The sequence below is a fragment of the Pelagibius sp. genome (assembly GCF_965249265.1).
In the GTDB taxonomy this organism is placed as follows: domain Bacteria; phylum Pseudomonadota; class Alphaproteobacteria; order Kiloniellales; family Kiloniellaceae; genus Pelagibius.
The window spans coordinates 3276781-3332652 of record NZ_OZ252224.1; the positions used below are offsets into that span (position 1 = coordinate 3276781).

The 55872-nt window shown below is 63.2% G+C and carries 56 protein-coding genes and 1 tRNA gene (2 of these 57 cut by a window edge); 33 read left to right on the forward strand and 24 right to left on the reverse strand.

What is annotated here, in order from left to right; genetic code table 11:
• Together ACP146_RS15610 and ACP146_RS15615 are read left to right on the forward strand one after the other, a co-directional pair.
• Positions 1-2013: the 3' portion of a 4Fe-4S binding protein gene (locus ACP146_RS15610; protein WP_422367674.1), read on the forward strand. The gene continues 96 nt to the left of window position 1, outside the view; only the last 2013 of its 2109 coding nucleotides appear in the window; its start codon lies off the left edge, out of view; the stop codon is at positions 2011-2013.
• Between the two features lie 54 nt (positions 2014-2067).
• Positions 2068-2943: a C40 family peptidase gene (locus tag ACP146_RS15615; protein WP_422367675.1), complete on the forward strand. Its 876-nt coding sequence runs from the start codon at positions 2068-2070 to the stop codon at positions 2941-2943.
• 34 nt (positions 2944-2977) lie between these two features.
• On the opposite strand, the gene ACP146_RS15620 is transcribed toward ACP146_RS15615, so the two are convergent.
• The gene (locus ACP146_RS15620; protein ID WP_422367676.1) at positions 2978-3211 is read right to left on the reverse strand and encodes a hypothetical protein; all 234 of its coding nucleotides are present in this window, start codon (positions 3209-3211) and stop codon (positions 2978-2980) included.
• A gap of 292 nt (positions 3212-3503) precedes the next feature.
• Between ACP146_RS15620 and moaA the strand changes: the two genes are divergently transcribed.
• Positions 3504-4496 carry a GTP 3',8-cyclase MoaA gene (gene moaA, locus ACP146_RS15625; protein ID WP_422369661.1) on the forward strand — a complete coding sequence of 331 codons (993 nt, stop codon included), beginning with the start codon at positions 3504-3506 and terminating at the stop codon, positions 4494-4496.
• 19 nt (positions 4497-4515) lie between these two features.
• On the opposite strand, the gene ACP146_RS15630 is transcribed toward moaA, so the two are convergent.
• On the reverse strand, positions 4516-5031 hold the full coding sequence (locus ACP146_RS15630) for a molybdopterin-guanine dinucleotide biosynthesis protein A (protein WP_422367677.1): 516 nt from the start codon (positions 5029-5031) through the stop codon (positions 4516-4518).
• 256 nt (positions 5032-5287) lie between these two features.
• On the opposite strand from ACP146_RS15630, the gene ACP146_RS15635 reads away from it, so the two are divergent.
• Entirely contained in the window at positions 5288-6055 is a 768-nt protein-coding gene (locus ACP146_RS15635; protein WP_422367678.1) for an NAD kinase, read from the forward strand.
• Between the two features lie 100 nt (positions 6056-6155).
• Here ACP146_RS15635 and ACP146_RS15640 read toward each other — a convergent pair whose 3' ends face one another.
• On the reverse strand, positions 6156-7220 hold the full coding sequence (locus ACP146_RS15640; protein WP_422367679.1) for a glycosyltransferase: 1065 nt from the start codon (positions 7218-7220) through the stop codon (positions 6156-6158).
• Positions 7221-7382: 162 nt separating this feature from the next.
• Positions 7383-8258, reverse strand: coding sequence for a LysR family transcriptional regulator (locus ACP146_RS15645; RefSeq protein ID WP_422367680.1), 876 nt, complete (start codon positions 8256-8258; stop codon positions 7383-7385).
• Positions 8259-8346: 88 nt separating this feature from the next.
• Here ACP146_RS15645 and ACP146_RS15650 point away from each other — a divergent pair, with 88 nt between their 5' ends.
• Positions 8347-8658 (forward strand): YciI family protein, encoded by a 312-nt coding sequence (locus ACP146_RS15650; RefSeq protein WP_422367681.1) that lies wholly within the window; start codon positions 8347-8349, stop codon positions 8656-8658.
• On the opposite strand, the gene ACP146_RS15655 is transcribed toward ACP146_RS15650, so the two are convergent.
• From ACP146_RS15655 to ACP146_RS15670, 4 genes are all read right to left on the reverse strand, one after another.
• Positions 8655-9008 carry an MmcQ/YjbR family DNA-binding protein gene (locus ACP146_RS15655; RefSeq protein WP_422367682.1) on the reverse strand — a complete coding sequence of 118 codons (354 nt, stop codon included), beginning with the start codon at positions 9006-9008 and terminating at the stop codon, positions 8655-8657. The genes ACP146_RS15650 and ACP146_RS15655 overlap by 4 nt on opposite strands.
• 16 nt (positions 9009-9024) lie before the next feature.
• Complete coding sequence (locus ACP146_RS15660; protein ID WP_422367683.1) at positions 9025-9492, reverse strand: flavodoxin family protein; 468 nt, start codon at positions 9490-9492, stop codon at positions 9025-9027.
• 72 nt (positions 9493-9564) lie between these two features.
• On the reverse strand, positions 9565-9996 hold the full coding sequence (locus tag ACP146_RS15665; RefSeq protein ID WP_422367684.1) for a hypothetical protein: 432 nt from the start codon (positions 9994-9996) through the stop codon (positions 9565-9567).
• Between the two features lie 150 nt (positions 9997-10146).
• Positions 10147-10398: a DUF1127 domain-containing protein gene (locus ACP146_RS15670; RefSeq protein WP_422367685.1), complete on the reverse strand. Its 252-nt coding sequence runs from the start codon at positions 10396-10398 to the stop codon at positions 10147-10149.
• A gap of 158 nt (positions 10399-10556) precedes the next feature.
• Between ACP146_RS15670 and ACP146_RS15675 the strand changes: the two genes are divergently transcribed.
• The 7 genes from ACP146_RS15675 (at position 10557) to ACP146_RS15705 (ending at position 18267) form a co-directional block, all read left to right on the forward strand.
• The gene (locus ACP146_RS15675) at positions 10557-11489 is read left to right on the forward strand and encodes a transcriptional regulator GcvA (protein ID WP_422367686.1); all 933 of its coding nucleotides are present in this window, start codon (positions 10557-10559) and stop codon (positions 11487-11489) included.
• Between the two features lie 43 nt (positions 11490-11532).
• On the forward strand, positions 11533-12738 hold the full coding sequence (gene argE / locus ACP146_RS15680) for an acetylornithine deacetylase (protein ID WP_422367687.1): 1206 nt from the start codon (positions 11533-11535) through the stop codon (positions 12736-12738).
• Positions 12731-13366 carry an HAD family hydrolase gene (locus ACP146_RS15685; RefSeq protein ID WP_422367688.1) on the forward strand — a complete coding sequence of 212 codons (636 nt, stop codon included), beginning with the start codon at positions 12731-12733 and terminating at the stop codon, positions 13364-13366. The genes argE and ACP146_RS15685 overlap by 8 nt, the downstream gene beginning before the upstream one ends.
• 8 nt (positions 13367-13374) lie before the next feature.
• Entirely contained in the window at positions 13375-14331 is a 957-nt protein-coding gene (locus ACP146_RS15690) for a succinylglutamate desuccinylase (RefSeq protein ID WP_422367689.1), read from the forward strand.
• Positions 14331-15431 carry an AbrB family transcriptional regulator gene (locus ACP146_RS15695; RefSeq protein WP_422367690.1) on the forward strand — a complete coding sequence of 367 codons (1101 nt, stop codon included), beginning with the start codon at positions 14331-14333 and terminating at the stop codon, positions 15429-15431. Before ACP146_RS15690 ends, ACP146_RS15695 begins: the two co-directional genes overlap by 1 nt.
• Positions 15432-15496: 65 nt before the next feature.
• Positions 15497-15847: a hypothetical protein gene (locus ACP146_RS15700; RefSeq protein WP_422367691.1), complete on the forward strand. Its 351-nt coding sequence runs from the start codon at positions 15497-15499 to the stop codon at positions 15845-15847.
• Positions 15848-16146: 299 nt separating this feature from the next.
• Positions 16147-18267, forward strand: a complete 2121-nt coding sequence (locus tag ACP146_RS15705; RefSeq protein ID WP_422367692.1) for a HAMP domain-containing methyl-accepting chemotaxis protein — start codon at positions 16147-16149, stop codon at positions 18265-18267.
• A 79-nt stretch (positions 18268-18346) separates the two neighbouring features.
• Here the strand turns inward: ACP146_RS15705 and ACP146_RS15710 are convergent, their stop codons facing one another.
• Complete coding sequence (locus ACP146_RS15710) at positions 18347-19159, reverse strand: SDR family NAD(P)-dependent oxidoreductase (protein ID WP_422367693.1); 813 nt, start codon at positions 19157-19159, stop codon at positions 18347-18349.
• A gap of 223 nt (positions 19160-19382) precedes the next feature.
• Positions 19383-19817, reverse strand: coding sequence for a globin domain-containing protein (locus tag ACP146_RS15715; RefSeq protein WP_422367694.1), 435 nt, complete (start codon positions 19815-19817; stop codon positions 19383-19385).
• A gap of 177 nt (positions 19818-19994) precedes the next feature.
• On the opposite strand from ACP146_RS15715, the gene ACP146_RS15720 reads away from it, so the two are divergent.
• Entirely contained in the window at positions 19995-20849 is an 855-nt protein-coding gene (locus ACP146_RS15720) for a LysR family transcriptional regulator (protein WP_422367695.1), read from the forward strand.
• Positions 20850-21069: 220 nt separating this feature from the next.
• On the opposite strand, the gene ACP146_RS15725 is transcribed toward ACP146_RS15720, so the two are convergent.
• On the reverse strand, positions 21070-21483 hold the full coding sequence (locus ACP146_RS15725; protein ID WP_422367696.1) for a hypothetical protein: 414 nt from the start codon (positions 21481-21483) through the stop codon (positions 21070-21072).
• A gap of 232 nt (positions 21484-21715) precedes the next feature.
• Here ACP146_RS15725 and ACP146_RS15730 point away from each other — a divergent pair.
• Positions 21716-21803: transfer RNA gene (locus ACP146_RS15730), tRNA-Leu, on the forward strand.
• Positions 21804-21840: 37 nt separating this feature from the next.
• Here the strand turns inward: ACP146_RS15730 and ACP146_RS15735 are convergent.
• Positions 21841-22200: a hypothetical protein gene (locus ACP146_RS15735; RefSeq protein WP_422367697.1), complete on the reverse strand. Its 360-nt coding sequence runs from the start codon at positions 22198-22200 to the stop codon at positions 21841-21843.
• Positions 22201-22255: 55 nt separating this feature from the next.
• Entirely contained in the window at positions 22256-23803 is a 1548-nt protein-coding gene (locus tag ACP146_RS15740) for a hypothetical protein (protein ID WP_422367698.1), read from the reverse strand.
• 1042 nt (positions 23804-24845) lie between these two features.
• Here ACP146_RS15740 and ACP146_RS15745 point away from each other — a divergent pair.
• Positions 24846-25661, forward strand: coding sequence for an LCCL domain-containing protein (locus ACP146_RS15745; RefSeq protein ID WP_422367699.1), 816 nt, complete (start codon positions 24846-24848; stop codon positions 25659-25661).
• Positions 25662-26057: 396 nt separating this feature from the next.
• Here ACP146_RS15745 and ACP146_RS15750 read toward each other — a convergent pair whose 3' ends face one another.
• The 7 genes from ACP146_RS15750 to ACP146_RS15780 form a co-directional block, all read right to left on the reverse strand.
• Positions 26058-28271 (reverse strand): hypothetical protein, encoded by a 2214-nt coding sequence (locus ACP146_RS15750; protein WP_422367700.1) that lies wholly within the window; start codon positions 28269-28271, stop codon positions 26058-26060.
• A gap of 374 nt (positions 28272-28645) precedes the next feature.
• A complete protein-coding gene (locus tag ACP146_RS15755) occupies positions 28646-31711 on the reverse strand; it encodes a hypothetical protein (protein WP_422367701.1) in 3066 nt (1021 codons plus the stop codon).
• A gap of 1103 nt (positions 31712-32814) precedes the next feature.
• Positions 32815-34983 carry a hypothetical protein gene (locus ACP146_RS15760; RefSeq protein WP_422367702.1) on the reverse strand — a complete coding sequence of 723 codons (2169 nt, stop codon included), beginning with the start codon at positions 34981-34983 and terminating at the stop codon, positions 32815-32817.
• A 327-nt stretch (positions 34984-35310) separates the two neighbouring features.
• Positions 35311-36207 (reverse strand): pirin family protein, encoded by an 897-nt coding sequence (locus ACP146_RS15765; protein ID WP_422367703.1) that lies wholly within the window; start codon positions 36205-36207, stop codon positions 35311-35313.
• Positions 36208-36258: 51 nt separating this feature from the next.
• Complete coding sequence (locus ACP146_RS15770) at positions 36259-36594, reverse strand: hypothetical protein (protein ID WP_422367704.1); 336 nt, start codon at positions 36592-36594, stop codon at positions 36259-36261.
• 70 nt (positions 36595-36664) lie between these two features.
• Complete coding sequence (locus ACP146_RS15775) at positions 36665-37480, reverse strand: competence/damage-inducible protein A (RefSeq protein ID WP_422367705.1); 816 nt, start codon at positions 37478-37480, stop codon at positions 36665-36667.
• 5 nt (positions 37481-37485) lie between these two features.
• Positions 37486-38034 carry a hypothetical protein gene (locus ACP146_RS15780; protein WP_422367706.1) on the reverse strand — a complete coding sequence of 183 codons (549 nt, stop codon included), beginning with the start codon at positions 38032-38034 and terminating at the stop codon, positions 37486-37488.
• Positions 38035-38240: 206 nt separating this feature from the next.
• Here ACP146_RS15780 and sfsA point away from each other — a divergent pair, with 206 nt between their 5' ends.
• From sfsA to purB, 4 genes are all read left to right on the forward strand, one after another.
• Positions 38241-38942 carry a DNA/RNA nuclease SfsA gene (gene sfsA / locus ACP146_RS15785; RefSeq protein WP_422367707.1) on the forward strand — a complete coding sequence of 234 codons (702 nt, stop codon included), beginning with the start codon at positions 38241-38243 and terminating at the stop codon, positions 38940-38942.
• A gap of 112 nt (positions 38943-39054) precedes the next feature.
• The gene (gene map, locus ACP146_RS15790) at positions 39055-39882 is read left to right on the forward strand and encodes a type I methionyl aminopeptidase (RefSeq protein WP_422367708.1); all 828 of its coding nucleotides are present in this window, start codon (positions 39055-39057) and stop codon (positions 39880-39882) included.
• 30 nt (positions 39883-39912) lie between these two features.
• Entirely contained in the window at positions 39913-40611 is a 699-nt protein-coding gene (radC, locus tag ACP146_RS15795; protein ID WP_422367709.1) for a RadC family protein, read from the forward strand.
• Between the two features lie 140 nt (positions 40612-40751).
• Positions 40752-42044, forward strand: a complete 1293-nt coding sequence (purB, locus tag ACP146_RS15800; protein WP_422367710.1) for an adenylosuccinate lyase — start codon at positions 40752-40754, stop codon at positions 42042-42044.
• A 25-nt stretch (positions 42045-42069) separates the two neighbouring features.
• Here purB and ACP146_RS15805 read toward each other — a convergent pair whose 3' ends face one another.
• On the reverse strand, positions 42070-42393 hold the full coding sequence (locus ACP146_RS15805; RefSeq protein WP_422367711.1) for a DUF1476 domain-containing protein: 324 nt from the start codon (positions 42391-42393) through the stop codon (positions 42070-42072).
• Positions 42394-42685: 292 nt separating this feature from the next.
• Between ACP146_RS15805 and ACP146_RS15810 the strand changes: the two genes are divergently transcribed.
• The 10 genes from ACP146_RS15810 (at position 42686) to grxD (ending at position 50292) form a co-directional block, all read left to right on the forward strand.
• A complete protein-coding gene (locus ACP146_RS15810; protein ID WP_422367712.1) occupies positions 42686-43474 on the forward strand; it encodes an NRDE family protein in 789 nt (262 codons plus the stop codon).
• Between the two features lie 216 nt (positions 43475-43690).
• Complete coding sequence (gene purC / locus ACP146_RS15815) at positions 43691-44452, forward strand: phosphoribosylaminoimidazolesuccinocarboxamide synthase (protein WP_422367713.1); 762 nt, start codon at positions 43691-43693, stop codon at positions 44450-44452.
• Positions 44453-44524: 72 nt separating this feature from the next.
• Entirely contained in the window at positions 44525-45019 is a 495-nt protein-coding gene (locus tag ACP146_RS15820) for a MarR family winged helix-turn-helix transcriptional regulator (RefSeq protein ID WP_422367714.1), read from the forward strand.
• 137 nt (positions 45020-45156) lie between these two features.
• Positions 45157-45639, forward strand: a complete 483-nt coding sequence (locus ACP146_RS15825; RefSeq protein WP_422367715.1) for a methyltransferase family protein — start codon at positions 45157-45159, stop codon at positions 45637-45639.
• 60 nt (positions 45640-45699) lie between these two features.
• Positions 45700-46260: a YSC84-related protein gene (locus ACP146_RS15830; RefSeq protein WP_422367716.1), complete on the forward strand. Its 561-nt coding sequence runs from the start codon at positions 45700-45702 to the stop codon at positions 46258-46260.
• Positions 46261-46366: 106 nt separating this feature from the next.
• Positions 46367-46609 (forward strand): phosphoribosylformylglycinamidine synthase subunit PurS, encoded by a 243-nt coding sequence (gene purS / locus ACP146_RS15835; protein ID WP_422367717.1) that lies wholly within the window; start codon positions 46367-46369, stop codon positions 46607-46609.
• Positions 46610-46657: 48 nt separating this feature from the next.
• Positions 46658-47347 carry a phosphoribosylformylglycinamidine synthase subunit PurQ gene (gene purQ, locus ACP146_RS15840; protein WP_422367718.1) on the forward strand — a complete coding sequence of 230 codons (690 nt, stop codon included), beginning with the start codon at positions 46658-46660 and terminating at the stop codon, positions 47345-47347.
• On the forward strand, positions 47344-49557 hold the full coding sequence (gene purL / locus ACP146_RS15845) for a phosphoribosylformylglycinamidine synthase subunit PurL (protein ID WP_422367719.1): 2214 nt from the start codon (positions 47344-47346) through the stop codon (positions 49555-49557). Before purQ ends, purL begins: the two co-directional genes overlap by 4 nt.
• 84 nt (positions 49558-49641) lie before the next feature.
• Positions 49642-49881: a BolA family protein gene (locus ACP146_RS15850; protein ID WP_422367720.1), complete on the forward strand. Its 240-nt coding sequence runs from the start codon at positions 49642-49644 to the stop codon at positions 49879-49881.
• Positions 49882-49953: 72 nt separating this feature from the next.
• Positions 49954-50292, forward strand: coding sequence for a Grx4 family monothiol glutaredoxin (gene grxD / locus ACP146_RS15855; protein WP_422367721.1), 339 nt, complete (start codon positions 49954-49956; stop codon positions 50290-50292).
• Between the two features lie 74 nt (positions 50293-50366).
• Here grxD and ACP146_RS15860 read toward each other — a convergent pair whose 3' ends face one another.
• Positions 50367-51062 carry a transglutaminase-like cysteine peptidase gene (locus ACP146_RS15860; RefSeq protein WP_422367722.1) on the reverse strand — a complete coding sequence of 232 codons (696 nt, stop codon included), beginning with the start codon at positions 51060-51062 and terminating at the stop codon, positions 50367-50369.
• Positions 51063-51414: 352 nt separating this feature from the next.
• On the opposite strand from ACP146_RS15860, the gene ACP146_RS15865 reads away from it, so the two are divergent.
• From ACP146_RS15865 to ACP146_RS15875, 3 genes are all read left to right on the forward strand, one after another.
• On the forward strand, positions 51415-52641 hold the full coding sequence (locus ACP146_RS15865; RefSeq protein WP_422367723.1) for an MFS transporter: 1227 nt from the start codon (positions 51415-51417) through the stop codon (positions 52639-52641).
• Between the two features lie 12 nt (positions 52642-52653).
• On the forward strand, positions 52654-53037 hold the full coding sequence (locus ACP146_RS15870; protein ID WP_422367724.1) for a hypothetical protein: 384 nt from the start codon (positions 52654-52656) through the stop codon (positions 53035-53037).
• A gap of 64 nt (positions 53038-53101) precedes the next feature.
• Positions 53102-53728 carry a CARDB domain-containing protein gene (locus ACP146_RS15875; protein WP_422367725.1) on the forward strand — a complete coding sequence of 209 codons (627 nt, stop codon included), beginning with the start codon at positions 53102-53104 and terminating at the stop codon, positions 53726-53728.
• A gap of 69 nt (positions 53729-53797) precedes the next feature.
• Here the strand turns inward: ACP146_RS15875 and ACP146_RS15880 are convergent, their stop codons facing one another.
• Positions 53798-54172: a cyclophilin-like fold protein gene (locus tag ACP146_RS15880; RefSeq protein ID WP_422367726.1), complete on the reverse strand. Its 375-nt coding sequence runs from the start codon at positions 54170-54172 to the stop codon at positions 53798-53800.
• A 100-nt stretch (positions 54173-54272) separates the two neighbouring features.
• Entirely contained in the window at positions 54273-54887 is a 615-nt protein-coding gene (gene rpsD, locus ACP146_RS15885) for a 30S ribosomal protein S4 (RefSeq protein ID WP_422367727.1), read from the reverse strand.
• 311 nt (positions 54888-55198) lie between these two features.
• On the opposite strand from rpsD, the gene ACP146_RS15890 reads away from it, so the two are divergent.
• Positions 55199-55872, forward strand: partial view of a DMT family transporter gene (locus ACP146_RS15890; RefSeq protein ID WP_422367728.1) — the 5' portion only. It continues 169 nt past the right edge of the window; the window shows 674 of its 843 coding nt (coding positions 1-674); it begins with the start codon at positions 55199-55201; the stop codon falls past the right edge of the window.

Sequence of the window (55872 nt, forward strand, 5' to 3'; positions counted from 1 at the left end):
TGTCAGGCAGCGGGGGCCAGCGGGGAAGCCGACCTCAACAGCCAGCTCTGCCGGGCACAGCTCGGCAACTTCCAGCAGGCGATCCTCGGTGACCAGCCGGTGCTGGTCGCCTGCACCCAGGAAGCGCCGCTGTTCGGCGAGGTGGCGGCGGAGGACAATCCCCAGGCGAACATCGATTTCGTCAACATCCGTGAGGACGCCGGCTGGTCCGCCGAGGCCGGCGGCGCAACGCCGAAGATCGCCGCGCTGCTGGCGGCCGCCGCGGTGGAGGCCGAACCGACCCCGCTGGTCGCCCTGGCATCGCAAGGGGTCTGCCTGGTCTACGGCAAGGACGAACGGGCGATCGAAGCCGCCAAGCAATTGGCCGGCCGCCTGGAGGTGACGGTGCTGCTGAGCCGGCCCGGCGAGATCCTGCCGCCGCGCAACATGGACGTGCCGGTCTTCAAGGGCAGCATCGTCCAGGCCAAAGGGCACATGGGCGGTTTCGGCATCACGGTGAATGACTACGCCCCCGCCTCCCCCTCCGGCCGGGCGCAGTTGGTCTTCGAGGCGCCGCGCGACAACGCCTTTTCCGAATGCGATCTGATCCTCGATCTGACCGGCGGTACGCCGCTGTTCCCGGCCCATGAGAAACGCGACGGCTACCTGAGGCCCGACCCCGGCGATCCCGTCGCCGTGCAGCGCGCGCTCTTCGAACTGGGCGACATGGTGGGCGAGTATGACAAGCCGCGTTACGTGAAGTACAATGGCGACATCTGTGCCCATTCGCGCAGCCGCAAGACCGGCTGCACCCGCTGTCTGGACGTCTGCCCGACCTCGGCCATCACCTCCGCCGGCGATACGGTGGAGATCGATCCGCTGGTCTGTGCCGGCTGCGGGTCTTGCGCTTCGGTCTGCCCGACCGGCGCGGCCACCTATCAGTTGCCCGCCGGCGACAGCCTGTTCATGCGGTTGCGCGAACTGCTCGACGCCTACGGCAAGGCCGGCGGCGCGGCCCCCCTGCTGCTGCTGCATGACGACAAACACGGCGCCGAGGTGATCGCCCTCTCGGCCCGCCTCGGCCGCGGCCTGCCGGCGCGTGTCCTGCCCCTGCCCTTGAACGAGGTCACCCAGGTCGGAATCGATTTCCTCGCCGCCGCCTTCGCTTACGGCGCCGAACAGGTGGTCATCCTGGCCGACCCGAAAAAGCGCGACGAGTTGAGCGGCCTGGCCGGTCAGATCGGTCTGGCGGAAGCGGTCCTGAGCGGCCTCGGCTACGGCGCCGGCCGCATTCATCTCGTCGACGACGCCGACCCGGAAGCGCTGGAACGGCAGCTCTATGATCTTGCCGTGCCGGAGCAGCATATGACCGGCGGCAACTTCCTGCCCCTCGGCGGCAAGCGCAGCCGGGCCTTCCTGGCTTTGCGTCATCTGCACGACAAGGCGCCGCAGCCGGTCGATCAGCTCCCCTTACCACCCGGCGCGCCCTTCGGCGCCGTAAAAGTCGATACCGAGGGCTGCACCCTCTGTCTCGCCTGTGTCGGCGCCTGCCCGACCGGCGCCCTGCTGGACGACGAGAGCCGTCCCTGGCTCGGCTTCAAGGAGGACGCCTGCGTGCAGTGCGGGCTCTGCCGCAACACCTGCCCGGAGTCCGTGATCACGCTGGAGCCGCGGCTGAACTTCACCAGCGAGGCCATGGGCGCCGTCGCCCTCAACGAGGCAGAGCCCTTCGAGTGCATTCGCTGCGGCAAACCCTTCGGCGTGCGCCAGTCGATCGAGCGGATCGCCGATCAGTTGGCCGGCAAGCATCACATGTTCCAGGACAGCGACCAGATCGACCGCATCAAGATGTGCGACGACTGCCGGGTGACCGTGCAGTTCGAAAGCCCTGACAATCCCTTCCAGGGCGCTGCCCGCCCGACACCGCGCACCACCGACGACTACCTGCGCGAGCGCGAGATCGAGGACGCCCGACAGAAGGTCCTGGCGGAGCGGGCCAACGGGAAGCCGGAAGACGGCAGCGGTAACGCTTGAGGCCTGGGCGGCGGTTAATCGCCTTTTCACCAAGAGCGGAGTAGGCTTGTCGCCATGACTTCTGACGGCGAAAAGCCCGACCCCTTTCTCCATGCCTACCGCGACGATCTGGCGGCGGCTTCACTGAAGGGCCGGGTATCGGCAGAACGGTTCACCGAGGGCCGGCAAGCCGGTATCTGCAAAGGCCTTGTCGACCTGCGCCGCGAACCCAACGCGACTTCGCGCCTCGACACCCAGTTGCTGTTCGGCGAAACCGTTACGGTCTACGACGAACGCGATGGCTGGGCCTGGGTCCAGAACGAAACCGACAGCTACGTCGGCTATGTCGAGAGCGCTGCCCTAGGCGAAGCGCCGAAGCCGCCGACCCATCATGTGTCGGCCCTGCGCAGCTACCTGTTTCCGGAACCGGACCTGAAGGCACCGCCGCTGGGCTGCCTCAGCATCGCCTCGCCCGTCCGCGTCGTCGGCGAAGACGGAGACTACGCGGCCTTGGAGGGCAGCGGCTTCCTCTATCGCAAACACCTCGCGGCCCTGCCGTCGGAAAACGAAAGCGACTATGTCGCCAGCGCGCTGCGTTTCCTCGGCACGCCCTACTATTGGGGCGGGCGCAGCAGCATCGGTCTGGACTGCGCCGCGCTTATTCAGATCTGCCTCGCCCGCGCGGGGATGCCGGTATTGCGCGATTCCTACATGCAGGGCAGCTCGGTCGGGCAGGCCGTCGACTGGCGGCCGGGCGAAACGCTTTTGCGACGCGGCGACCTCGTCTACTTCCCCGGCCACTGCGTCATCATGCTGGACGACCGGGAAGTGGTGCACGCCAATGCCTTCACCATGTCGGTGGCCATTGAAGCGCTGGAAGCGGTGGAGCAACGGGTCATCGCCGAAAGCGGCGGCACCGGCATCACCGGCGTCCGGCGGCTCCGCCCTTAGACCCGGCTTAGATCCGGCCTGCAATCCGCCTGGACTATTGCGGCGGGGGCCCGCTGCCGCCGCCCACCTGGGCCTGACAGAGCGCCTCGGCCCGGCTCTTGAACAGATCCGCCTGCTGGGCGGTGATGGTGCCCTCGGCGGCCATGCGGTCGATATCCACGGCCCGTTCCGCCAGACAGCGCGCCACGGGGTCGTCTGCCGCAAGGCCGGCTTCTTCCGGCGGTGGAAAGATGTCGTCGCGGTGCATCCAGCCCAGGGCGGCAGCCATAAGGAAGGCCACCCCAAGGGCCCAGAGTCGGGCAGCCGGGCGGTCTAGAAATGAGACCTTTTGAGACGAATCCGTCATGCCCGAGAGGCTAAAGCCCCAGGATTGCCGCCGCAAGCCGGGCCATCGGCGGCCTGGGCGGAAATGTTCTTGGAAAATGGCTTGCCCCTACGAAAGTTGGGGGCGAAATATCGGCCGGCTGCTATTATTTTGATAAGCATCAATGAGGTGCGCCGGTTCCGCAGTCAACTTGGGCCGGACAAGACCAAGGTTTGGGAGAGGCTTGATGGCAGAGATGATCGATCCCTTCGGGAGGGCGATCACCTACCTTCGTGTATCGGTGACGGATCGTTGTGACTTCCGCTGCGTTTACTGCATGGCGGAGAACATGACCTTCCTGCCGAAATCGGACATTTTGAGCCTGGAAGAGCTCGACCGGGTCTGCAGCGCTTTCGTGCGCCAGGGCGTGAAGAAGCTGCGCATGACCGGCGGCGAGCCGCTGGTGCGCCGCGACATCATGAAGCTGTTCCGCAGCCTGTCGCGCCACCTTGAAAGTGGTGCCCTGAATGAACTGACGCTCACCACCAACGGCAGCCAGCTCGGCCGCTTCGCCCATGAACTGGCGGATATCGGCGTGCGGCGGGTGAACGTTTCCCTCGACACGCTGAACCCGGACAAGTTCGCCGCCATCACCCGCTGGGGCAAACTCGATCAGGTGATGGCCGGGCTCGATGCGGCCAAGGCGGCCGGGCTGCAGGTGAAGATCAACGCCGTGGCGCTGAAGGGCGTCAACGACGACGAGGTCGACCGGCTGGTCTCCTGGTGCGGCGACGAGGGTTTCGATCTGACCTTCATCGAAGTCATGCCGATGGGCGACATCGGCGGCGAGGACCGGGTTGAACAGTATTGGCCGCTTTCCATGCTGCGCGCGCAGTTGGCCGAATCCTGGACTCTGGACGAGATCGACTATCAGACCGGCGGACCGGCCCGCTACGTGCGGGTGAAGGAAACCGGCGGACGCATCGGCTTCATCACGCCGATGACCCATAACTTCTGTGAAAGCTGCAACCGCGTGCGGCTGACCTGCACCGGCACCCTCTATATGTGCCTGGGCCAGGAAGACGCCGCCGACCTGCGGGCGCCTCTGCGCGCCAGCGAGAGCGACGGCCTGCTCGACGATGCGATCATGGAAGCCATCGGCCGCAAGCCGAAGGGCCACGACTTCATCATCGACCGCCGCCGCAAGCAGCCGGCGGTGTCGCGCCACATGAGCGTCACCGGCGGCTGAACCTGCCGGCCAGTCCCGACTACTTGATCAGAACCTGATGGGCGAAGTCGCGCCCGTTGGAAATGGTGATCTGCTCGAAGCCGAGCATCTTCGCCAGATCGAAGAAGGTGAAGTAGTCCTCCACACCCAGTTCCGAGAAAACCGGCAGAAGGCGGGCCACCGCGGTCATCTGGGCGAAGATCGCCCGCGCCCGGTAGACGGTGTCGATCCGGCCGTCGTCCAGCGCCACGATGATGAGTTTTTCGGCCTCCGACCCCTTGGCGAAGATCGCCGCCGTCGGCGGATAGGGCGCCTTGTTCTGTTCGCTGGTGATGCCGGTAACAAAGGCGATGCGCGCTTTGCGGGAGGCCTCCGGCAGGGTGAAGGAGCGCGCCTGATAGGTCTCTGTCGTCTCGGGTACGGGATAATAATACTCCGAGTGACGGTCATCCGCCCGGGCCGCGCCCCCGGCTGCCGTCATGGCGACCAGCGCCATTCCAAAGACCCCCATCAAGGCCACTAAAAACTGTCGTCCGGTCCGCAAACCAGCCTGCATCTACCCTCTCCCTGTTCTTTGACCCACCAGTATTGGCGCGCAGCCTGCGGGAGCCCCCGCGGTTTGGCAAGTAACGGTTTTGGCAGTGGGCTTCCGTTTTCGCCCATTCATTCGGGGAAGAACGCAGTCTGGCGCTGTCCCGGCTGATCGCTATACTCGGCCACATTGAGGCTGGGCAATCCGGCCGGCCGGCCCGGGTAACGTGCTCAGGCGCGGTTTCTGGGAGACTGGCTTTCCATAAGAGGACTCATTGGCCGTGACCGACCCTAAGATTGCGCTCGTCGCCAGTGATACGCCCGAGGCGGCGGCAGCCTTGGCGCGGCTGGAAAAGCGTTATGGCGGTACCAAGGCGGAGGACGCCGACATCATCGTCGCCCTGGGCGGCGATGGCTTCATGCTCGAATCCCTGCACCGCGTGATGGGAAGCGGCAAGCCGATCTATGGCATGAACTGCGGCACTGTCGGCTTTCTGATGAACCAGTACCATGAGGACGACCTGGCGGAACGCGTCGCCCAGGCCGAACAGGCGACCCTGCATCCCCTGCGCATGACCGCCGACTGCGTCAACGGCGAAACCAGCGAAGCCATCGCCATCAACGAGGTCTCCCTGCTGCGCGAAAGCCGGCAGGCCGCCAAGGTCGGCATCGCCGTCGACGGCGTCCAGCGCATGGACGAGCTGATCTGCGACGGCATCCTGGTTTCCACCGCCGCCGGCAGCACGGCCTACAACCTCTCCGCCCATGGCCCGATCATTCCCATCGGCGGACAGCTTCTGGCTCTCACACCCATCAGCGCCTTTCGTCCGAGGCGCTGGCGCGGCGCCTTGCTGCCGGCCACCGCCGAGGTCACCTTCGAGGTGCTCGAGGCAAAGAAGCGCCCCGTCTCGGCAACGGCGGACTTCACGGAAGTGCGTGACGTCGCCCGGGTAAGAGTGCGCGAAGACCAGACCCTCGATCTGAACCTGCTCTTCGACCCCGAACACGATCTGGAAGAGCGCATCATCAAAGAGCAGTTCCAGCCCTAACGCTTCTTGGCGTCGGTATCCGTAAGTCACAACTGCCGTAAGGAAACGAAGGGTGGCCGCCTGAACTGTTATCTGCAGAAGGTCTCTGGCATTCCGCCGGTCAACCGACAGAGCGCCGAATGACCTTTGAGAGGGCGGCCAATATGCGTGGCCTGGAGGCGGCGATGAGCTTCCAGGACAAAACCGCCCTCGCCATGCGCTGCGGCAGCAGACCCACGGAGAGGAACCAGGCAGCCAAAAAAGCGCGTCGCCGCAGGGATGCATTCATCTCCAGTGTTGCCGCCGCACCGGCGGCGCCCAGCGCCAGTCTGGAGTCTTCCGCGACCGGGTGCCGGGTCTCGTCCGCGCAGAGAGAGGCCAGGCGCTGTTCCAGATGGGTCGGATCGCGCAGGCAGACATCATCGGGCAAGATCATGCCGGCCTCCGCTGTTTGCCGGGCAAGTGCCGCCATGCGATGGAAATCGTGCTGTATGCGCCAACGCGCGCCCTCGGCAAGTCTGCCGTTGAAGGCCGAGTGATTGGCGCCGTGCCGGCGATAGGCGCCGAGACAGTTGTCGATCGCGGTTACTCTTCCGTGAACCGGAGCGACCGTCACAAGATAGCCGTCTGCCCCTTGGCGAAACGCGGCCTCCGGTATCGGCAATATGGACTCCAGCGTCCGGCGATCGAAGGCAAGGCCGCTGGTAACCGTCGTCTGGTAGCGGCCGCGCCGCAGCAGGGCGGGCATGACGTTACCCTCGTCAAACGGCAGCTCGGGTGGTGGATAGGTGTCGGTGATCCGTCGCTCCTCGTCGACGACATGCAGCCGGAACTGCGCCTGCGTCGTCGCGCTGTCACAGGCATCGATCACCGTCGATACGGCGTCGGGGTAGAGGTAATCATCCGCATCCAGGAAAAAGACGACAGCACCGGACGACGCCGCAAAACCGGTGTTGAAGGCAGCCGCATGCCCGGCATTGCGCGTTTTCAGGCAGGAAACAACCCTGGAACCGTAGGACCGGATGACGTCGGGCGACTCATCGCTTGAGGCGTCGTCAACGACAATCACCTCGACATTGCTGTGATTCTGATTGAGGGCGCTGCTGATGCAACGATCGAGAAACTGCGCGTAGTTATAGTTCGCGATGATGATCGACGCCGGGATGCGCGCTTTCGGGGCTTGCATCACGTCTCACCTCGCAATCTGATACCTCGCAAATCCGGCTTTGCTACTTGCAACGGACAAGCCGTCGGCTCTTCCTGCCGACCCGCCCGGAAAAAGGATCTCAGTAGCCTGACCAGCGGCAGGCCGGATTATTCCATAGAGATGAACAACGTCGACCCGACTCTAGGCCTTGGCAAAGACCCCCTCGATCCAAGTACCGACGGCTTTGATGCGGGGCAAACCAACCAACTCGGCCTGCGTCAGCAGCCAGACTTCGCGCCGGGCCTCCTTCAGCCCATTGGGGAGCGGGAGGCGTCTCACCTTCGCGTCCCGGTCGGCAATCAGGCAGGGCAGGAACGAACGCCCAAGCCCTGCTGCCACGGCTTGATGGGCCGCTTCGACATCGTTGACCTTGACCGCGGCAGCCCGGCCGCCCCCGGTCTTGATGGCCTGTTCGGCCCAGCGCGCCTGCGGCAGATGGCCCATGGTTTCATCGTAGGTGATCCAGGCCTGGGCCGCGGCTTGCTTTTTCGCTGTCGCAGCGGCGGTGTAAGGGGCGAAGGCCAGGATGCCAATGCGCCGGGCCTTGACCCGTGATCCACCGGCCTTGGGCCGTGCGAAACGCAAGGCCATGTCCGTCTCGCGCCGTGTGAGACTGAGGTCGCGGGCGTCCGATATCAACTCAAGCCTCAAGTCCCCATGGTCTTGGAGCAGTCCAGGCAGCGCCGGCAGCAGAACATGGTTCTGCACCGCCGGAACGGTGGTCAAGCGCACCACCCCCGTAACCTCCGAAGGTCCGCTTCCAACGCCGCCGAGCGACGCAAGATCGCGCTCCATGCCTTCGGCCAGCCGGGCCAGGGACCTGCCGAGATCCGTCAACTCCAGGCGACCGTCCGCCAGCCGCTGATAGAGGCGAGCGCCGAGGTCGGCCTCCAGGGCGACAAGCCGGCGCGACACCGTCGTGTCGTCGACGCCAAGCAACCTTGCCGCCGATGAGAGCCGATCCTTGCGTCCGATCGCCAGGACGTAGCGCAGGTCATTCCAATTTGGATTCTGCATTTCTGCAGTTTTACATGCAAATTCTCGCCTATCTACGGCAAATATGCAGCCATAACATTGTGTGCAGATCATCAGGCAGGAGGGAGCGATGCTTTTCGCTGTGTTTTTCGAGGACAACACCGAACTGGGCAAGGACCTGAGGCAACAGCATTTGCCCGCGCACCTGGCCTTTCTGGAGAAACACAAGACGCAGGTCGTGGCCGCCGGGCCGCTGCTTGCCGATGGCGGTGAAGCAGAGGGCGGCGAGAGCGAGGGCGGGCTGTGGCTTGTCGAAGCCGCCGACCGGAACGCCGTCACCACTTTGGTGAAAGAAGATCCCTTCTGGCCGACGGGCCTGCGAAAATCCTATCGCATCGCGATTTGGAAACAGGTGTTCGCCGACGGCCGGCGCCTGGTTTAGAGGCCCAGTTCCTTACGGACCTTTTTGGTCAGCTTGGCGGCGACGATACGGTGGGCTTCTTCGACATAGGCCTTGATGTCCTTGTCGGTCATCGCCCGCTTCTTCTGCAACTGTACCCACTTCGCACGGGCCAGGTAGGGCGCGGGGGCGATACCGTCCTGCTCGCTCAGCAGGGTGTAGGAAAGATCGCTGCACTTGAAGCTGATCTTCTGCTGCTCACCCGGACCCCAGTGGGAGCAAATGGCGAAGATCTTGCCGCCGACTTTCCACACCGAGGCATTGCCCCACTGAATCACGTTGGTGGTGCCTGTCAGCGAGCGGCAAAACCGATCGAAACCCTCGCGCGTCACTGGCAACTCCTTCTTCTCAGAAAATCCCCGCATCCAACCCGGCCGCCATGGCAGCGCCGATGTCACGGCAATCATCGACAAAACCGTCCTGCCAGTCGCCTTTGAAGATCACCGGCGGCTGCACCGCCCGCCAGCGCAGGCCGGTGGTGATGCTTTCCACGGCACGCCTCGTTCCCGTCCCGTCATGACCCGCCCGGATGTAAAGGCAGTAAGGCAGGCCCTGGGTCTCTTCGAGACAGGGATAGTAACTGCGGTCGAAAAAGTCTTTCAACGCGCCGCTCATGTAGCCCAGGTTTTCCGTGGTGCCGAGGATTACGGCCTGGGCCGCCAGAACGTCCTCAGGTCCGGCCTCCAGGGGCGCCCGGGCCACCACCTCCAGGTCTTCGGTTTCGCAATCCTCCGCCGCATCGACCACCGCCTGGCGGAGGCGCAGCGTATTCGCCGAGGGCGCGTGGGCCACGATGAGCAAACGCTTGCGGCTCATGATGTGCGGACGCCTCCCTTACCGCGCCCCGGCCTCCGGATAACCCAGCAGACGATCAACCCTGCAGCCGGATCACTTCGTCAGGCGCGCTTGAAGAGCGAGCAGATAGCGATAGTCAGCCGCCGTAAACTCGTCTTCCGCAATGTCTTCCTTGTAGCCTTCCAGCTCTTCGCGCAAAGCCGCGGAGCTGTCCGGCCGGGCCAGAAGTTTCTCGATCAGAGCCAGCGCTTCCGCGTTTTGGGCCGTCTGCTGTTCCGGCGACAGCGGCTCGTCCTCGACGGCCTCTTCCTCACCCTCATCTTCGAACTCGTCTTCCGCCTCGTCGTCGAGCGCCGGTTCATAGTCTTCGGGCTCCTCGGGCAGGATCAATTCGTCCCAGGACGTACCCGCGGCCTCCAGGTTGCCGTGCAGCTGGCGGGCCGCCGTCAGAACTTCTTCATCCTCCGGGCTGCCCAGTTTCGACAGCAGCGCGATCAGTTCGTCGCGCTGTAGCGGCTCCGTCATGCCTGACCTCTTGAAAATACGAATCGCAATACCGCGGCGACTGTAGCCGCTTTTCGACGGAAGCTACAGACCCCGCGGTACCGGAGATCAAGGATGATATGTGGAATTCCTGCAGATCGACCGTGACCCGCGCCGGATGAGGCAGAAGCCCTAGATCTGGCGGTCCCAACGCGTCTTGGCGGCCATGGCTTTCATGGATTCCGCCGAAAGGCCGATATCGCGCAATTGGCGGCCGCTCATGTTGGCCATGCTTGCCCGCTCTTCCGCGCTTTGCTGCCAGTCGATCATCAGGTCCAGCAGCACCACAGGCAGACGCAACAGGGTGCCCAACAGACCGCCGCTCGTCCGGGCGCGGCCGGAGACCAGCAAGGGGGAGGATTTCTGGATCGCTGCGTTCGACATCTTAGTGTTCCTTATCTGACGGAATGCCCTCGTCTCTCGTCAGGCATCGAGTGAATTGCCCTCTCAGGCTCTCTCTTAGCCCTAAACCTATTGACGATTGCTGAATCCGGCAAACGATGATATCTCATGAGGATCATCAGTAAATCTAATGCGAAACGATGTCCCGGAAACTCCCGCCTCTGAAGGCTTTGCGGGCTTTCGAAGCCGCAGCACGGCATCTGTCCTTTACCAAGGCCGCCAACGAGCTTCACGTGACCCAGGCCGCGATCAGCCATCAGGTCAAATCCCTGGAAGAGCACCTCGGCCTGACGCTGTTCCGGCGCCTCAACCGGCGCCTGGTGCTGACCGCGGCGGGGCAGATCTACCTGCCGGTCCTGCGTGATGCTTTCGACCAGATCGCCAGCGGCACCAAGCAGCTCTACAAGGACGACGACACGGGTCCTCTGCAGATCAGCGTTCTTCCCTCCCTGGCCGCCAAATGGCTGCTGCCGCGCATGTCCCGCTTCCGCGACAAGCACCCGGACATCGACGTCATGATTTCCGCCAACAACAAGCTGGTCGACTTTTCCGACGATTCGGTCGAGATGGGCATACGCTACGGTGCCGGCAACTATCCAGGCCTGCAGGTGGATCTGTTGCTCAGCGACGAGGTCTTCCCGGTCTGCAGCCCGAGCCTGATGAAGGGTCCGAAGCCGCTCAAGACCCCCGATGACCTGCTCCACCATACGTTGCTGCATGACGAGGTTTCACGCGAAGACGAAAGCCCGGACTGGCGTTCCTGGCTGCAGGCCGCGGGGGTCACCGGCGTCGATTGGAACCGCGGGCCCGGTTTCAGCGATTCCTCCATGGTGATCGAGGCTGCCGCGGCCGTTCAGGGTGTGGCCCTGGGCCACCGCTGGCTGGCCGCCGCCGACCTGGAAAGCGGCCGCCTGGTGAAGCCCTTCGGGCCCAGCATCGCGTCAAAACATGCCTATTACATCGTCTGCCCGCCCGCCGTGGCCGAACGGCGCCGGGTTCGCCTGTTTCGTGAGTGGTTGCTGGAAGAAGCCGAGAGGACTGGCGCAGAAACCGCCGCTCTGTCATCCTGCTGAAACCGCCCGACACCCGTCTTTACCCTGCCTGGAGCCGATAAACTTGCCTGATCTCCTGAATGCCGAAAGCCCGGCCATCAGGCCGGAATCCCGCGCCATGATCGAGCGTCTGATTGCCTTTGACACGACCAGCCGCAATTCCAACCTGGACCTGATTCACTTCATTCGCGACTATCTGGCCGATCTCGGCGTCAGCGCGACCCTGGTGCACGATGCCGACGGCCGTAAAGCCAATCTCTATGCCACGCTCGGTCCCAAAGACCGCGGCGGCATCGCGCTTTCCGGCCACACCGACGTGGTGCCCATCGACGATCAGGACTGGCAGCGCGATCCCTGGAAGATCAGCGAGGCCGACGGACGGCTCTATGGGCGCGGCACCTGCGACATGAAGTCGTTCGTCGCCGTGGCGTTGGCCCATGCGCCGCGCTTTCTGTCGGGCGAACTGGAAACCCCGGTTCACCTCTGCTTCTCCTATGACGAAGAGGTCGGCTGCCGCGGGGTACCCGATCTGCTCGCCTACCTCGCCGAACAACCGGTGCGGCCCCGGCTATGTATCGTCGGGGAGCCGACGGACATGAAGGTCATCACGGCACACAAGGGCAAGCTGTCGATGTGCTGCCACGTCCGCGGCAAGGAGGCCCACTCCTCCCTTGCGCCGCACGGGGTGAACGCGATCCAGGCGGCTGCGCGGGTCATCGGCAAGCTGACCGACATGGCGGCTGATAAGGCGGCAAACGGACCCTTCGACGACGACTACGACGTGCCCTTTACGACGGTTCATACCGGGGTGATCGAGGGCGGCACGCAATTGAACATCGTCCCCGGCCACTGCCGCTTCGAGTTTGAGTTCCGCTACCTTCCGGAAGATTCGCCCAGCGCCTTGCTGGCCCAGGTCAAGGACTTCGCCGAGAAGGAGATCGCCCCGGCCATGCAAGCCATCGATCCCAAGAGCGGGTTTTCCTGGGAGGAACTGGCCGGGTTTCCCGGCCTGAACCTGCCGCCTGATGCCGAGGTCGTGGATCTGGCGAAAAGCCTGTCGGGCGGCAACGCCACCGGCAAGGTGGCCTTTGGGACCGAGGCCGGCCTCTTCGACAGCAGCGGGATTCCGGCGGTGGTCTGCGGCCCCGGCTCCATCGACCAGGCCCATAAGCCCGACGAGTTTGTGACCTTGGAACAGATCGCCCTGTGTGAACGCTTCATGGATCGCCTCGAGCAACGCCTGCGCCCGCAGGAGACTGCCCGTGCCTGACGGCGCCCCCGCCAAAGCTCAACCCGTCGAGGCCGTGGTGTTCGATGTCGGCGGTGTCCTGCTCGACTGGAATCCCCGCCATCTCTATCGCAAGATCTTCGACGATGAAGCGGCGATGGAACGCTTCCTGACCGATGTCTGCTCCCACGACTGGAACGAGCAAGCCGATGCCGGGCGGCCGATTGCCGATATCACGGAGGAGCTTTGCGCCCGGCACCCTGACCAGACAGCGATGATCGAAACCTACTACGCCCGCTTTCCGGAGATGATCAAAGGGGCGATCGACGACACCGTTATTCTGCTGAAGCGGCTCCACGCCAGAAACATGCCGCTCTACGTGTTGTCGAACTTTTCCGCCGAGACTTTTCCCATCGCCCGCCAGCGCTTCGGGTTCTTCGACCACTTTGCCGGTCTTTTGATTTCCGGCGCCGAAGGCATGAAGAAACCCGATCCACGGATCTATGAACTGGTGGTGGAGCGTTTCGGTTTGAGCCCGGCGCATACCTTCTTCATCGACGATCGGGCGGATAATGCCCAGGCGGCTGTCGATGCCGGCTGGCAGGCCCATCACTTCACAACGCCGGCGGCATTGGAAGCGGATCTCAAAGACCGCGAACTGCTGGGCTGAGGGCGGCGGTGACGGCGAGCGAGCGCTATCCCCTTGAGCTTGCGCCGCCGGACCTTTCCGCCTGGCGGAAAGGCAGTCATGAAACGGACTATGTCCACCATTTCGATTCCGGTTCGCCGGGCCCGCGGGTCGTTGTTTCGGCGCTGGTCCACGGCAATGAAGTCTGCGGCGCCATCGCGCTTGACCGCCTGCTGCGCGACGGACTGCGGCCCAGTGCCGGCAGCCTCACGCTGGTATTCGTAAACACGGCGGCTTTTGAGCGGTTTTCCCTCTCGATACCCTATGCCAACCGCTTTATCGACGAAGACTTCAATCGGCTGTGGAAGCGCGACATCCTGGAAGGGCCGGGCCAGTCCCTGGAGCTTCAGCGGGCGCGGGAGCTGCGGCCGGTTTTCGATGCTGCCGACCTGCTGCTCGACATCCACTCGATGAGCAGGACAACCGAAGCACTGATGATGGCCGGACCCGCCGACAAGGGCCTCGCCCTGGCGCGCCGGGTGGCCTGCCCCGGCACTATCGTCCGCGACCGCGGTCATGCCGCCGGCCCGCGTCTGCGCGACTACGGCGACTTCATCGACCCGGCCAGCCCGCGCAACGCCCTGCTTGTGGAGTGCGGGCATCACTTTGCCGCCGAAAGCGCCGAGGTTGCCCTGGAGACTACGCTGCGTTTTCTCGTGACGGCCGGCACGATCGCGCGAGAGCGACTCTCCGCCTACGCAATCCCGCTGGAAACACCAGAGCAGCGGGTTATCGAAGTCAGCGAGACGGTGACCGCCTGCAGCGAGAATTTCCGGTTTCTGGAAGACTATCGGGGCATGGACATGATTCCGAAAGCCGGCACGGTGATCGCCAGGGACGGCGATAAAGACCTGCGGACCCCCTATGACAACTGCATCCTGATCATGCCCGCCGAACACCCGCCGCAAGGCACCACGGCGGTGCGTCTCGGGCGGCAGTGCGTCTGATGGTCTTGGCGAACTGGCAGCCGCCGCCCTGGCAGAAGATCGTCCTGGCCCTGGCCATCGGCACCGCCGGCGGTTGGCTGGCGCAGAGTCTGCACATCCCCCTCGCCTGGATGATCGGGGCCATGTCGGCCACGACCGTCGCTGCAATGGCTGGTCTGCCGATTACCCTGCCGATCGTCTATCGCACGGCCATGGTTGCCGTCCTGGGCGTGATGTTGGGCAGCGGCTTCGCGCCGGAGATCCTGAACCGGGTCGCCGACTGGGCGCTCTCGCTTCTCGGGCTCGCCGCCTACACAGTGGTATCGGCCGCCGTTGTGGCCGTCTTCCTGCGCAAGGTGGCCGGGTACGATCCGATCACCGCCTATTTCTCTGCCTCCCCCGGCGGCTTATCGGAGATGGTGATCATCGGCGGCGCCAATGGCGGTGACGAACGCATCATCTCTCTCACCCATACCTCCCGCATCCTGCTGGTGGTGCTCGCTCTGCCCTTCGTGATGCAGTGGGTTTTCGGTCACACGCCGGGACCGCGCCCCGCCGGCGGTATTCCGCTGGCAGAGGCGGAGGCCGGCGATATGATCGTCCTCACTCTCTGCGGTGTCGTCGGTTTTTTTGCAGCCCGGCTGGTGCGCTTGCCGGCCGCCGCGATCCTTGGCCCCATGATCGTCTCGGCGGCTGTGCACCTGGTTGGCTGGAGCGATGCCAAACCACCGACAGAGCTGGTCGCCGCCGCCCAGGTCGTGGTCGGAACCACGATCGGCTGCCGCTTCGCCGGTATCGGCCTGCGCCTTGTCGGGCATACGCTGCTCGCCTCCCTCGGCAGCACCACCATACTGGTTGCCGGCAGTCTCGTTTTCGCCGTCCTGCTGCAGCCCGTCACCGACCTCTCGGCAGTCGCCCTCTTCCTCGCCTACGCTCCCGGCGGCGTCGCGGAAATGAGCCTTATCGCCTTGGCGCTCTCTATCGATGCGGCCCTGGTCGCCACCCACCATATCGCGCGCATATTCCTGATCGTTGTCTGCACGCCGCTGCTGTTCCGCTTGCTGCCTGTTTCGGTGATCGGCCGGAAGCCCGGTCAGAGCGAGAATCCTCCAGGGACTTGACACACACCTGTCACGCGGCCGGCGGCAGGCTCAAAGGGTGATCTTGACCGAGTCCTGAAACCGCCATGTCCGATCGCCTTCTTGCCGTAACGCTGGCGCTTTGCCTAGCCCTGCCGCTCTGCCTCAGCCTCGATGGGGATCTCTTCGGGGGGGATCTCATCGGGCGGAATGCGGAGAGAACGGCACACCGTCAGGTCGAAGAGCTTCTCGGGGTAAATCTCGTCATCGAAGCAGCCGTCGAGAGGGACCGGTTCACTGAGCGAGCCGGTGAAGAAGACCGCACCGCCGACCGCCAAGGGCCGGTCAGCAAGCAGGGGGCAATGCCGCCGCAGGCCGCGGCGCTGAGCGGCCCCAACCTCCAAAGCGATCTATCGCCTGCGCCACCAACTGTGGCCGACACGACCGCACAGCGCTGACGCCGAAGCCGCGCAGACAGCAGATTCCAAACGCACTGATGAAACCGATCGCCCGGTTGGCCCGCGCGATAATCGCGGATTTATAACGAATACCGCGAAAATAACGGAACATTAAGTATCTCACCTTATACGGCTACTCGTAATAGCTATTTAAATCGCTCAAACAAAAGGAATTTGGATAGTCAAATTGATAATATAAAGCGAACTAGATTGGTTCACATCAATCTCCTGTTGTAGCGAGACTGCAAGCCAAAGCGACACGGTCTTTGGGCCGGCAATCGAAGAGGATGGAAAAGGCAATGAGTAGTGTGGCAAAGCTGGGGGTTCCCGGAGATCAAATGGACAAGGGTATCTCCGCGGCGCGCGCGGCTGCAGGTGGCGCGCTCTCGAAAGCCGGGGGACTGCTCGGCTTCATGAACAACATCAAGATTTCGTCCCGCGTCTTCGGCGGTTTCGGTCTGATTCTGGCAATGCTGACCACGGTCGCCGTGCTGTCGATCTACTCTCTGGATGTGGCCAATTCCACGTTCACCGAGTACCGCACCCTGGCACGCCAGGCCAACGCGGTCGGCCGGGTGCAGGCCAACCTGCTGATGACCCGGATGAACGTAAAAGACTTCATCATCACGAAGTCCCAGAAGGACATCGACGAGGTCTTCCATTTCGAAGAGAAGACCGTTGAACTGGTTGAAGACGCCGAAGAGCTGGTCGCCGATCCGGATCGCCTCGAACTGCTCGAAGGCATGAAACAACGCATGGAAGAGTACCGTGGCCACTTCGAAAATGTCGTCGCGCTGAACGACAAGCGCAACGAGATCGTCAACGGTACCCTCAACGTTATCGGGCCGCAGATCGAAAAAGACCTCTCGGCGATCATGCAGAGCGCCTACCGAGACGGCGATGCCGAGGCAGCCTTCACCGCCGGCATGGTGCTGCGGAACCTACTTCTCGCACGGCTCTATGCGACCAAGTTCCTGGTCGACAACAAGCAGGAGTCCTACGATCGTGTGATGAAGGAATTCGGTGAGTTGGGGGAGCTGTCCGACGATCTGCTGGCCAGCCTGCAGAACCCGCGCCGACGCCAACTCGCCACCGCCGTCGTGCAGAACGTCTCGATCTACCGCGAGTCGTTCGACGAGGTGAACGTGGTCATCAACCAGCGTAACAGCGTGATCCGCGAGAACCTGGACAAGATCGGCCCGGAAGTCGCCAAGGACATCGAGGACTACAAGCTGTCGGTCAAGTCCCGCCAGGACATGATCGGCCCCGAAGCCTCCGCCTCCATGCGCCAGGCCGAGATCGTCGACGGCATCATCTCCGTCATCAGTCTGGTCGCGGGCGTCATCATCGCCTGGGTGATCGGCATGGGCATTTCCCGCCCAATCAACCGCATGACCTCTTCCATGACCGAACTGGCCAAGGGCAACAAGACGATCGAGATTCCTTCGCTGGGTCAGAAAGATGAACTCGGCGCCATGGCCGAAGCGGTCCAGGTGTTCAAGGAGAACGCCATGGAGGTGGATCGCCTGGCCGCCGAACGAGTCGAGCAGGAGAAAAAGGCCGAAGAGGAAAAGCGCAAGGCCATGAACGAACTGGCCGACGACTTCGAGGCTTCGGTCAAGGAAGTGGTGGACTCCGTTTCGACCGCCTCGAACGAGATCAAGGGCTCAGCTCAGAACCTGACGGGCGCTGCCGAGGATGCGACATCCAAGTCGACGGCCGTTGCCGCCGCAGCCGAGCAGGCCACGGCAAACGTCCAGACGGTTGCGGCCTCTTCCGAGGAGATGTCCAGCTCGATCAATGAGATCGCCAGGCAGGTCACCGAATCGACACGCAGCACCGGCGAGGCCAAGAGCGAGGTCGAGGAGACCGACACCGTCGTCCGCGAGCTGGCTGCGGCTGCTCAGAAGATCGGTGAAGTCGTGACCCTGATTTCTGACATCGCCGAGCAGACCAATCTGCTGGCCTTGAATGCCACGATCGAGGCGGCGCGCGCCGGTGAAGCCGGAAAGGGCTTTGCCGTTGTCGCCTCCGAGGTCAAGAGCCTGGCCCAGCAGACCGCCAAGGCGACGGAAGAAATCGCTCAGCAGATCGACAGCGTGCAGTCGACCACGGACTCCGCCGTACAGGCCATCAGCCGGATCAAGGAGACCATCGTGAAGGTCGACGAGATCGCCGGGTCGATTTCCGCTGCTATCGAAGAGCAGACGGCGGCTGTCTCCGAGATCTCCACCAATACCCAGCAGGCCGCCACCGGCACGCAGGAGGTCTCTTCGAACATCGGCGATGTTCAAAAGGGCGCCGAGGAAACCGGAACCGCCGCCCGCGCGGCTCTGGAAGCGGCGACGGGTCTGTCTCAGCAGTCCGTCGAACTCAACAAGAAGGTCGAGGAGTTCCTCACCCGTATCCGCGCGGCCTAGAACCGCACGGCAAGAGCTTGAGAAAAGGGCGTCCGGCTGACATCGCCGGGCGCCCTCTTCTTTTGTGTACTGCCGCGCCTCAGGAAAATTTGGCCGTCAGGCCGCCATCCACGATCAACTCGGTTCCGGTGATATAGCGCGCCTCGTCGCTGGCCAGGAACAGCGCCGCCCGGGCGACGTCCCAGGCATCCCCCATCTTGCCGGTCGGGCACTGCGCATCGCGCAGACGGATCATTTCCTCAACGTCGCCGTCGGCATAGCTGTCTTTCAGCGGCTCCACGATCATCGGCGTGTTCATCAGGCCGGGCAGGATCGCATTGGCCCGGATACCCTGCTTGGCGTACTGCAGGGCCACCGAGCGGGTGAAAGGCAAGACCGCCCCCTTGCTGGTGGAATAGGAGATGTAAGGCACGCCGGTGTCGCGGATGCCGGCGATGGAGGCGATGTTGACGATCACCCCGCCCCCTTGCCGCAGCATCACCGGCAAGACATGCTTGCAGGTCAGGAACATCGATTTCAGGTTGACGTCGAGCACCCGGTCCCAGCTTTCCTCGCTGGCCTCGACAGGGCCTCCCACCTCCAGAATGCCGACATTGTTCTCCAGAACATCGACACGACCGTAACTGTCGAGGCACTGCGCAACCATGGCGGCGACATCATCGGCCTTGGCGACATCGGCCTGCTGCGCCAGCGCCTCCCCGCCTTCGCTGCGAATGATCGCCACCGTCTCTTCCGCCGCCGAGAGGTTGATATCCACGCAAAACAGTCTCGCCCCCTCGCGGGCGAAGAGAACCGCTGCCGCCTTGCCATTGCCCCAGCCGGGCCCGGAAGATCCCGCGCCCACCACCATTGCCACCTTGCCGTTCAGGCGCCCGGTTTTGCTCTCGGTCACAGTCGTCCTCCCACGTTGCAAGCCGTCTTGATGCCAGAACCCAAAGACGGTTGCCAGCCTGACGAGGGAGTGTGCCGGAGCGGGAAACGCGGCCGGGAGGTTGCAAGCAAGGCGGTGGGGTGCCCCATGAGCCATTACCGGGGATAACGACTCATGGGGCCTTGGGCAGGCCGGTGGAACTGTGGGAGAGCCAAACAGCCTGCAAAACTCGGGTGCAGTACGGCTAGTTCGTCGACGCCTTTCGATGGCTATAGGCACTGCTGATCATGCGTGTCGCCAATTCGTCGTAGGCCTTGGCCCAGGCGTCCCGCGCCTCCTGCGAGAAGTCGTCGCCAATCAAATCGGACAGCATCTGCACCAGGGCCTCGCCGACCAGGTCATAGTCCTCGGGCTTAACGCCGTAAGCGACATGGCGGAGGGCCAGGTCCTCCAGCATCGGAACAAGCGCGTCCAGATTCTGGATCTCCGCGACCACCAGACCAAGCTTGCTCATCAGGAGAGCGCCCTGCTGGTCCATGTCGTTGATAAACAGATTGCGCAGGCCGGGCTCGGCTTCGAAAAGGTTTTGGTAGAATCGGTTTGCCGCCTGCCTCTTTATCTGCGAGACAACACGGAAACTATCCCGGATCAGTTCCGCCTCTTCGTTCGTCAACGCCATCCAGCAGTGCCCCTGGAAACGACACAACGCCAAGTACACAACGGTGATCGCCGGGATCCGGGCAATCGCCGCAGTGTTACCTGACAATTTTGGAATACAGAAAAACCATCCGGACTTGAACCCGAGAATGCGCACAAGGAAAATGCAGGATTGCATGATCCTGCCAGGAGGCCGCCGATGGACTGGGACAATCTGAAAGTCGCCCTCGCGATCAGCCGTGTGGGTTCTTTGACCCAGGCCGCCCAGTTGCTGGGGATCGACCAGTCGACCGCCGGCCGCCGGCTCTCGGCTCTCGAGGCCGACCTGGGGGTCATTCTCTTCGTCCGCTCCAAGACCGGCTTTGCCCCCACCGATGCCGGGGACGCCGCCATCAAGCAGGCCCTGGAGGTGGAGCGGCGCATCGAACGGCTGACCGACGAGATCACCTCCGGCGACGAAGGCCCCGTCGGCATTGTCCGCCTGCTCGGAAACGCCTGGACCCTCGACCGCCTCGCTCAAAAGGCCATGGCGCCCTTTTTGGCGGCCCATCCCCGCCTTGACCTGCGGATCATGACACTGACGCCGCGGGCCCGGGTCCGCGGCGAGGCCTCGCTGGGCCTCTGGTTCGAGGTCGAGCCGGGGGACGCCGAGTTCGCGATCAAACTGGGCGACGTACCCTATGCGGTCTACCGGTCGTGCAATGCGCCGGTGAAGGGATCGGACTGGGTGTCGTTCTACGACGAGGATTCCCTGCGTCCCGCGATCACCCGGGCGCACAAGCGCCTGCGGGCCCGGGGAGAACCCCTGCGCGTCACCGCCACCGACGCCGGAATCATGCTGTCCGCGGTGCGCGAGGGTGTCGGCCGGGGCCTGCTGCCCATGTGCCTGGCCGAAAAGGATGACGGCTTGGTGCGGGTCGGTGAAGGCGAACCGGAGTTCGTGCGCGTCCTGCACCTCCACGCACAGCCGGACACCATCGAGTCCTCCCGCGTCCAGGCGACCATCCGCTGGCTGCGCGAGTCCTTCAAATCGGTCTTTCAACCGGCCGATTGAGCGCAGACCGCCGGTCTTCAGCCGCCAAACCTCACCTCATCCGCAAGCACCCGGACCTGGCAGAGCCGGGCTCGGGACAGCCTGGATAAGCATGAGAAGGTGCCCCACGGGCCGCCTCCAGGGGTGGAGAAGGCTGCGGCCCGTGGAGCTACGGCAGACTGGGTGGAGGGGTGGGAGAGCCCTATCAGCCTGCCGATCGGTGCTTCGCGAGGGACGCGCCTCAGCCAGCGGGGGCGAAGTACTGGCAGCGATACTGAAGACGGTATCTGCCGTCCTCGATGTGGACAGGTTGTTTCACCACCTCGAGACCGACCGAGTAGTTCGGATGACCCGTCGGACAATCAATGATGGGGGACTGACAAGTCATCCGCGAAAGATTGCCGCTGGTGTCGAGCTTCAGCTCGACCTGCGTCCAGCCCGGCAGACAGTTGGTTGGAGACGTTTTGAAGCCGCCGACACCACCTTGATTCGTCGGCTGCGCGTTGTGCGGCAGGCGGTTGTCCGGGTTGGCCGTGTTCGGCTGAGTCTGGAAACTGCCGGACCCGCGTTGGATCTGGGCGTCGGCCCCTTGGCCGATAGCCACAACGGCAGAGATAGCGGCTACCGCCGCCAGAACCGGAAGTGCACGCTTCATGAAATTTCTCCTTAACCACTGAAAAGGCGCGAGCGCCGTGTAACTACCTCTTCAGTCGGTGGAGAAGCCGCAGCGGTTCATTTTTTTTCGCAGACCCGAGATTCAGGTTAAATCCCTTATAAACCAGCGCATTTCCGGCGCCTGGAAGCCCCCGATTCCGGCCTCGGCGGCACGCTTGCATAGGGCCGGAGCCTGGGGCACAAGAGGGGGCCCAAGTCTGGTAGAGCCACGGGCCCGCTTGATGGAATTGGTAGACATACGAGACTTAAAATCTCGGGACCGTTCAGGTCGTGCCGGTTCGAGTCCGGCAGCGGGCACCACTGCCACCCTTCCCTGCAGCCCTGGCCAAGGGCGGCGCTAGGACCGGGCCGCGAAGACCACGACATGGCCGACGATCAGGCAGGCGACCAGGCTGCCGCCCATGATCGGCAGATAGATGATCGCACTCCAGGTATCCTTGAAGTCGAGGGTGAAGAACGGCAGCGCCACCGCGAGGACCCCAAGCAGAAAGTGCAGCCAGAGCGTCCCCATACCCGGTTGCTGATGCCAAAGCACCGTGCCGTAGACCACCAGAGTGACCAGCAGGGTCATCACGATACCGCCGTAGATCGCGTAGTAGCCGGGCTGGTAGACCGAGGCCGGAATCAAGCCGAAGAGGTATCCGGCCACCAAGTGCAGCGGCACGATGACGAAACCGGCGTGGGATGGCAGAGTCATGGGTCTGGGTCTCCGGGCAGGTTTCGCGCTGGCATTCAGCCTCTTTGCAATGCCCCTAGTCGGCCTTCTTCTGAAACTGCTTCAGCCTGATTGTCGGCTGCAACGATTCGGGCCTGCCAGGTTGCGGGGGAGCCGCCTGAGGCACTCGGATGATCGCTGCCGGCGCCTTGCGGCTGCCGGCAGCTCCCGCCGGGCGCGGCTCCACAGTCAGGCCATCCTTGGGCACCACGACCGGATTCAGCCGGGCGGGACGGCATTGGGCGAAGTGGTGGCGCAGCGGAAGGGACGCCACGACCTTGTCGTTGGCGTTGGTCACGTTGAGCCGGAAGCCTCGGTGCTGCCCCATGGGGCCGTGAGGACTGGGCGGCGGCGTCTCGCTCCAGTCCAGCGTCGCGTCGGCGCCAAAGATCAGTTTCTGGCCATGGGTAATGCTGTAGTCGTGCGGCGGGGCGAGATAGCCGGGCCCGAAGAAAACGACCTTACCGGAGAAGTTGCCGCGCCCTTCAAGCAAGCCGACAAGCTTTAGGCGTTCGGGGCAGAGATAGCCGTGCACCTCAACCTTGCCCTGCTCGACAATCTGCATCGTCAACTTCGGCGGTTCGTTCGCCGTCAGAGCACCCGGCCCGCCCTCGACACATTCCATGGTGTATTCGGCCCAGGCGCTTTTGAAGTCGTGACTGACACCGACCATGCGCACGAAGCCGGTTTCCGCCAAGGCGATACCCGACTCGCTGAAGCCGTTGTCGTTGATGGTGTACCAGTGGCTGAAGGTGGCGGTCTTGTTCTCGCCGGTGTTGACGCTCCAGACCTTGCTGGTCTTGCCTTCCTGATTGCGGTAGCGGAAGCTGACTTCGGTATTCTTCTGGTCCGTGGTGATCCAGCCGTCGAGGCGAATCTTGCAGAGCCCACCGATCCCGTACTGCTCGTAGATCGACAGTCCCTTGTTCACCACCTTGGCCGGTGTGACGCCGAGGCTGTTGCTGGCCTGGGGAATTGATGCGCCCGGCCACTTTTTGCAGATTACCTCCGTCTTCGGATGAGACTCCCAAGGCTTTGCTTCGACGAAATAGTTGCTGCCCGCGCCGTTGGTATCGGCGTCGAAATGGGCGATCACAGCAAGCTCCAGACTGCGATCCTGACCGAAGATAGCTGTGTTGCCGAGTCCCTGGGCGCGCAGATCATCCGCCAGTTCATTGCAGCGCGCCAGCACGAAGCTTTTCCACATCGTGGAGGGGACAATCAGCCGTTCGGTGCGGTCGACCCGGCGCGGCCGTTGGAAAGCGTCGTATGATTTGCCCTTGCCGAAGGTCGGAAAGTCGATGTGTGCACCGTCTCTGTTAGAGAGCCCAAGCCAGAGCTTCCAGCTTAGGACCCGGCCGACCGATCCCGTATCCACACGGATGCGCGCGTCGGCGACCAGGTTGGCCAGGTGCGACACGCGGTGGTAGCTGCTGCCGTTGCTCTCGACGATGATCTGCTTGGAGACCAGGTTAACGACCTCCGCATCAACGGAGTCGGCCAGGGCCGAAGCGGGCAACAAAGCCGCCAGCGCGGCGCTGGCCGACATCAGACGGAGGCTGCGAAAGAATGAATGCGGCGACATTTTTCTTCCTTTCTGATTGGGAGGCAGCGGCAGAAATTGCTGCGGCCTCCCTCGTCAGTCGGCCCAGCAACGGACCGGGTTCAATCGCTTTTGAACGCTGTCGCGGCGCATTGGGGTTAGTCGCCCAGGGGGGTTAGTCGCCCAGGCCCCGGACGAGCCGTAGCATACCGCCTCCCCCCAGCCTTATAGGAGCGATCCCCCCCCTGATCCACTGCCCAAAGGTTGCAGACTGAGGGCAGAGGTAGTGCAGGCATCTTCTTCCTGATCAACGCCCGCGTCCTTGCCGAAGGGAGGCACAGCGTAAGCCACATCTTGCCTGCCGCCCGACAGAGCGCGGCAACCGCCAAAAAAACAGGCCAGTGGAAGACGGGGTTGCAGGGCGGATCTTTGGCGCTGGACTGCGGCGGCGATGCATGGCCGTTCTCCTATCGTCCATAGGCCAGATCCGCGCCGTGAGGCCGCAACTCTCACGTTGATCGCGGGAAGAGACGTTTAGGTTCAATGCATGACAAAGGGTGCGGCAACGCGCTTCAGCGTTCCGCAGGGACATGTCGCATGGAGATAGACACAGCAATGCCCGACTTGAACCCGAGAAACCGCATGAACAGCATGCAGCTTTGCGGGCTCCTTTCCCCGGTGTTTTCGGTCATAGTCCCGCCGTTCGGTCTGGGCGTTCAGTCTGGGCGTGATGTCCAACCGAACCTTTGTGCTTAGACAAAAGCTGCGCCGAAGGATCAAGGAAACAACGGAAGACGCCAAGGCAAGCAGTTCGGCTGCGCTGCCACTGCACTTTCTTTGAACCACGGCCTCGATGATACCGACAAGGGAACAGCTGCGGATTCCCTCTGCGTGAATGTTGGGACCGAGACTGCATGGCAGATGCGGCCAGGTTCCACGAGAGACAACCCCTCTCTCATTCGCGGAGCGGCCGGCGTCGAGGAAGTGATTTGCCGAAAGCCGATCAGAATAGATCCGTAACATATTGTTATTGTGAGCATTTTCGCAGCGACGATAAAGCCAATCAATTCACGGAGACTTACAAATGACCAAACGTAAACTGACCCTGCTTGCCGCCGTTTCAGCGGTTGGCTTTTCTCTTGGCGGTGCGGCAATCAGCGACGCGATCGCTCAGAATGCCGACCCCGTCCTCCCCGAGCTGGAGTGGGACACCGGCCTCAAGAAGTTTCAGTTCGACGCCGACAAGTTTATCGGCCAGCGCTTCTCCGCCGTCTGCCCGCCGCGGTCGATCAGAGACGAAGTCGAACCGATCTTCGGCACCGACGTCTATCCCAGTAAAAACCCGATCTGTGTCGCCGCGCTGCACGCCGGCAAGATCACCACGGACGGCGGGCCTGTCACCGTTCAGCTGAACCCGGGTGCGGAGTCCTACACGGGCAGCAGCCGCAACGGCATCGACAGCGGCAACCTGCCGGGCACCCCGCGCAGCATGGTGTTCGTCGACGCGACGGATGCGACCGCCGCCGACGAGGCCCGCGCACCCTACATCGAGCGTTTGAAGTGGGACTTCCGCTTCACCGACTCCGGTTATGCGCGAAAGGACCTGGTGGGTCAGCGTTTCACCTTCAACTGCCCGGTTGCCCCCGGCGACCTGCGGCTGCGCAGGGTGGTCGGAACCGATTCATACGCCCACAACTCCATCGTCTGCCAGGCGGCGGTCCATGCCGGGAAGATCACGATGGAAGAAGGCGGCATTGTCGAGGTTCAGTTGGATCCGGGCATCAAGAGGCTCGTCGGCAGCATTCGCAACGGCATCGAAACCGCCGACGGTTCCGGCAACCCGCGCTCGATCTCCTTTGTCGACAGCGCAGCCGCACCGAGCACTGCCGTTCAGAACTGAAGTGCCGTTTTGAATGGATGAACCCGCTGGACGACAGGCGGGTCAAAGTGAGAAACACCCTGGCCGATGCCGAATGCATCGCCAGGGTGTTTTCTTTTGTGTCCCGGCCGATCCAGCGAAGAGAGAGGCGTGTCCACGACGCCTGGCCGAGGCAGACGTTTTACAGCTCACCATCGAAAATCCAATCGACATGATGCGCTATGGGCTCTTTCGTTTCTTGCCCGGCTGCCGAATTCCGGCGGAGGTGTCAGCGACCTATCGAGCCAACACTTGGCTGGTTGGCTGCTCTGCAACGATCAACCAAAGCCTAGGGTCACAGGCAGAAAAACGGGCGCCCGGCCGATCTCCGGCCAGGCGCCCGCCAAACGATGCTTTTTTATTGTATCGGCGAGCGATCTAATTGCCGATCCCCGGCATGATGAAGACCTTGGTGGTGGCCGGGCTGGCGGGGGCTTTCACCTTGCCGGCGCCTTTCAGCCGCGGCAGTTGAAAGTCCGACATCTTGCAGGCTTTCTTATCCTTGCTGCCCGCCGGGCAGACTTCGAGACGCCAGTTCCGGCTGCCGCTGAGCGCCTTCAGGTCAAAGTTGGCTTTAACGCCCGTCATCTGTTTCGGCAGCTTTGCCGAACGCACGCGCTGGAAACCTTTCCCGGTCTTGCGATAAAAGCGCAAAGCATACTTGGCATTCGGCTCGCCACCGGACAACTGGATCCGACCCTGCCTGACGCGCCCCTTCGGCGACTGGATCGCGAAGGCCGCACCGGGCAGCAGTGTCGCCTTGCCGACTGCGACAGGTTTGCCGGCCTGCTGCGAATGTGTCGGCTTCGGCTTGCCGATCGAATACCCCTCGGTTGCATTGTTCACAACACCCACGGTGACGATCTTCTGGCACACGAAGTGTTCGATAACCTCCTTCGAGCCAACCTCATTGCCATATTCATTCCGCACCTTGAGCGCGTAGAGCACGGTTTGCGTTGAGGGCCCGTTGCTCCAGTCCAGTTCGTGCATATAACTGGTGCCGTGGCCGTGATTGGGGGCCAGTTCCACGGGCATTTCATACTTCAGCGAACCGCCGGCAAAGAACCCAGCGGTGCCGGAGAACCCGTTCGCATCGGCGCTGACTGTACCGCTCATGTAAGCTCTTTCAGGGCAGACATAGCCGTTCTGCGTTTTCTTGCCGAGCGGCGAGACCGACAGCGACACCGCCTTCGGCATCGGGATATTCGGCGCGAGCTCGTCAGCACCGCCCTCGAGAGCGCCACTCACCACCGGGTTGCGGCATTCAATGTTTTTCATTTTCTGCAGAGAATCGACAACGTCGCCCAGAGCATTGTGCACCATCATCGTGAGGGGCACGTTCTGCTGCGTCGTGGTTTTTCCCTGCCAGGAAATCTGATGCTTGCCGGCAAAGACCTTCTTCTCGTCGTCCTCGAAGCTGAAGGGCTTTTCGGCGAGCTGATTGCCGGCGGCGCCGAGCGTCACTGTGCCCGAGGCCTTACCTCGGCCATCGACCCGGCCGATGACAGTGATAACCGCCGGACAGACCTTGCCCTGGTGCGACACCTCTTCATCCACCGCGACAGTCAGCACCGCAGCCTTGGGCGGTAAAGCGCTCACCTTCTCGTTGCTCGGCCCGCCGCATTTGACGTCGTAGTCAGCCCAGTTGGAGAAGAAGGGAGGCGCCTGGCCGATCATCCGGACCTTGCCGGACTTATTGGCATTGACCGGGTAGTCGTGCTCGAAGACCGCCACGCCTTCGGCATTGGTCGTCACTGTCTTCAGGCTGCTTTGCTGGCCCTTGTCATCGACATAGAGGAATTTCACCTGAGTGTTCGGCTCGCTGGAGGTGATAGAGCCGGAGAGCTGCAGTTCGCAGCTGCCTTGGACGCTCTGGTCGTCGTTTGCGTTCAAGGTCGCAGCCGTAATGTCGTTCGCCACCGGGCCCAGGTCGGCCGGATCACCTTTACAGATGACAGTGACTTTGTCGTACTGGTTCCAGCCGGTCACCTCCGGCAGAAAGGGCGCACCCTCAATCCCAGTCATTTCGTAGTCACCCCAGGCCGAAACAGCGACTTGGATCCAGCGGTCCTGACCGAAGATCTCCGTATTGCTCATGCCCTGGTCCCGCAGCTTGTCGGCATGGTTCTCGCAGGCAGCGACCATGGTTGACCCATACTCTTCAGGCAGCAGCGAGAACGGCACCTGTTCGTCAACCGATTTGGGGCGCGGTACGGAATAGCTCTGCGAACTACCGGCGGTGTGAAAGTTACCCCAGGCAGCAACCCAACCCGGGCTCTCATTGCTCTGATATCCCATCACCGGCCGGGTGCTCCAGAACTTCACGCGGCCCGACAGGCCGGCATCCAGTTCCACCCTGATGGTGCCGGCAATCGACGAGCCGTTCTGCAGCGCGGTGTATTCGTCAATGTTGGAGGCGACGGTGATCAGCGGGTTGTTCAGCGCAACCACATCAAACGAATAGGAGTCCGCGGCGGCCGGTCCGGCTGTCGTGACGGCAGCACCAAAAACGGTCGCAGCCATGAAGCGACGGCGGCGGGTTGCCGCTCCCGCACTCTGCGGAAACAGCGTTTTCAACGATTGGCCCAGCATGGATCTCTCCTAACATCCATCATTCACAGAAACCGGCCTAAGACCGGAAAGCTGCGACTTTGTCGTCACCGCCGAATCATTGGTTCAATGCGCCAAGCGGACTGCTTAGGCGGATCTGGACGGAATGAAGAGGTGGCAACCCTTGCGGCGGCTGGGATACAGACAATTCCCCGCACCATGAACCGGCGAAACCGCACAAAGCCTATGCAGCTTTGCAGCGACGGCCCGACATCCAGCGATATCAAGGAGATCGCCGGACTCTCCGCATCGCCCATGAATCAGACGTTAAGGTTACCGGTCACGGCGACTGGCTGGGCGTGCAGCCGCCGCGACCGGCGTTGTGCCGGGTCCTAGGAGAAAGACCCGGCCAACCCTCACCCGCCCAGACCGGGCATGACAAAGACCTTGGTTGTGGCCGGATTGGCGGGGGCTTTCATCCCGCCGGCGCCTTTCAGCCGCGGCAGTTGGAAGTCCGAGGACTGGCAGGCCTTCTTGTCCTTGGTGCCGGCCGGGCAGACCTCGATGCGCCAGGTCCGGCTGCCGCTCAGGGCCCTCAGATTAAAGGTCGCCGTGCGACCGGTCATCTGCCGGGGAAGCTGGGCGGAGCGCACCGACCTGTAGCCGCGCTCGTCCCCGCGGTAGAAGCGCAGGTCATACTTGGCGTTCGCCGGGCCACCGGAAAGCTGGATCCTGCCTGCCCGCACCCGGCCCTTCGGCGCCTGGATCGCGAAGGCTGGAGCGGTCTGCAGCGCGACCTGCCCCACTACCTCGTTCGTCGGCGCATGAGTAGCATTTGAGCCGCCGGAGGACAGACCGCTGACGGCCGGATCGCGATTGGTCTCGATCTTCTCGCAGGCGATGCGCTTGGTCACCACCTCGGAGCCAACCTCGATGCAGTACTGGTTCTCCACCTTGAAAGCATAGATCACATCCTTCTCGGGAAAGGCACCGGCGTCCCAGTCGAGCACATGCTCGACACTTTGCCCCTGGCCTGTATTCGGACCCAGGTTCACCCCCTGGCTGTGCTGCAGCACAGCCCCGGCAAAGTAACTGATCGAACCGGAGAACCCTTCGCTGCCGCTCTGAACAAAACCACCCATGCCGATCTTCGTCGGACAGACGTAGCCGTTCCGGATCTTACTGCCGAGTTCCGATATGGAGAGGTTGTACGACTGCGGTTGCGGTGTTGCGTTGGAAGAAAGGCCATCCACCCGGTCGGTATCACCCCGGACAGGCTCCGGATTACGGCATGCAAAAGTCTCCGTCTCCGTCTCTCGGTCCACCTCGACCCCCTCGGCATTGTCGAGGCGCAAAACATACTCGACATCCTGCTGAAAAGGGCTCTCGACGCCCACCCAGTTGAGAGTGTGCTCACCGAGAATGGTGTCAGTCACACCGTCTTCGATGGTAAAAGGTTCTTCTGTCAGAAGCCCTCCGTCCGCGCCCAGAAAGGCGTTGCCGGACGCGGAACCCTGGCCGGTAAAAGCACCGATGAGCTTCACTCTCGTCGGACAGATACGGCCCTGATAAAGGATCTCATCCGTCGTGCGTATGACCTGCAGGCTGTGCACCTTGGGCGGGGCCATGTTGATGGCGGTCGGGAAATTCACGGTCTTGCAGCTCACCTCCAGCGGCCGCTCGACCGAGACCAAGACGCCGCCGGCTCTGAAAATCTGAAACGAGAGATCCATCGTCTGTTTGGGCGGTGCGTCCCCGATCTGGGGCACGTTGCTCCACCGCACTTCGGGCTGGAAGGGCAACGCCAGTTCCTCATCCTTCACGATGCTGAAGCTGTATTCCTTCACCTGCGACTGGGATTCGAACAACGACGGCTGCTGCCTGGCAATCAAGACCGCCCTGCCCTCAAAAGGATCCCTACCGAGGATTTGAGCGTCCAGAACAATCTCCGCCGGGCAGATGTAGCCCTGATACATCCTTTCGCCGACCGACGTCGGAGAGAAGGTCGGCAGCGGTGGTGTTGGGTCGTTAGACGCAAGCTCGGCATCTGTACAGCTGACGGACACCATCTTCTGCAAGGCGTCTTGCAGGGGCGCTTGAGAAGGGGCCTCCGGTGCCGCTGCTTCGTTGCCTATTTCGTTGTTTTCATTGTCGCCGTTATTGGTCGGCTTTTGCCCATAGACAAACATGGTCAAGGGTATGTCTTGCTGCGTCGCGGGTTTTCCATGCCAGGAGATCTGATGCTTGCCTCTGAAAGCGACAGTCTCATTGCCGGTGACCTTGAACGACCATTCGGCGATCTGATTCCCGTCGGCGCCAAGCGCAATCTTACCCGAACTCTTGCCACGGCCTTCGATGCTTCCGATGACCGCGATGACTGCCGGGCAAACCTTGCCTTTGTGGGCAACCTCCTTCTCGACCTCAAATCTCAACGCCGTGGCCTTCGGCGGCAGCAGGGTAGCGAAGTCGTTGGCCACGCAATTGACTTCGTAGTTCTCCCAGGTCGACTTTGTTTCCTCACCCTCGATCACCATCCGGACCTGGCCGGTCTGCAGCCCCGTCCCCGACAACCGGTAAGTGTAGGCCTTCTGATGAAGAGAGTTCCCGGGTGTCACCACAGTATGAGTCTCGCTTTTCTGGCCGCTCCCACTTTCAAAATGGAAATCCACTTCTGTACCCGGCGCATTCGTCCGGATGGTGGCGACCATCGAAACCGAGCAGGCGGCGGCACTGTCATTGCCGACGACCTTCAGGTTGGCGATTTCAACTTCCGGCACCACCGGCGGCGTGACCAGCGATGCCGATTTCTCGCAGACGATCCGGACCCTGGGGCCATCGTCGTCGGACCAGATACCGTACACCAGCCCTCGACCTTTGCCGTCGGCGCCATCCGGACCAGTCATCTCATAGGTGTACTCACCCCTGACACGGATACCGATGATGTGCTCCGCCGAGAAGATCTCTTCGTCGGACTGACCCTGGGTGTCTCGCAGATGTGCGGCGCGCGCGTTGCAGGCCTCCAATACATGGGCTTCATAGGCGGCGCGCGGAATAGAGAAGGGAAAGCTGCCCTGCACTCTCGTGGGCCGCTCCCCGAAAGGGTAAGTCACCGCATGACCGAGCTCCGGGAACTGCTGCTTTTCCTCCAAGCCCTCTGCCAGGATGCTGATCCAGGCATGCCAGGCTTTGACGCGCCCGATGAGTTCGGCGTCGAAGTCCACGTCCAATTCACCGGTTATCGCCGGGGCGGATAGCAGCACCCTGGCGTATTCCCCCTCGTGATACAGCACCCTGATTTCTGCAGGGTCCAAATGGGCTAGCTCTACAGAACCATAGTCCGCCATAGCCGGATTGCCGGCGAACATCGTCACGACCAGCGCGGCGGCGGCCAGCAGGCCGCGCCCAGATCGCTTGCCAGGTGTATAGCGCATCACGCTGGCCATCTCGCGGGCATGTGCAAGGACGTTGAAGCGGCTGGGCATGGTCTTTCCTCGACAGTGATGATCGGAACCTCAGCCAAAGGCCGAGTGGTTGCCCTTAAGTCGCTTTCAAGCGGCCCGGTGTTCAAAAACCGGACAGCGGCGAAACCCCTCTGATCCCCATCACAAAGGCAACAGGAAACCCCCAAATTCCCTGGATATATCGCCGCGGCAGACCTTTGAACCCCCGAGTACGAATAGCGCTATACGAATTTGTTGAGCCCATCCCCGGCGCCTTGGCCGATGCCTTTCATCGATAGCGCGCATCGACAACACAAAAGGAAGGGTCAGGAGAGCCGTGAACCGGACCTCCGGCCTTGGTTCGGCTCGAAACGTTCGGCCTGATGGGAAGGATAGACGGCGGGCGGCTGCAGTCGCCGCCAACAGCCGCCCGCCTACAAGTGCCGAGCAGACCAACTGCATAGCTCTTCGAACAGGCCGATAGCGGCCCGAGGGCAAGAGCGGTTTCCGGGAAGATGCCCTGTGGGTGACCCTTCGCGGTCGGCACTTGAGTTCTGAATTTTCTAAATAGCGCCGGCGGCGCGTTCCATAAACCCGCGTCTGTGAATAGCGCTAAACGAAATTGTTGAGGGCCTGGCGGCAAGTGCGGATGAACGGGTGTTCGGGCGACAATGAAGCACCCGCCGCCGCAATGGCGCAGGCGTTCAGTTCAAGAAAAGGAAGTAAAATGACGGGCGGCCGTAGTCGCCGCCAACAGCCGCCCGTCTGCAAGCACCGAGCAGACCAATTGCTCAAGCCTGCCGCCTGGCCTATCCTGACCAGACGGCAAGAGCGTGATCCGAGAAGATGCCATGTGGGTGACCCTTCGCGGCAGGCGCTTGCGGGAAATGACTTAATGGCAAAGTCGCCGTCTTGGAACCCGCGAAACCGCACAAGGCGAATGCAAGATCGCAGGAACGAGGCCAACCTTGGTAAAGAGCCGGAACGACTCTCCTCTCAGGGGAGTCCTCCCGGCTCTTTTTTGGCAGTTCCACACAACGGGCGCTCTGGATGCCCGGCCACAGAAAAGGGCGGCTGCCGCCATGGCAACCGCCCTTATGCTTCCCTATCGCCCTCCGGACCTCAGAGGACGGACCGTCAGGGCATTACTGCCAGGGGTTACCCCCCGGGAAGACCGTCGAATTGTCGGGCTTCGGTTCCTGCATGTGCTTTCCGGGTCCTCCGGGCGCCGCATGCTTCACTTCGAAGCGCCGCTCCCTGCAGGTATTCGGCAGGATCTGGAGTCCGCGCCCATTGCGGGTGGCGCAAACCTCCACCCGCCACTGACCAGGCTTCATCTTTGCGAGGTTCAGGTTGGCCACACCATTGGCCATCTTTGTCGGCAGGTAAGGATCCGTTACAAGCTTCATACGATAGAAGCGCAAAGCATAGATGGCGCCCGGTTTCGCGCCAATAAGGCGCACCTTTCCTCCGGCAACCTGAACGGCGCTGGCGGGAAGCCCGACCTGCGGATTGCCCGGCAACTGTGCGCTGCTGTCCGGAACGACTCCCGCCACCGGCGTGCATTTCATGACTTCGTCCTTGGATATGATCTCAAGAGTACTGCCGGAACTCCCGTAGACCTGCATGCTCAGGTGTATTTTTTGCTCCGGGGTCGGTTGCGGTCCCACGGCAGAGACCAGCCCGACGCCTTTCCACGCCAAAGTCCTTTCAGAGGGCGCGACGATATCCAGATTGACACCCGCATTCAGGGCAAAAGGAACCGGCCCGAAGCTCTTGTGTTCAGCGAAGAGTACTACTGTGCCGGAGACATCGCTGCGGCCGACGAGGTTCCCGATCACCTGGTAACGGCTTGGGCAGAGGAACCGCCCGCCGACGGGGACGGACTCGACGACCTTCACCTTGATCGACGGCTCCGGCCAGACCGGATGGCAAATCAAGCGCAATTCGTTCTCGTCTTCGTCGGCAACGAAAACATCGGCAGTACCCTCATTTGCGCGAACGATCGCTCGATAGATCACTAGCTGGTTCGGCGCGGTTTCGCTTGCCGCCGAAACGCCATGCCACGAGATATCGTGACCAGCAGCGAATTTGTCTTCGCTGCCCGCTTCGAGATCAAACTGGCGGATCTCCAGCAGTGAGTCATTGCCGAAGAGCTGAACCGTGGCTGCACCCTGGGCCCTGCCTGAGACCTGGCCGCGCACCCAGATGCGCGATGGGCAGGACCAACGCTCTCCGAGAACCACTTCTTTTTTTGTTTCAGCTTCCAGGATCTCGATCGTCGGCGGCAACTCGGTCGTCTTGCCGCCGGGCGCTGCCGTCGCGTTGCAGGTTACCGCATAGTCCACCCAAGGGGACTGGAAATTCGAACTCTCGCCGACCATGCGGATTTTGCCGCTCATGGCACCGCCGTCGTCCGTCAGCGGAAGCTGATGGGTGAAGTTGGCGATCTTGGCCGCGGACGTCGTTACGGTCTTGACGCCGCTCTTTTCACCCTTGTCATCGACGTAGCGGAAGCTCACCGTTTCGTTCGGGTGTAGACTCGTGATGCTGCCGGCAGCGTTCAGGCGGCAGACCGAGATGTTGCTCGTCACGGTGATGGCCAGCGCCGAGTCCGCCACTTGATTCAGAGTCAAGGTAGTCAGAGGGCCGAACTCTATCTTCGCGCAGGTCACCATGAGTTCCGGATCGAGGGCGGCTTCTTGCGGTGGGACGATACCGCCGGCGGCACCTGACATCTCGTAGGTCAGCGCACCTCTGACAGGCACCTTGACCAGGTGGTCGGAACCGAAGATGTCGAAATTGGATATGCCATCCGCCCGCAGATCGGCGGCGTTCTGGTTGCAGGCATCCGCGGCAAGTGCGGAATAGACCGAGCGCGGGATTACCAAGGCCTCGTCACGGTCGACTGTTTTCGGGCGGCTGCCGACGGGGTAGGAGACCGTAAGCCCGTTGTCCTTGAAGTCGAACCACTGACCCGAACTCATCTTGCCCTGCGCCCAGGCGCTCCAAGTCTTGACCCGGCCGACGGTGCCGGCATCCAGCAGGATCCGGACATGAACGACGACATCGTCTGTGCCGTCTTCCACTTGGGTGTAGATGGCACCGTTACCGATCACCTTGATAGACGGTGCGGACAGCTGCTTGACATAAATCTGACCATCGTCGGCGAACACCGGCGCCGACAGCAAAAGGCCCGCCGCCACGGTGGCAGCGCCGATCAGACAGTGTTGAAATGCCGGGTTCCCATGGCGGCGGCTCGACGCATGGCTTTGGCGGCGCCGGGCGCCGCGGCTCGAAGAGACCCACATCATCTTCTCCTAAGTCCGAATTGTCCTGGATCCGTAACTCCGGATCCATTGCCTGTGGGTCGCATGTATGGGGTGGGCGGTTCACTCCGACCTGAAGCCTTTTCGCCTCTTCGGGTTTCACGGGCGTTGCCGCCCCGCTGGAACGTCCAAGCAATAAGACGAAAAGATGGTGACGGGCGGCCGCAGTCGCCGCCAACAGCCGCCCGTCCACGGGTTGCCGAGCAGAAAAATTGCTCACCCCCCGTTCCTTCGGGCCGGCAAGCGGCCCGATTGCGCTCCTAGGTCGAACAGGAGCAGGGTAAAGTTCAATCTTTCTGGGAAATTCGGCCGTCAGCTTTCGGGCAGGGGAATGAACTCGTCTTCGCCGGGCACGGCGGCGAAACGCCCGGCCTTCCAGTCCGCCTTGGCTTGCTCGATGCGCTCGGGCGTGGAGGCGACGAAGTTCCACCAGATATGGCGCTGACCGTCGATGGCCGCGCCGCCGAGCAGCATCACCCGGCTGGCCACCCTTGCCGTCATTTCCACTGCCGCGCCGGGAGCAAGGACCGCCATGGTGTTCGATTCATACGGCCGTCCCGCGATCTCCAGACTGCCACCCACGACGTAGACCGCCCGTTCGGCATGGTCGGCGGGCAGTGTCAGCGCCGCCCCTTCATCGAACTCCGCATGAACATAGAACATCTCCGAAAACACCCGCACGGGCGAAGACTGGCCGAAGACCGCGCCGGCGATCAACCGCATCCAGACACCCGGCCGCTGGATCTCGGGCAAGTCCGCCGTTGGATAGTGAACGAATTCCGGTTCGGTCTCTTCCTGGGCCAGCGGCAGCGCGATCCATGACTGCATCCCATGCAGACGCTGAACGCTCGCCCGGGCTTCCTCACCGCTGCGCTCCGAATGCACGATGCCCCGGCCCGCGGTCATCCAGTTCACCGCGCCGGGCCGGATCGCCTGAACCACCCCCAGACTGTCACGGTGCATGATCTCACCGTCAAAGAGATAGGTGACCGTCGCCAGACCGATGTGGGGATGGGGCCGCACGTCGATGCCCTGCCCCGCCGCAAACTCCGCGGGGCCCATCTCGTCGAGAAAGATGAAAGGGCCCACGAGGCGCCGTTTGGCATAGGGCAGAATACGCCGCACGGAAAACCCGCCGAGGTCGCGGCTGCGCGGGGCGATGGTCAATTCGACGGGATCGTTGCTCTTGATCGTGGGGGAGTCGTTCATTGTCTTTTGTCCAAAAGGTCTCCGACCGACCCAGAGGCGCGCCGGGGCGGTCTAACGCTCGTGCTGTTCGAGCGAGGGAGTCCTGGTTTTCAGGCGCCACATCTCGAAGAGTCCCATGCAGATCGGCACAACGCCGAGAGCCAGCAGCAACAATCCGGCCGGTTCGCTGCCCAAGCGGCTTTCCAGATAGGAAGTTGCATAGAAGTCGTCGATGACGGGTTGCCCCCATTCACCATAGGACAACAGGGCGACGCTCCAGGCCACCATACAGAAAGCGGCGCTCAGCAGAGCCAGCACGCGGATGATGGAGCGCGCCAGATCGGCGCTGCCCAGGGCCAGCAGATAAGCCACTAAAGCGGTCGTAAACAGCAACGGCAGGAGGTCCATCGCCTTGAGCCCTTCTTTCTCCCCCGGCTTCACCCGCCAGGGTCCTGTCTGCCCCCGAAATGCCCGACTGTCAGCCTGCAGCCCGCTCGCCCGTGGCGGCTCCCTCGCTGCCCTGCTCTTTTTGGAGCGGGCGATCACCCGGCTCCCAATCCCCGTCACCCCCAAGCGCCGCGATCATCTTATCGACGGCACCCGCAGCCTCTTCCAGCACCGCCTCGTCCGTCGACCGCAGCACCACCCTGACCCCGAAGTTACCCTGCCGGTTGAACGGATAGCTGCCGATCTCGACAGCGGGAAACCGCGTCTGGATCTCGCCCAGGCTTGCGGCGATGGTGCCCTCGCCCAAACCTATCGTCACGGTCTTCGACTGCAGCGGCGCGCCGCCGGCAAGACGATGCCGCAGGCTCTGGAACATCGCCTGCATGATGGCGGGAATACCGGCCATTACGAAGACGTTCTCCATCTGGAAGCCGGGCGCCTGGCTCACCGGGTTCTCGATCAGCGTCGCCCCCTCCGGCGTCCGCGCCATCCGCAGGCGCGCCTCGTTCAGTTGGCCCGGTTCATAGTGGGCTTCAAGGATCGCCCGCGCCTCCGGGTTAACGATCAGGGGCACGCCGAAGGCCTTTGCGACGCAGTCGGCGGTGATGTCGTCGTGGGTCGGCCCGATCCCGCCGGTGGTGAAGACGTAATCGAAACGCGGGCGCACCTCGTTCAGGGTGGACACGATGACCGCCTCGTCATCGGGCACCACCCTGACCTCCATCATGCGGATACCGATGCTGTTCAGTTCCTCGCCGATGTAGGCGAGGTTTTTATCCTGGGTGCGCCCGGAAAGAATCTCATTGCCGATGATAAGCAGGCAGGCTGTGATCGTCGGCGCCGTCACGATACTCAGAACTCCAGCCGCGGCAGCACGGCATCGCTGCGGACATAGCCCTTGGCTTCCATGCAGCCGGTCATCAACGACCCCCGGCGCTGCCGCAGGTCGAACTCGTCGACCCGCTGGCGCAGGCCGGAATAGCGCGACTGGCTGGTCAGCGTGTCGATCCCGGCGTTACGGTCATCGGTGATCTGGGCGTCGCGTCGCGTCTGCGCCGATGCATAGGCATAGCAGTCCTCGATGTCGGCCCGATAGGCCTCTTCATCCTCGGCCCGCTGCACCTGCCAGGTGGAGCCGTCGGGGCCCTTCAGGATCACGCCGCCTTCCTCTTCGCCATCGGCCGCCGGCAGGCCCGCGCTCTGTTCGCTTTCGCTCACGCCCGGGGGCGGCAGGGCATCGCCACCGGCCGCACCGGCATCAACGCTGCCCGGTGGCGGAGCGGAGCCGCTGTTGTCGCCGCCGAGTACATTGGAATCCGAAGTGCAGGCGGCCAGCGCCAGCAGACCTGCGGAAGCGATGGAGATAAGCAAAAGCGAACGGCGGCTTGACTGGACGAGCATGGAAAATCCCTTGCGGCGACGAGGTCCAATAGGCGCCTCCAAACCCAGATCGAAGAGCCTGGGTGGAGCAGGCGGAAAGGCATTGCTAGACTGTGATTCCTAGAGTGGCTTCCCGGGCTGCAAGTTGCAAGCCCATGTCATTAACTCTTCGCGGAGCGATAACACCTGACGGTTGAGCGCCTCGAGGCTTCAATTAGATCATCGTAATGGACTTTCCAGCCCCCCTGATCCAAGGCCGTCTGATCCGGCGCTACAAACGTTTTCTCTCCGACATCGAAATGCCGGACGGCAGTGAAATCGTCGCTCACTGTGCCAACCCGGGCTCCATGCTGGGTTTGGCCACTCCCGGTTCGGTTGCATGGCTCTCCCCCGCGACCAACCCAAAGAGAAAGCTGAAATTCTCCTGGGAACTGGTCGAATCCGAGGGGGCGCTGGTCGGAATCAATACCGGGCGGGCCAACGCGGTGGTCGCCGAAGCGCTGGAGGCGGGCAGCCTGGAGGCTTTTCAGGGCTATGGGGCGGTGCGGCGCGAGGTTCCCTACGGGTCCAACAGCCGGATCGACTTCCTCCTGCCGGGCGACGAGGCCCCGGACTGCTTCATAGAAGTGAAGTCGGTCACCCTGAAGCGCGGCGGCGGTCTGGCGGAATTCCCCGATTCGGTTACGGCGCGCGGCGCTAAACATCTGATGGAGCTCGCAAAAATTGCCCAAGAGGGTCAACGGGCGGTGATGCTCTTCCTGGTCCAGCGCGGCGATTGCGATGCCGTCTCCGTGGCCGAGGACATCGATCCCGTCTACGCCGCCGCCCTTCGCCAGGCGTTAGCAAAAGGGGTTGAAGTCCTGTGCTATAGTTGCAACGTATCGCCGGAGGCGGTGAGGTTGGACGCTGCCCTGCCTTTAAGGCTATAAGCGGCTTCCGCAGCGCGACTCTTTAAGGAAGACTGCGGTAAGATTTGGCCCCCGAGCGCCAGTTTTTTTGGGGCCGGTTTCGGAGAGCAACTCCCCAACAGGGGTCGAAGAGATGAAGCAAGGTTACAGCGCAGAAAGAGTCAGCCCGCGGGACGGCGGCTACGTCATTCACGACGAAGCCGGCTTTGAGGGCATGCGCCGGGCCGGCAGACTTGCCGCCGAGACCCTGGACATGATCACCCCGGAGGTGAAGCCGGGTGTAACGACGGAAGATCTGAATCAGCTCTGCCACGACTTCATCGTCGGCCACGGCGCCGTCCCGGCTCCCCTGGGCTATCGCGGTTTTCCCAAGTCGATCTGCACCTCGGTGAACCATGTCGTCTGCCATGGCATTCCCAGCCCCGACAAGCGGCTGGAGGACGGCGACACGCTCAACATCGATGTCACCGTCATCGTCGACGGCTGGCACGGCGATACCAGCCGCATGTTTTACGTCGGCGAACCCAAGATCAAGGCCCGCCGCCTCGCCGAAGTCACCTATGAATCGATGATGCGCGGTATCGAGGTGGTGAAGCCCGGCGCGACCCTGGGCGACATCGGCCACGCCATTCAGAGCTTCGCCGAGAAGCAGCGCTTCTCCGTGGTGCGCGACTTCTGCGGCCACGGCCTGGGCCAGGTTTTCCATGACGCGCCCAGCGTGCTGCACTACGGCCGGCCGGGCGACGGCATCGCCCTGCGCGAAGGCATGTTCTTCACCATCGAGCCGATGATCAACGTCGGACGGCCGGAAGTGAAGATCCTGCAGGACGATTGGACGGCGGTGACCCGCGACATGAAGCTTTCGGCCCAGTTCGAACACTCCATCGGCGTCACCGCGACGGGCTATGAGATCTTCACCCTCTCGCCCAAGGGCTGGCATGCCCCGCCCTATGAGGTCTGACGCAAAACACCGCAAGCCGGCCTAGGGCAGGTGGAAGAGGCACCCTCAAAGGACCTCAAGCCTCACTATCACGGGCATCGCGACCGCCTGCGTGATCGCCTGCTGGAACGCGGCGGCGACAGCCTTGCCGACCACGAGATCCTGGAATTCCTGCTCTTCGGCGCCAAGCCGCGCGGCGACACCAAGCCACTGGCCAAGGCGCTGCTGGCTGCCTTCGGCAGCCTTTCGAAGGTGCTGACCGCCAACCCGGAGGCCCTGGCCAAAGTGCCGGGCATGGGCAAGGCCTCCATCGCCGCCCTGATGATCGTGCCGGAGGCCGCCGCCCGCCTGGCGCGCGAAGAAATGAACGAGGCGCCGGTCATTTCCGGCTGGGACAAGCTGCTGGACTACTGCCGCATCACCATGGCCCACGAGCCGGTGGAACAGTTACGCCTGCTGTTCCTCGACAAACGCAACCGCGTCATCGCCGACGAGGTGCAGCAGCAGGGCACCATCGACCACACCCCGGTCTACACCCGCGAAGTGGTGAAGCGGGCCCTGGAGCTGGGCGCCGCCGCCCTCATCCTCGTACACAACCATCCCTCCGGCGAACCCGAGCCCTCGCCCGCCGACATCGCCATGACCGAGGAACTGCGCGCAGCCGCCGACAAGCTGGGCATCGCCATCCACGATCATCTGGTCATCGGCCGCGCCGGCCACGCCAGTTTCCGGGCAATGGGTTTGCTGTAGGCCCCGCACAGCGTTATAAAACACCCCTCGCGGCGCTATAAAGCAGGCCTCGCAGCACTGTCTTTCCTTTCCTTCCGCGGCCCCTTTCGGGGCCTGCTCTCGTTCCGGACCGGACGCCTCTTGTTTCAGGAAACCCTTGGATGATCCCTCGCTACAGCCGACCCGAAATGACCGCCATCTGGGAACCGGAGAACAAGTTCCGCATCTGGTTCGAGATCGAGGCCCATGCCTGCGACGCCCAGGCCGAACTCGGCGTGATCCCCAAGGAAGCCGCCAAGGCGGTCTGGGAGCGCGGCGCCTTCGAGGTGGCGCGGATCGACGAGATCGAGCGCGAGACCAAGCACGACGTCATCGCCTTTCTGACCAACCTGGCCGAACACGTCGGCGAGGAAGCGCGCTTCGTGCATCAGGGCATGACTTCCTCCGACGTGCTGGACACCTGTCTGGCGGTGCAGTTGACCCAGGCTGCCGACATCCTGCTGACCGATCTCGACCGCCTGCTGGCGGCGCTGAAAGAGCGTGCGCTGGAACACAAGAACTCGGTCTGCCTGGGCCGCAGCCACGGCATCCATGCCGAGCCGACCACCTTCGGCGTGAAGCTGGCCGGCCACTACGCCGCCTTCCAGCGCAACCGAAAGCGCCTCGAACAGGCGCGCGAAGAGATCGCCACCTGCGCCATTTCCGGCGCTGTCGGCACCTTCGCCAACATCGATCCCTTCGTTGAGGTGCATGTCGCCGAAAAGCTGGGCCTGCAGGCCGAGCCGGTCTCCACCCAGGTGATTCCCCGCGACCGTCACGCCGCTTTCTTTGCGACCCTGGGCGTAATCGCCGCCTCGATCGAAAACCTCGCCACCGAGATCCGTCACCTGCAGCGCACCGAGGTGCGCGAGGCCGAGGAGTTCTTTGCGCCGGGCCAGAAAGGCTCTTCGGCCATGCCCCACAAGCGCAATCCGATCCTGACCGAAAACCTCACCGGTCTCGCCCGCGTGGTCCGCGCCGCGGTGGTGCCGGCACTGGAGAACGTGACGCTCTGGCATGAGCGCGACATCTCCCACTCTTCGGTGGAACGGATGTTCGGGCCCGACGCGACGGTGACCCTCGACTTCGCCCTCAACCGGCTGGCCGGGGTGGTCGAGAAGCTGCTGATCTATCCCGAAGCGATGCAGGAGAATCTGGATCAGCTCGGCGGGCTGGTCCATTCCCAGCGCGTCCTGCTGGCCCTCACCCAGGCCGGGATCAGCCGCGAGGATTCCTATCGCCTGGTCCAGCGCAACGCGATGAAGGTCTGGGCCGGCGAGGGCGATTTCCTGGAACTGCTGAAGGCGGACCCGGAGGTGTCAGGCAGGATCGACGAAGCGGCACTGGCCGCCTGCTTCGACCCGGCCTATCACACCAAGCACGTGGATACGATCTTCAAGCGGGTCTTCGGTTGAGCCGGAAACTGCAGAGGCTTGGCCTCTACTCCTCCATGATCTGCTTCTTGGCCTCGACCATCAGTTCTTCCATGCGCGTGCGCAGGCGGTGCTCGGTGAAATCGACGCCCTTGGCTTCCAGATCGCCCATGACCTTGCGCACCACATCGTCGGGGCCCGGTTCGTCGAGGTCGGAAGCCACCACGTCCTTGGCGTAGGCATCCACCGCATCGCCTTCGAGGTCGAGCAGTTCGGTCGCGAGCCACTGGCCCAGGAGCTTGTTGCGCCGCACCTCGGTGCGGAACTGCAAATCCTGGTCGTGCTTGAATTTGTCCTCGAAAGCCTTTTCGCGCTCGCTGAATGTACTCATCGGACCTTTTGTCTCCCGGAAGGGTCTCTGCGTTCTTAACAGGTGGCGGTTCTCTATCGCTGCGTCAAGCCGTAGCGTCCAGTGATAGGCGAAGCCTATAAGGCAGCCCGTCATAGGCGAATCCTATAAGAGAGTTATAGCCAGCTTCGCCGCCGGTTGAAACCGCTTGCTGTCGGGGGCCGGCCTGTGGGAAAGGGGGAGACGGCGGGTCGGCCCGCCGCCGCAACCGACCGGAAAACCTGCCGCCCGGAAACCTGCCGCCCGGAAACCTGCCGCCCGGAAACTCGCCGCTATGTGTACGCTCATTCTTCTGCGCCGCCCGGGCCAAGCCTGGCCTCTGCTGCTCGCCGCCAACCGGGACGAAATGATCGACCGGCCCTGGGCCGCCCCCGGGCGTCACTGGGCCGATCGGCCGGAAACCCTCGCCGGCCTCGACCGCACCGCCGAGGGCTCCTGGCTTGGGATCAACGACCACGGAGTGGTGGCGGCGATCCTGAACCGCCAGGGCAGCCTGGGCCCGGCCGCCGACAAACGCAGCCGCGGCGAGTTGGTGCTGGAGGCTCTCGACCATGCCGACGCCGCCGTCGCCGCCGAGGCTTTGGCCGACCTCAACCCCGCCGCCTACCGCAGCTTCAATCTGGTGGTCGCCGACAACCGCGACGCCTATTGGATCAAGAACCCGGGCGGCCCCGAAGCCCGGGTCATGGAGGTCCGACCCATTGCTGAGGGACTTTCCATGATGACGGCCTACGACCTGAACGACCCTGCGAGCCCCCGGACCCGGCGCCATTTGGAAGACCTTCGAGCCGCCGGTGTACCGGATCCGGATAGAGGCGACTGGCGGGCCTGGCAGGCGATCATGACCCGAAGCGCCGCCGGAGATCCCGACGCACCGCCGGAGGCCGCGATGACCGTCGACCTCGGCGGCTTTCAGACCGTGTCCTCTTCTCTCATCGCCCTGCCCGCCGCGCCGCTGGCGCCGGGCGAGGAACGGCCCGACCCGGTCTGGCTGTTCGCCCCGGGGCGCCCCGATCAGCACCTCTACCAGCCGGTCAATCTGGCTGCGGCGGGGACCATCTGAGCCCGGGAAACCGCCTGCGCGGATTAACCGCCGCACATTAATTGGGGACGCGAATCCGAGGCGGCGCAAGGCCCCTCGGGGGACGATTGTTTTGCCCCCCTTCACCTGCTATATGACGGGCCCCTTTCGAGGGGGCGGGACGGGTCGGCAGAGGTGACCGGCGGGCCATCCAAATCCAACAATTAGGATCAACATCCTAGACAATGGGTGCCAACGATGCGACGCAGACAGATCTACGAAGGTAAGGCCAAGATCATCTACGAGGGCCCGGAGCCGGGCACCGTCGTGCAGTACTTCAAGGACGATGCGACCGCCTTCAACAATCAGAAGAAGGGCACCATCACCGGCAAGGGGGTGCTGAACAACCGCATCTCCGAATACCTGATGACGCGGCTTGAAAGCATCGGCATTCCGACCCATTTCGTGCGCCGCCTGAACATGCGCGAGCAGTTGGTCCGCGAGGCCGAGATCATTCCGATCGAGGTCGTGGTCCGCAACATCGCCGCCGGCACCCTGGTGAAGCGCCTGGGGCTGGAGGAAGGCGCCCGTCTGCCGCGCTGCGTGGTCGAGTACTATTACAAGAACGACGAACTGGGCGACCCCCTGGTGTCGGAAGAGCACATCACCGCCTTCGGCTGGGCCAACACCCAGGACCTCGACGAGATGCTGCAGTACGCCCTCCGGATCAATGATTTCCTCTGTGGGCTGTTCCTTGGCGTCGGCCTGAAGCTGGTCGACTTCAAGCTGGAGTTCGGCCGCCTCTGGGAAGACGAGGAAATGCGCATCGTGCTGGCCGATGAGATCAGCCCGGACTCCTGCCGCCTCTGGGATGTGGCCACCGACGAGAAGCTCGACAAGGATCGCTTTCGCCGCGACCTCGGCGGTGTCGAGGAGGCCTATCAGGAGGTCGCCCGCCGTCTTGGCGTGCTGCCGGAAGCCGGTCCGATCGACATCAAGGGGCCCCGCCTGATGCAGTGAGGCCTGCGGCGTCAGCCGTCACCAACTGACAATCCAGTTGTCATATCCCGGCAGCCTTGCTAGGCCTGCCGAATGATCAAGACTTCATCCGGAACCTCAAGACCGCGCCGCCCTTCGGCCGAGACCCGGGCCGTTTTCGATCTGCTCCTGGCGATCGTCAGCACGGCCCATAAACTACGCGCCGTCGGTCAACGCAACGGCAGCGTCACTGCCTGGGGTGGCGGTCTCTGGGGCCTGCTCCACAGTCTCGAGACGGGCGGACCGCAGACCGTGCCGCAATTGGCCCGGGCCCGCCCGGTAGCACGTCAGCACATCCAAAAGCTGGCCGACGAAATGGCGGCGGAAGGCCTCGTTGCCTTTGTCGAAAACCCGGCCCACAAGCGCTCCCGCCTGCTTGAAGTGACGCCACAGGGAGAAGCCGTTTATCTTGAGATTACGAATGAACTGATGGCGCTCTGCGGCGACTTCTCCGCCGGACAAGACCTCCATGACTTGGAATTAAGTATAAGCATTATCAATGATTTGAAAGACAATCTTTCCGCACTACTCGATGATGAAAATATCTGAGAAGCGAGACCGCAAGCGACCCAAATTGACAATTTAATTGTCATTTTTTAGGATGCCGTAACGACAACTAGATTGTCAAAGAGAGGTGAGCTCATGTCTTGGATGAAACGCTCTGATCACCGCTGCAGGGCGGGCCGGTGAGCGGCGGAGAGGAAGAGGATCACGCCGGAGTCATCGCCCATCCGCCGGTGCTCTATCTCGGCTTTCTGCTGGCCGGTCTGGCTGCCGACTGGGCCTTCGGACTGCCGTCCCTGACATCTCTCTCCGGCATCTCCGGTATCCTTCCGGCCGCGGTTCTGGGCGCCGCGGGTTTCGCCCTGTTGTTCGCGGCAGCCTGGCGCTTCGTCAAAGCGGGCACCAACATTCCGACCCACCGCCCCTCGACGGCATTGGTGACCCAGGGGCTCTACCGCTTCAGCCGCAATCCGATCTATCTCGGCCTTACCCTCATCTATCTCGCCCTGGTGCTGGGGCTCGGCAGCCTGGCGGCGCTGGCCCTTTTACCGGCGCTCCTGGCCGTTATGGAGATCGGGGTGATCCGGCGCGAGGAACGCTACCTGGAGGGGAAGTTCGGCGAAGCCTACAGGGCCTACAAACAAAGGGTACGGCGTTGGCTCTAGCCTGACGGGGCTATAGGATGGGCTTCGTCATCACCTTTGCCGGATTCGAAGGAGGCAACGATGCGCTTCAGGTTCCCGACCGTTTTGACTGTTCTGACGATCGCTTTCGCTGTTCTGGTGTTTCAGGACAGCACTGCCAGGGCAGAGAAAGCGGCGACCATCGAAAAGAACTCCCGCACGGCCCTGGAGCAGTTGAACCAGACCTCGGAAGCGGCCAAGCGGCTGGCCGAGGACGCCGCCGCCATCCTGGTGTTTCCCAAGATCGTCAAGGGCGGCCTGATCATCGGCGGCCAGTATGGCGAGGGTGCCCTCATGCAGGCGGACGCCGTCGCCGGCTATTACAGCACCGCCTCGGCCTCCTTCGGGCTGCAGGCCGGTTTGCAAACCTTCGGCTACGCCATCTACTTCCTCAAAGAAGACAGCCTCAGCTACCTGGACAACAGCGACGGCTGGGAGATCGGGACCGCCCCCAATGTTGTGGTGGTCGACAAGGGCGCCGGGGCATCGCTGACCACGACCTCGGGGCGCGGCGACATCTATGTCTTCTTCTTCGACCAGAAGGGCCTCATGGCGGGCGTTACGATCGAGGGTACCAAGATCACCACGATCAACCCGGAATAGACTGCAAAAGCAGGCCCGCCCGGTGCTCCCGCCGCTTGTCACAGGAGGTCGGCGCAGCTAAGTTCCGGCCAGATTTCATCCACCCGCGAGTCGGAGCGACCTGCCCATGAAGGCCCGCGTTCATGTTACCCTCAAAAACGGCGTTCTTGACCCTCAGGGCAAGGCCATCCAGCAGGCCCTCGGCGCCCTCGGCTTCGGTGGCGTCGACGATGTCCGCCAGGGCAAGGTGATCGAGTTCTCCTTGCAGGAAGCCGACCCGGCCAAGGCCCGCGCCGACGTCGAGGCCATGTGCCAGAAGCTGCTGGCCAACACGGTGATCGAAAACTACGCCATCGAGCTGGACGCCTGATCCGGGCCTGACGGCAGAAATGCCCCTTGCAACCTTGGGAGAACGCCCATGAAAGCCGCGGTGATCGTCTTTCCGGGATCGAACTGCGACCGCGATGTGCAGGTCGCCCTCAGAAAGGCCATGGGGCAGGAGCCGCTGATGGTCTGGCACAAGGAGACGGACTTCGATGCCGTCGACCTGATCGTACTGCCCGGCGGTTTCTCCTACGGCGACTATCTGCGCTGCGGCGCCATCGCGGCGAACTCGCCGGTGATGAACGAAGTGATCAGGCGCGCCGGCAAGGGCGTCGCGGTCCTGGGCATCTGCAACGGCTTTCAGATGCTGACGGAAACCGGTCTCGTCCCCGGCACCCTGATGCGCAACGCCGACCTGCGCTATATCTGCCGCGACGTCGACATCAAGGTGGAGACGAGTCAGAGCCTGTTCACGGCCAAGTATGAACAGGACCAGGCGATCCGCATTCCCGTCGCCCATCACGACGGCAATTACTTCGCCGACGACGATACTCTCGCAGCCCTGGAAGACCGGGGCCAGGTCGCTTTCCGCTACTGCGATGCCAAGGGAAACGTGACCCCAGAGGCCAATCCCAACGGCTCCCAGCGCAACATCGCCGGGGTCTACAACGAAACCAAGACGGTGCTGGGGCTGATGCCCCACCCGGAGCGGCTGGCCGACCCCAAGCTGGGCGGCAGCGACGGCAAGCCTTTCTTTGACGGCCTCGTGGAGGCGCTGTCGTGAGCACGGCTCTCGCCAATCAGCAGCCGGTGACACCGGAAATCGCCCGCGAGCATGGGCTGAGCGCCGCCGAATACGACCTGATCCTCGACATCATGGGCCGCGAGCCCAATCTGCTGGAACTGGGCATCTTCTCGGTGATGTGGTCGGAGCATTGCTCCTACAAGTCTTCCAAGAAATGGTTGAAGACCCTGCCCACCAAGGGCCCCCAGGTCATCAAGGGCCCGGGCGAGAACGCCGGGGTCGTCGACATCGGCGAAGGCCTGACCGCCATCTTCAAGATGGAAAGCCACAACCACCCCAGCTTTATCGAGCCCTATCAGGGCGCGGCCACCGGGGTCGGCGGCATCCTGCGCGATGTCTTCACCATGGGCGCAAGGCCCGTCGCCAACCTCAATGCCCTGCGCTTCGGCGCCCCCGAGCACCCCAAGACCCGCCACCTGCTGGCCGGTGTGGTGGCGGGCATCGGCGGCTACGGCAACTGCGTCGGCGTGCCCACGGTGGGCGGCGAGGTGAACTTCGACGCCCGCTACAACGGCAACATCCTGGTCAACGCCATGACTGTGGGCATCGCCCCGGCGGACCGGATCTTCTATTCCGCCGCTGCCGGCGTCGGCAAGCCGGTGGTCTACGTCGGCTCCAAGACCGGGCGCGACGGCATCCACGGCGCCACCATGGCCTCTGCGGAGTTCGACGACGATTCCGAAGAGAAGCGGCCCACTGTGCAGGTCGGCGATCCCTTCACCGAGAAGCTGCTGATCGAGGCCTGCCTGGAGCTGATGGCCACCGACGCCATCGTCGCCATCCAGGACATGGGTGCCGCCGGCCTCACCTCCTCCTCCTTCGAGATGGCCTCCAAGGGCGGCTCCGGCGTCGAACTGGACCTCGACAAGGTGCCCTGCCGCGAAGACGGCATGACGCCCTACGAGATGATGCTCTCGGAAAGCCAGGAGCGCATGTTGATGGTGCTGCAGCCCGGCAAGGAAGACCTGGCGCGCGGCATCTTCGAGAAATGGGACCTCGACTTCGCCATCATCGGCCGCCTGACCGACAGCGGCCGCATGGTGCTGAAGATGCACGGCGATGTGGTCGGCGACCTGCCCATCGACCCGCTGGCCGAGGCCTCGCCGGAGTACGACCGGCCCTGGCAGCCGACGCCGCCGCGCGGCGATGTCGACGCCGCCTCCTTGAAAGCCGGCATAGGCGCCGCCGAAGCGCTGAAGCGCCTGATGGCGACGCCGGACCTCTGCTCCAAGCGCTGGGTCTGGGAACAGTACGATCACATGGTGATGGCCGACACCGTGGCGCGACCCGGCGGCGATGCCGCCGTGGTGCGCATTCACGAAAGCAACCGCGGCCTCGCCATGGCCAGCGACTGTACGCCGCGCTACTGCGAAGCCGATCCGGAGCGCGGCGGCGCCCAGGCGGTGGCGGAGAGCTGGCGCAACATTACCGCGGTCGGCGCCACCCCCCTGGCGGTCACCGACAACATGAACTTCGGCAATCCGGAGCGCCCGGAAATCATGGGCCAGTTCGTCGGCTGCATCGCCGGCATGAAGGCGGCCTGCGAGGCGCTGGATTACCCCGTCGTCTCCGGCAACGTCTCGCTCTACAACGAGACCAACGGCCAGGCCATCCTGCCGACCCCGGTGATCGGCGGCGTCGGGCTGATCGACGACCTCGACCGTCTGGTGGGCGCCGCCCTGCCCGGCCCCGACCAGGCCATCGTCCTGATCGGTGAGACCCGGGGGCACCTCGGCGCCTCGATCTACCTGCGGGACATCGAAGGAAACGATGCGGGCGCACCGCCGCCGGTTGATCTGGCCGCAGAACGCCGCCATGGCGACTTCGTACGGACGCAGATCCGGACCGGCGGGATCTCCGCCTGTCACGACCTCTCCGACGGCGGCCTGGCGGTCGGTCTGGCGGAAATGGCCCTGGCCGGCGGCTGCGGGGCCGACATCTCCGCCGCCCCCCAAAACACCCCAGAGACCGCATGGTTGTTTGGGGAAGACCAGGCACGCTATCTTGTCACCAGTCCCGATGCCGAAGCCCTGTTGGCTGCGGCAGGGGATGCCGGGGTCCCTGCGGTTCTGCTGGGCCGCAGCGGCGGGGATCGCTTGATCCTGGCCGCAGGAGAGGCCATATCCCTTGCAGAACTGCGCAGGGCCCACGACAATTGGCTGGGTGACTACATGGCGGGCCAAAGTTGAGCACCGCTGCTGGCGCAAAAGAATAGCCGGCACGAGAAGACAGAAAGAAATCCCAAGGATGGGATCAGGGGAAGGATCTGACGCATGCCGATGAATCCGGCGGAAATTGAGGGCATGATCAAGTCGGCGATGCCGGATGCCGAGGTCCGCATCGAAGACCTTCGGGGCGATGGCGATCACTATGCCGCCTACGTCGTCTCCGCAGCCTTTCAGGGCAAGTCCCGGGTTCAGCAGCATCAGATGGTTTACGAAGCCCTGCAGGGCCGCATGGGCAACGAGTTACATGCGCTGGCACTGCAAACCTCGACGCCGCCGGAGGCTTAACCGCCTACAAGCGCCGCCGAGGCCGCAGACAGCTACAGCGCCAAACTGCAATCGCAACAAGGAGTGAGGGTTATGGACGAAACCGTAGCCGCGAGGATCAAGCAGGAGATCGACGACAGCGAAGTCGTGCTGTTCATGAAGGGCACGCCGGTGTTCCCGCAGTGCGGTTTTTCCGCCGCCGTGGTGCAGATCCTGTCGCATCTGAACGTGAAGTTCAAAGGCGTCGACGTGCTGCAGGACCCGGGCATCCGCCAGGGCATCAAGGACTTCAGCAACTGGCCGACCATCCCCCAGCTCTACGTGAAGGGGGAGTTCGTCGGCGGCTGCGACATCATCCGTGAAATGTTCCAGACCGGCGAACTCGCCGAGTTCCTGAACACCAACGGCGTCAACGCCAAACCGGCCGCCTGACCACCGGCAGCAACCGTGAACAAGATGAGCCGCTCCGAAGACCTCGGGGCGGCTCTTTCTTTTCTGCGCGAACCTTAGAATGTCTTGATGTAGACCAGGGTTTTCTGATGCGGGCCAATCTGATACCGGGGCATCCAGCCGCCAAATGGCCGGTCATGAATGTGCGGCACAAGGTTGTCGAGCAGCACTTGGCGTCCCGGTCCGTAGTCCACCCCCAGCATCATATGCGCCTCGCCGGATAAGAGAATACCGGCCACCAGGTGCAGATTCTGAAGCGGCCATCCCCGGGTATAGAGAACATAGCCTTTGAGCAGCGCGTAGTCTTCGCAGTCACCCCCCTCTTGCAGAGTCTCCAGGGGACCATACCAGCGATCCCGCCCCCCGCCGTGCCGCCAGTCGGAGAGATAGCGAACGTCGCTGTTGACCATTCGATTGACGGCAGCCACCAACCGCTCGTCATGCGTCTGCGGCAAGCCGGAGAGTTCGCGGCGCCAGCGGACCAGGACCGGGTGATCGGAAGTGTGCAGAGTTGGGGTTTCGCGCTGGAGGATTTCCATCCATTGCTGCAACCGGGCCTCTATCTTGGGCTCGGACCGCTGCAGGGCAAGAAAGGTATGGTGATGCCGTGTTGAATGATGGAAGGGGCTGATCGAGGGATGCCTGTGCCGGCCCGGCGGGGCGACGGCCGGCCGTGCTGTAAATGGGACAACGGCGCTGGCGGCCAGGACGGCAGCCGGCAAGGAAAGCACCTGGCGGCGGGTGAAGCGCACTCCCCACTCCCTCCCCGACCGGCCGAGCCCCCATCTGCGATACTCGCCCGGTCAGAGACTGAAAAGACCGGCAATCCCGATCCTTTATTCACTTAGACGAGTCAGGCCCAAGGTCAAATGCGCCAGATGACAGGGCACCTCTGACAGGCTGCCGCGTCAAGCTGATCAATTCCCGCGGCGGTGCAGGGTGTTATTGGCAGAAAAAGGGGGTTGAGCCGTGTGATTCCGGCGAATTTCCGCCGCTGAGCCATGCCCGGCACACATGCCCCCTGCCGGACCTGCCGGTTTGCGCCTTTTTCCCACAGTCCTTAGACTCCTCCCAGCCGCACACTGAACCAAGAACCGCCAGCCCATGACCGCTTCCTCTCCGGCCCAAGATCCCCTGCCGTTCTGGCGCGCGACTCTTTTCATCATTGCCGCCGGCTGTCTGCTGGCGCTGCTTTCCTTCGGTATCCGTGCAAGCTTCGGCCTGTTCCTGGAGCCGATGTCCAGCGAGTTCGGCTGGGGGCGCGAAGTCTTTGCCATCGCCATCGCCCTGCAGAACCTGCTCTGGGGCCTGGCACAGCCGGTTGCCGGCGCCTTTGCCGACCGCTACGGATCCGGCCGGGTACTGACCATCGGTGCGGTGATCTATGCCGCCGGCCTATTCATCATGGCCAACGCCTCGACACCCGGCCTGCTGGTTCTCTCCGCCGGCGTGCTGGTGGGGCTCGGCGTCGCCGGCGCCTCCTTCGCCATCGTGCTGGCGGCCTTCACGCGGCTGGTGTCGGAGGACAAGCGCTCCTGGGCCCTGGGCATCGGCACCGCGGCCGGCTCCGCCGGCCAGTTCCTCATGGTACCGCTCGGCCAAAGTTTCCTCAGCGCCTACGGCTGGTCCATGGCGCTCACCATCTTCGGCTTCATCGCGCTCTGCATGGTGCCCTGCGCCGCCGCCCTGACCGGGCGTTCTAACAAGACATCGCAGTTTCACCAGTCCGTCGGCGCCGCGCTCAGCGAAGCCTTTCGCCATCCCAGCTACAATCTGCTGGTCGCCGGCTTTTTCGTCTGCGGCTTCCACGTCGCTTTCATCCAGGTTCACCTGCCGGCCTATATCACCGACATGGGCCTGAATGCCGGGCTTGCGGCCTGGGCGCTGGCCCTGGTCGGCGGCGGCAACATCATCGGCGCCTATACGTCAGGCGTTCTGGGCGGGCGCTACAGCAAGAAGTACCTGCTCTCCGGGCTCTACCTCGCCCGCGCCGTGGTGATCACGCTCTTCATCACCCTGCCGATCAGCGAGTTCAGCGTGCTTGCCTTCTCGCTGGCCATCGGCCTGCTCTGGCTCTCCACGGTGCCCTTGACCTCCGGCCTGGTGGCCCAGTTCTTCGGCACCCAGCACATGGCCATGTTGTTCGGCATCGTCTTCTTCAGCCACCAGATCGGCGCTTTCCTGGGTGTCTGGATGGGTGGTTACTTCTTCGACGTCACCGGCTCCTACGACCTCGTCTGGTGGGTCAGCGTCGCTCTGGGCATCTTCGCGGCGGCGGTTCACTGGCCAATCCGCGAGCAGAGTGTGGTCCGCCCGGCGGCAAGCGGCTGACCGGCCTTGGCCATGGCGGAGAACACCCATGGCATTGCACTAAAGGTGCTGGCGCTATTCTTCGGCCTCTGGTTGGCCGCCATGGCCATCGCCCTGCCCCAGGCCGCGCTCGAAGACGACGAAAGCGGGATGGTGCTGGCGGTCTTTCCCTGGAATCTGCCGGCGGACGGCAATCTTCTGCGCATCGCCGCCGCCGAGGGCAGACCCATCCGCAGCCTGCTCGGCGGGCGGCTCTGGCTCGCCCAATCCGATCAACCCGGTTTCGTGGAGAACCTGAAAGCAGCGGGCGCCTGGGCGGCCTTCACTCCGGAGATCCTGATCGGCCTGCCCCAGGGCGGCTGCTTCTACATCTCCGTCCATCCGCCGGGGCCGCCGCGCCCGCATCCGCCGATTTGAACTTTCTGGGGATAGGCAACGACTACCAGGGAGCAGACCAGCTCAATCGTCGGAGTATTATCCTATGTTCGCAAAGCTTTCCCTGGCGTCCGCTACGGCCGCCCTCGCCTTCATTGCCGCCGCCCCCGACTTCGCCAAGACACCGTCTCTTATGAAGGAAGCTCAAGCCGAATCGGCCGCCTATCGCTATGGACACAGCATCGTTCAGCTTCCGGTCCAAACGGCACAGCGTCAGAAGTTCGAGAAGGCGCCAAACAGACGGGCGCCAATCAAACGGGCGCCGACAGTCCCGACCAGGCCGTCAAACAACCTGGCCAGCCCCTTCATCGACCTGGTGGGTGAGTACTTCAATCCGCAGATCCAGGAAGGCATGGAGGGCAGCCACTACTGCTCCAATGAATCGAGCCCGCACCAGCGCTCCAGGTATGTTCAGATCATTGTCCGCAACAAGGGCACCAACGTCGCCGCGCCGGTCCACGTCTCATTCACCTTCGCCACCGGCCAGTTCCTGACTCATACCATCCCGCTGATACAAGCCGGCGACGCAAAAGGATCCGCGGTCGCCATCCCCGATCAGGCCTGGAAGAACGGCAAGGCCCAGTTCCACATCAGTATCGACCACACGAATCAGGTCAACGAGACCAACGAAAGCAACAACGCCTACTACAGCTTTTGCGCGGAGCCCAACTGAACCGAAGGGCCTTCGACCGCCAGCCGAAAGAACCGCCGGGACCGCCTGTCCCGGCGGTTTGCCTTTCGCTCACCCGGCGCACTCAACCGTCACCGCATCCCCATCGCGCACGCCGGCCAGCCTCCGCACGTCATCCAAGGCATCGGCCCAGATGTTGGTGGGTGAGGCCAGACGGATTTCATTGCCCTGGGAGATCGGCGTCGGACCGAAGCCGATGGCGATGGCATCGCCGTCGGTCCAGAAGGCGATCTCCCCAGCCTCGACCACCGCTTTGGCATCGGCCTCCCGCGCGACACTGACGGGGGTGTCGAAGTAAACCTCCTCGCCCCAGGTCCGCGCCGTGGACTGTATCGGCAGGGCCGCCAGGATCGCCGCCGCCGTCGGCGTATCACGGGTCTCGACCTCCAGAGAAACCGAGCCGGCCGCGATCTTAACCTTCGCCATCTATCCACCCTTCCAACAGAAAAAGCCGCCCAGCAGACTGCTGAGCGGCTTTGTCCTTGGCAACCCCCGGCTTTAACCTCGAGGGCTGCGTCTCCCAGAGTTAGCGCGAGTAGAACTCGATGACCAGGTTCGGTTCCATGGAAACCGGATAGGGCACATCGGCCAGCTTGGGCGCGCGCACGAAGGTTGCCTTCATCTGGTTGTGGTCGACCTCGATATAGTCCGGCAGGTCGCGCTCGACCGATTCGACGCCCTGCAGCACCAGCGGCAGTTCGCGGCTCTTGGACTTCACCTGCACCACATCGCCATCCTTCACGTTGTAGGAGGGGATGTTGACCCGCTTGCCGTTCACGGTGATGTGGCCGTGGTTGACGAACTGGCGGGCGGCGAAGACCGTCGGCACGAATTTCGAGCGGTAGATCACCGCATCCAGGCGGCGCTCCAGCAGGCCGACCAGGTTCTCGCCCGTGTCGCCGCGGCGCCGTGAGGCCTCTTGATAGTAGCGGCGGAACTGCTTCTCGCCGATGTTGCCGTAGTAGCCCTTGAGCTTCTGCTTGGCCGCCAGCTGAATGCCGAAATCGGTCGGCTTGCGGCGGCGCTGGCCGTGCTGGCCGGGGCCGTATTCGCGATTGTTGACGGGGCTCTTGGGGCGGCCCCAGAGATTGACCCCGAGGCGGCGGTTGATCTTGTACTTCGAAGCAATGCGCTTGGACATGGCCGAGCGGCTCCTTTCCTTAATTGATGCCGTCTCCGTTAGAGACGGACGCTTGTTGTTCCGGTAGTTTCAAGACCAGCGAAAATCGCCTAAGTAGTAGTCCTGAACGGGGTTGAGGACCTTGCCTGCCCGCATTCCCGGAAAGAAGCGCGGACTATACGGAGCGCCGCCGAAATGTCAAACCTTCAGGATCGCAGAATTCCGGACCCTTTATGACCCTCTCCTCTCCCCCTGTTAACAGCCCGAAAAGCGCGGAAAACAGCCAGAATTCAGGCCCGGGAGCGGGCCCGGCGTCGCGTGCCAGGGGTTTGGTGCTGACCACCCTGGGGGTGCTGATCCTGACCCCGGACACCCTGCTGATCCGCCTGGTGGACCTTGATCCCTTCACCTTGATGGTCTGGCGCGGGCTGCTGCAGGCGCTGGGAACCACCGCCATCCTGTTCATCCTCTACCGGAGCCGCACCTGGGAGAGCTTTCGCGCCATCGGCCGCCGCGGTCTCTTTGCCGCCGTGGCCTTCACCGGCAGCACCTTCTTTTTCGTGCTGGCGCTGCACGCCACCTCGGTCGCCAACACCCTTGTCATCATTGCCGCCGCGCCGCTCTGCGCCGCCTTGATGAGCCGAATCTTCCTGGGCGAGAGCATCGCCGGGCGCACCTGGGCGGCCATCTTCGGCGCCCTGGCGGGGATCGCCATCCTGGCCTGGAACGACCTGGGCGCCGGCCAGTTCTGGGGCAACCTCTTTGCCCTGGCCGGCGCCTTCTGCCTGGCCGGGAACTTCACCATCCTGCGCCATTCCAAGGCCGTGAACATGATCCCCTCCATGGCCATCGGCGGTGTCATGGTGGCCCTGCTGGCCCTGCCCTTTGCCGACTTTGCGGCCCTGGTCCCGCCCGGCCCGCGCCTTGGCTATCTGCTGATCATGGGCCTTGTGGTTCTGCCGGCTTCCTTTGCCCTCATCGCCCTCGGGCCGCGCAGCCTGCCGGC

Coding starts and splice junctions, on each gene's coding strand:
- ACP146_RS15615 (WP_422367675.1), top strand. CDS start 2,068: ATGACTTCTGACGGCGAAAAGCCCGACCCCTTTCTCCATGCCTACCGC.
- ACP146_RS15620 (WP_422367676.1), bottom strand. CDS start 3,211: ATGGCTGCCGCCCTGGGCTGGATGCACCGCGACGACATCTTTCCACCG.
- moaA (WP_422369661.1), top strand. CDS start 3,504: ATGATCGATCCCTTCGGGAGGGCGATCACCTACCTTCGTGTATCGGTG.
- ACP146_RS15630 (WP_422367677.1), bottom strand. CDS start 5,031: ATGCAGGCTGGTTTGCGGACCGGACGACAGTTTTTAGTGGCCTTGATG.
- ACP146_RS15640 (WP_422367679.1), bottom strand. CDS start 7,220: ATGCAAGCCCCGAAAGCGCGCATCCCGGCGTCGATCATCATCGCGAAC.
- ACP146_RS15645 (WP_422367680.1), bottom strand. CDS start 8,258: ATGCAGAATCCAAATTGGAATGACCTGCGCTACGTCCTGGCGATCGGA.
- ACP146_RS15650 (WP_422367681.1), top strand. CDS start 8,347: ATGCTTTTCGCTGTGTTTTTCGAGGACAACACCGAACTGGGCAAGGAC.
- ACP146_RS15660 (WP_422367683.1), bottom strand. CDS start 9,492: ATGAGCCGCAAGCGTTTGCTCATCGTGGCCCACGCGCCCTCGGCGAAT.
- ACP146_RS15665 (WP_422367684.1), bottom strand. CDS start 9,996: ATGACGGAGCCGCTACAGCGCGACGAACTGATCGCGCTGCTGTCGAAA.
- ACP146_RS15670 (WP_422367685.1), bottom strand. CDS start 10,398: ATGTCGAACGCAGCGATCCAGAAATCCTCCCCCTTGCTGGTCTCCGGC.
- ACP146_RS15675 (WP_422367686.1), top strand. CDS start 10,557: ATGTCCCGGAAACTCCCGCCTCTGAAGGCTTTGCGGGCTTTCGAAGCC.
- ACP146_RS15695 (WP_422367690.1), top strand. CDS start 14,331: ATGGTCTTGGCGAACTGGCAGCCGCCGCCCTGGCAGAAGATCGTCCTG.
- ACP146_RS15700 (WP_422367691.1), top strand. CDS start 15,497: ATGTCCGATCGCCTTCTTGCCGTAACGCTGGCGCTTTGCCTAGCCCTG.
- ACP146_RS15705 (WP_422367692.1), top strand. CDS start 16,147: ATGAGTAGTGTGGCAAAGCTGGGGGTTCCCGGAGATCAAATGGACAAG.
- ACP146_RS15715 (WP_422367694.1), bottom strand. CDS start 19,817: ATGGCGTTGACGAACGAAGAGGCGGAACTGATCCGGGATAGTTTCCGT.
- ACP146_RS15720 (WP_422367695.1), top strand. CDS start 19,995: ATGGACTGGGACAATCTGAAAGTCGCCCTCGCGATCAGCCGTGTGGGT.
- ACP146_RS15725 (WP_422367696.1), bottom strand. CDS start 21,483: ATGAAGCGTGCACTTCCGGTTCTGGCGGCGGTAGCCGCTATCTCTGCC.
- ACP146_RS15735 (WP_422367697.1), bottom strand. CDS start 22,200: ATGACTCTGCCATCCCACGCCGGTTTCGTCATCGTGCCGCTGCACTTG.
- ACP146_RS15740 (WP_422367698.1), bottom strand. CDS start 23,803: ATGTCGCCGCATTCATTCTTTCGCAGCCTCCGTCTGATGTCGGCCAGC.
- ACP146_RS15745 (WP_422367699.1), top strand. CDS start 24,846: ATGACCAAACGTAAACTGACCCTGCTTGCCGCCGTTTCAGCGGTTGGC.
- ACP146_RS15750 (WP_422367700.1), bottom strand. CDS start 28,271: ATGCTGGGCCAATCGTTGAAAACGCTGTTTCCGCAGAGTGCGGGAGCG.
- ACP146_RS15755 (WP_422367701.1), bottom strand. CDS start 31,711: ATGCCCAGCCGCTTCAACGTCCTTGCACATGCCCGCGAGATGGCCAGC.
- ACP146_RS15760 (WP_422367702.1), bottom strand. CDS start 34,983: ATGATGTGGGTCTCTTCGAGCCGCGGCGCCCGGCGCCGCCAAAGCCAT.
- ACP146_RS15765 (WP_422367703.1), bottom strand. CDS start 36,207: ATGAACGACTCCCCCACGATCAAGAGCAACGATCCCGTCGAATTGACC.
- ACP146_RS15770 (WP_422367704.1), bottom strand. CDS start 36,594: ATGGACCTCCTGCCGTTGCTGTTTACGACCGCTTTAGTGGCTTATCTG.
- ACP146_RS15780 (WP_422367706.1), bottom strand. CDS start 38,034: ATGCTCGTCCAGTCAAGCCGCCGTTCGCTTTTGCTTATCTCCATCGCT.
- sfsA (WP_422367707.1), top strand. CDS start 38,241: ATGGACTTTCCAGCCCCCCTGATCCAAGGCCGTCTGATCCGGCGCTAC.
- map (WP_422367708.1), top strand. CDS start 39,055: ATGAAGCAAGGTTACAGCGCAGAAAGAGTCAGCCCGCGGGACGGCGGC.
- purB (WP_422367710.1), top strand. CDS start 40,752: ATGATCCCTCGCTACAGCCGACCCGAAATGACCGCCATCTGGGAACCG.
- ACP146_RS15805 (WP_422367711.1), bottom strand. CDS start 42,393: ATGAGTACATTCAGCGAGCGCGAAAAGGCTTTCGAGGACAAATTCAAG.
- ACP146_RS15810 (WP_422367712.1), top strand. CDS start 42,686: ATGTGTACGCTCATTCTTCTGCGCCGCCCGGGCCAAGCCTGGCCTCTG.
- purC (WP_422367713.1), top strand. CDS start 43,691: ATGCGACGCAGACAGATCTACGAAGGTAAGGCCAAGATCATCTACGAG.
- ACP146_RS15820 (WP_422367714.1), top strand. CDS start 44,525: ATGATCAAGACTTCATCCGGAACCTCAAGACCGCGCCGCCCTTCGGCC.
- ACP146_RS15830 (WP_422367716.1), top strand. CDS start 45,700: ATGCGCTTCAGGTTCCCGACCGTTTTGACTGTTCTGACGATCGCTTTC.
- purS (WP_422367717.1), top strand. CDS start 46,367: ATGAAGGCCCGCGTTCATGTTACCCTCAAAAACGGCGTTCTTGACCCT.
- purQ (WP_422367718.1), top strand. CDS start 46,658: ATGAAAGCCGCGGTGATCGTCTTTCCGGGATCGAACTGCGACCGCGAT.
- ACP146_RS15850 (WP_422367720.1), top strand. CDS start 49,642: ATGCCGATGAATCCGGCGGAAATTGAGGGCATGATCAAGTCGGCGATG.
- grxD (WP_422367721.1), top strand. CDS start 49,954: ATGGACGAAACCGTAGCCGCGAGGATCAAGCAGGAGATCGACGACAGC.
- ACP146_RS15865 (WP_422367723.1), top strand. CDS start 51,415: ATGACCGCTTCCTCTCCGGCCCAAGATCCCCTGCCGTTCTGGCGCGCG.
- ACP146_RS15870 (WP_422367724.1), top strand. CDS start 52,654: ATGGCGGAGAACACCCATGGCATTGCACTAAAGGTGCTGGCGCTATTC.
- ACP146_RS15875 (WP_422367725.1), top strand. CDS start 53,102: ATGTTCGCAAAGCTTTCCCTGGCGTCCGCTACGGCCGCCCTCGCCTTC.
- ACP146_RS15880 (WP_422367726.1), bottom strand. CDS start 54,172: ATGGCGAAGGTTAAGATCGCGGCCGGCTCGGTTTCTCTGGAGGTCGAG.
- rpsD (WP_422367727.1), bottom strand. CDS start 54,887: ATGTCCAAGCGCATTGCTTCGAAGTACAAGATCAACCGCCGCCTCGGG.